The 40,381-nt window shown below is 62.6% G+C and carries 48 protein-coding genes and 4 pseudogenes; 33 read left to right on the forward strand and 19 right to left on the reverse strand.

Going from position 1 to position 40,381, the window contains the following annotated elements:
• The first annotated feature begins 419 nt into the window (after nt 1–419).
• Nucleotides 420–1,211 carry an Ntn hydrolase family protein gene (locus tag BKE38_RS01780; RefSeq protein ID WP_076955662.1) on the forward strand — a complete coding sequence of 264 codons (792 nt, stop codon included), beginning with the start codon at nt 420–422 and terminating at the stop codon, nt 1,209–1,211.
• 144 nt (nt 1,212–1,355) lie between these two features.
• On the opposite strand, the gene BKE38_RS31225 is transcribed toward BKE38_RS01780, so the two are convergent.
• Nucleotides 1,356–1,703: a response regulator gene (locus BKE38_RS31225; protein WP_131829458.1), complete on the reverse strand. Its 348-nt coding sequence runs from the start codon at nt 1,701–1,703 to the stop codon at nt 1,356–1,358.
• Nucleotides 1,704–2,051: 348 nt separating this feature from the next.
• Between BKE38_RS31225 and nhaA the strand changes: the two are divergent.
• Nucleotides 2,052–3,054, forward strand: a pseudogene (gene nhaA, locus BKE38_RS01790) (Na+/H+ antiporter NhaA).
• 155 nt (nt 3,055–3,209) lie between these two features.
• On the opposite strand, the gene BKE38_RS31230 reads toward nhaA, so the two are convergent.
• Nucleotides 3,210–3,608 (reverse strand): response regulator, encoded by a 399-nt coding sequence (locus BKE38_RS31230; RefSeq protein WP_131829459.1) that lies wholly within the window; start codon nt 3,606–3,608, stop codon nt 3,210–3,212.
• Nucleotides 3,609–3,972: 364 nt separating this feature from the next.
• Here BKE38_RS31230 and BKE38_RS01800 point away from each other — a divergent pair, with 364 nt between their 5' ends.
• The 5 genes and pseudogenes from BKE38_RS01800 (at nt 3,973) to BKE38_RS01825 (ending at nt 6,750) form a co-directional block, all read left to right on the forward strand.
• Nucleotides 3,973–4,281 carry a hypothetical protein gene (locus BKE38_RS01800; protein ID WP_076955665.1) on the forward strand — a complete coding sequence of 103 codons (309 nt, stop codon included), beginning with the start codon at nt 3,973–3,975 and terminating at the stop codon, nt 4,279–4,281.
• A gap of 33 nt (nt 4,282–4,314) precedes the next feature.
• Nucleotides 4,315–4,548 carry a hypothetical protein gene (locus tag BKE38_RS01805; RefSeq protein WP_076955666.1) on the forward strand — a complete coding sequence of 78 codons (234 nt, stop codon included), beginning with the start codon at nt 4,315–4,317 and terminating at the stop codon, nt 4,546–4,548.
• A gap of 574 nt (nt 4,549–5,122) precedes the next feature.
• On the forward strand, nt 5,123–5,434 hold the full coding sequence (locus BKE38_RS31720) for a DUF1488 family protein (RefSeq protein ID WP_076955667.1): 312 nt from the start codon (nt 5,123–5,125) through the stop codon (nt 5,432–5,434).
• A gap of 33 nt (nt 5,435–5,467) precedes the next feature.
• Complete coding sequence (locus tag BKE38_RS32750) at nt 5,468–5,914, forward strand: DUF2934 domain-containing protein (protein ID WP_207553460.1); 447 nt, start codon at nt 5,468–5,470, stop codon at nt 5,912–5,914.
• Between the two features lie 45 nt (nt 5,915–5,959).
• Nucleotides 5,960–6,750 (forward strand): annotated as a pseudogene (locus BKE38_RS01825) (IS5 family transposase).
• A 435-nt stretch (nt 6,751–7,185) separates the two neighbouring features.
• Here BKE38_RS01825 and BKE38_RS01830 read toward each other — a convergent pair.
• On the reverse strand, nt 7,186–7,491 hold the full coding sequence (locus tag BKE38_RS01830; RefSeq protein WP_131829461.1) for a response regulator: 306 nt from the start codon (nt 7,489–7,491) through the stop codon (nt 7,186–7,188).
• A 411-nt stretch (nt 7,492–7,902) separates the two neighbouring features.
• On the opposite strand from BKE38_RS01830, the gene BKE38_RS31235 reads away from it, so the two are divergent.
• From BKE38_RS31235 to BKE38_RS30315, 6 genes are all read left to right on the forward strand, one after another.
• Entirely contained in the window at nt 7,903–8,133 is a 231-nt protein-coding gene (locus tag BKE38_RS31235; RefSeq protein WP_131829462.1) for a hypothetical protein, read from the forward strand.
• A 76-nt stretch (nt 8,134–8,209) separates the two neighbouring features.
• Nucleotides 8,210–8,506 (forward strand): hypothetical protein, encoded by a 297-nt coding sequence (locus tag BKE38_RS01835; RefSeq protein WP_131829463.1) that lies wholly within the window; start codon nt 8,210–8,212, stop codon nt 8,504–8,506.
• Nucleotides 8,503–8,826 (forward strand): hypothetical protein, encoded by a 324-nt coding sequence (locus tag BKE38_RS01840; protein ID WP_076955671.1) that lies wholly within the window; start codon nt 8,503–8,505, stop codon nt 8,824–8,826. The genes BKE38_RS01835 and BKE38_RS01840 overlap by 4 nt, the downstream gene beginning before the upstream one ends.
• 4 nt (nt 8,827–8,830) lie before the next feature.
• Complete coding sequence (locus BKE38_RS01845; protein ID WP_076955672.1) at nt 8,831–9,208, forward strand: hypothetical protein; 378 nt, start codon at nt 8,831–8,833, stop codon at nt 9,206–9,208.
• A complete protein-coding gene (locus BKE38_RS01850) occupies nt 9,205–9,654 on the forward strand; it encodes a hypothetical protein (protein ID WP_076955673.1) in 450 nt (149 codons plus the stop codon). Before BKE38_RS01845 ends, BKE38_RS01850 begins: the two co-directional genes overlap by 4 nt.
• Nucleotides 9,655–9,904: 250 nt before the next feature.
• A protein-coding gene (locus BKE38_RS30315) for an IS5 family transposase (protein ID WP_106409108.1) occupies nt 9,905–10,698 on the forward strand; the annotation gives its coding sequence in 2 pieces (ribosomal slippage) (nt 9,905–10,241 and nt 10,241–10,698; 795 coding nt in all).
• A 504-nt stretch (nt 10,699–11,202) separates the two neighbouring features.
• On the opposite strand, the gene BKE38_RS01865 is transcribed toward BKE38_RS30315, so the two are convergent.
• From BKE38_RS01865 to BKE38_RS33080, 4 genes and pseudogenes are all read right to left on the reverse strand, one after another.
• Nucleotides 11,203–11,790: a DNA adenine methylase gene (locus BKE38_RS01865; protein ID WP_076955675.1), complete on the reverse strand. Its 588-nt coding sequence runs from the start codon at nt 11,788–11,790 to the stop codon at nt 11,203–11,205.
• 397 nt (nt 11,791–12,187) lie between these two features.
• Nucleotides 12,188–12,538, reverse strand: coding sequence for a hypothetical protein (locus tag BKE38_RS01870; protein WP_076955676.1), 351 nt, complete (start codon nt 12,536–12,538; stop codon nt 12,188–12,190).
• 11 nt (nt 12,539–12,549) lie between these two features.
• Nucleotides 12,550–12,792 carry a putative peptidoglycan-binding domain-containing protein gene (locus BKE38_RS33075; RefSeq protein WP_242662132.1) on the reverse strand — a complete coding sequence of 81 codons (243 nt, stop codon included), beginning with the start codon at nt 12,790–12,792 and terminating at the stop codon, nt 12,550–12,552.
• Between the two features lie 24 nt (nt 12,793–12,816).
• A pseudogene (locus BKE38_RS33080) lies at nt 12,817–13,065 on the reverse strand (glycosyl hydrolase 108 family protein); the annotation flags it as partial.
• 444 nt (nt 13,066–13,509) lie between these two features.
• On the opposite strand from BKE38_RS33080, the gene BKE38_RS01880 reads away from it, so the two are divergent.
• Together BKE38_RS01880 and BKE38_RS01885 are read left to right on the forward strand one after the other, a co-directional pair.
• A complete protein-coding gene (locus tag BKE38_RS01880) occupies nt 13,510–13,863 on the forward strand; it encodes a hypothetical protein (RefSeq protein WP_207553461.1) in 354 nt (117 codons plus the stop codon).
• A 50-nt stretch (nt 13,864–13,913) separates the two neighbouring features.
• Nucleotides 13,914–14,171, forward strand: coding sequence for a hypothetical protein (locus tag BKE38_RS01885; RefSeq protein ID WP_076955679.1), 258 nt, complete (start codon nt 13,914–13,916; stop codon nt 14,169–14,171).
• Nucleotides 14,172–14,682: 511 nt separating this feature from the next.
• Here BKE38_RS01885 and BKE38_RS31240 read toward each other — a convergent pair.
• Nucleotides 14,683–15,531, reverse strand: coding sequence for a hypothetical protein (locus BKE38_RS31240; RefSeq protein WP_131829464.1), 849 nt, complete (start codon nt 15,529–15,531; stop codon nt 14,683–14,685).
• 164 nt (nt 15,532–15,695) lie between these two features.
• On the opposite strand from BKE38_RS31240, the gene BKE38_RS01890 reads away from it, so the two are divergent.
• The 5 genes and pseudogenes from BKE38_RS01890 (at nt 15,696) to BKE38_RS01915 (ending at nt 20,456) form a co-directional block, all read left to right on the forward strand.
• Nucleotides 15,696–16,025 carry a Clp protease/crotonase-like domain-containing protein gene (locus BKE38_RS01890; protein WP_131829465.1) on the forward strand — a complete coding sequence of 110 codons (330 nt, stop codon included), beginning with the start codon at nt 15,696–15,698 and terminating at the stop codon, nt 16,023–16,025.
• A 66-nt stretch (nt 16,026–16,091) separates the two neighbouring features.
• Nucleotides 16,092–16,343 carry a hypothetical protein gene (locus BKE38_RS01895; protein WP_076955681.1) on the forward strand — a complete coding sequence of 84 codons (252 nt, stop codon included), beginning with the start codon at nt 16,092–16,094 and terminating at the stop codon, nt 16,341–16,343.
• A 39-nt stretch (nt 16,344–16,382) separates the two neighbouring features.
• Nucleotides 16,383–18,093: pseudogene (locus BKE38_RS01905) on the forward strand (phage major capsid protein).
• Between the two features lie 1,601 nt (nt 18,094–19,694).
• Nucleotides 19,695–19,901: a cold-shock protein gene (locus BKE38_RS01910; RefSeq protein WP_076955683.1), complete on the forward strand. Its 207-nt coding sequence runs from the start codon at nt 19,695–19,697 to the stop codon at nt 19,899–19,901.
• A gap of 345 nt (nt 19,902–20,246) precedes the next feature.
• The gene (locus tag BKE38_RS01915) at nt 20,247–20,456 is read left to right on the forward strand and encodes a hypothetical protein (protein WP_076955684.1); all 210 of its coding nucleotides are present in this window, start codon (nt 20,247–20,249) and stop codon (nt 20,454–20,456) included.
• Between the two features lie 134 nt (nt 20,457–20,590).
• Here the strand turns inward: BKE38_RS01915 and BKE38_RS01920 are convergent, their stop codons facing one another.
• Nucleotides 20,591–21,223 carry a lysophospholipid acyltransferase family protein gene (locus BKE38_RS01920; RefSeq protein ID WP_131829466.1) on the reverse strand — a complete coding sequence of 211 codons (633 nt, stop codon included), beginning with the start codon at nt 21,221–21,223 and terminating at the stop codon, nt 20,591–20,593.
• Between the two features lie 750 nt (nt 21,224–21,973).
• Here BKE38_RS01920 and BKE38_RS32755 point away from each other — a divergent pair.
• On the forward strand, nt 21,974–22,285 hold the full coding sequence (locus tag BKE38_RS32755) for a hypothetical protein (RefSeq protein ID WP_207553462.1): 312 nt from the start codon (nt 21,974–21,976) through the stop codon (nt 22,283–22,285).
• Nucleotides 22,282–23,157, forward strand: a complete 876-nt coding sequence (locus tag BKE38_RS01930; protein ID WP_242662133.1) for a transglutaminase-like domain-containing protein — start codon at nt 22,282–22,284, stop codon at nt 23,155–23,157. Before BKE38_RS32755 ends, BKE38_RS01930 begins: the two co-directional genes overlap by 4 nt.
• Nucleotides 23,158–23,687: 530 nt before the next feature.
• Here BKE38_RS01930 and BKE38_RS33765 read toward each other — a convergent pair.
• The 6 genes from BKE38_RS33765 to BKE38_RS33900 form a co-directional block, all read right to left on the reverse strand.
• The gene (locus tag BKE38_RS33765) at nt 23,688–24,053 is read right to left on the reverse strand and encodes a DUF1488 family protein (protein ID WP_076955687.1); all 366 of its coding nucleotides are present in this window, start codon (nt 24,051–24,053) and stop codon (nt 23,688–23,690) included.
• 95 nt (nt 24,054–24,148) lie between these two features.
• Nucleotides 24,149–24,529, reverse strand: a complete 381-nt coding sequence (locus BKE38_RS01940) for a response regulator (protein WP_076955688.1) — start codon at nt 24,527–24,529, stop codon at nt 24,149–24,151.
• 117 nt (nt 24,530–24,646) lie between these two features.
• Nucleotides 24,647–25,750, reverse strand: a complete 1,104-nt coding sequence (locus tag BKE38_RS01945; RefSeq protein WP_076955689.1) for an extracellular catalytic domain type 1 short-chain-length polyhydroxyalkanoate depolymerase — start codon at nt 25,748–25,750, stop codon at nt 24,647–24,649.
• A 526-nt stretch (nt 25,751–26,276) separates the two neighbouring features.
• A complete protein-coding gene (locus BKE38_RS01950; protein WP_076955690.1) occupies nt 26,277–28,373 on the reverse strand; it encodes an ATP-binding protein in 2,097 nt (698 codons plus the stop codon).
• Nucleotides 28,374–29,876 carry an ATPase domain-containing protein gene (locus tag BKE38_RS01955; protein ID WP_076955691.1) on the reverse strand — a complete coding sequence of 501 codons (1,503 nt, stop codon included), beginning with the start codon at nt 29,874–29,876 and terminating at the stop codon, nt 28,374–28,376.
• On the reverse strand, nt 29,866–30,504 hold the full coding sequence (locus BKE38_RS33900; protein WP_408887415.1) for a HigA family addiction module antitoxin: 639 nt from the start codon (nt 30,502–30,504) through the stop codon (nt 29,866–29,868). The genes BKE38_RS01955 and BKE38_RS33900 overlap by 11 nt, the downstream gene beginning before the upstream one ends.
• 351 nt (nt 30,505–30,855) lie before the next feature.
• Here BKE38_RS33900 and BKE38_RS31250 point away from each other — a divergent pair, with 351 nt between their 5' ends.
• The 5 genes from BKE38_RS31250 to BKE38_RS01975 all read left to right on the forward strand — a co-directional run bounded on the left by BKE38_RS31250 (nt 30,856) and on the right by BKE38_RS01975 (nt 33,507).
• Nucleotides 30,856–31,140, forward strand: a complete 285-nt coding sequence (locus BKE38_RS31250) for a hypothetical protein (protein ID WP_131829467.1) — start codon at nt 30,856–30,858, stop codon at nt 31,138–31,140.
• Complete coding sequence (locus BKE38_RS01965) at nt 31,103–31,606, forward strand: response regulator (protein ID WP_131829468.1); 504 nt, start codon at nt 31,103–31,105, stop codon at nt 31,604–31,606. Before BKE38_RS31250 ends, BKE38_RS01965 begins: the two co-directional genes overlap by 38 nt.
• Nucleotides 31,607–31,783: 177 nt before the next feature.
• The gene (locus tag BKE38_RS31255) at nt 31,784–32,164 is read left to right on the forward strand and encodes a response regulator (protein WP_131829469.1); all 381 of its coding nucleotides are present in this window, start codon (nt 31,784–31,786) and stop codon (nt 32,162–32,164) included.
• Nucleotides 32,165–32,300: 136 nt separating this feature from the next.
• Entirely contained in the window at nt 32,301–32,708 is a 408-nt protein-coding gene (locus BKE38_RS01970) for a response regulator (protein ID WP_076955694.1), read from the forward strand.
• A 538-nt stretch (nt 32,709–33,246) separates the two neighbouring features.
• Entirely contained in the window at nt 33,247–33,507 is a 261-nt protein-coding gene (locus BKE38_RS01975) for a hypothetical protein (RefSeq protein ID WP_076955695.1), read from the forward strand.
• 101 nt (nt 33,508–33,608) lie between these two features.
• On the opposite strand, the gene BKE38_RS01980 is transcribed toward BKE38_RS01975, so the two are convergent.
• The 3 genes from BKE38_RS01980 to BKE38_RS01985 form a co-directional block, all read right to left on the reverse strand.
• Nucleotides 33,609–33,908: a hypothetical protein gene (locus tag BKE38_RS01980; protein WP_131829470.1), complete on the reverse strand. Its 300-nt coding sequence runs from the start codon at nt 33,906–33,908 to the stop codon at nt 33,609–33,611.
• A 146-nt stretch (nt 33,909–34,054) separates the two neighbouring features.
• Nucleotides 34,055–34,234 carry a hypothetical protein gene (locus tag BKE38_RS31260; protein ID WP_131829471.1) on the reverse strand — a complete coding sequence of 60 codons (180 nt, stop codon included), beginning with the start codon at nt 34,232–34,234 and terminating at the stop codon, nt 34,055–34,057.
• Between the two features lie 217 nt (nt 34,235–34,451).
• Complete coding sequence (locus tag BKE38_RS01985; protein WP_076955697.1) at nt 34,452–35,054, reverse strand: hypothetical protein; 603 nt, start codon at nt 35,052–35,054, stop codon at nt 34,452–34,454.
• Nucleotides 35,055–35,457: 403 nt separating this feature from the next.
• On the opposite strand from BKE38_RS01985, the gene BKE38_RS01990 reads away from it, so the two are divergent.
• Entirely contained in the window at nt 35,458–36,153 is a 696-nt protein-coding gene (locus BKE38_RS01990; protein ID WP_076955698.1) for a ParA family protein, read from the forward strand.
• Nucleotides 36,154–36,167: 14 nt separating this feature from the next.
• On the forward strand, nt 36,168–36,449 hold the full coding sequence (locus BKE38_RS01995) for a hypothetical protein (protein WP_131829472.1): 282 nt from the start codon (nt 36,168–36,170) through the stop codon (nt 36,447–36,449).
• A gap of 156 nt (nt 36,450–36,605) precedes the next feature.
• On the opposite strand, the gene BKE38_RS02000 is transcribed toward BKE38_RS01995, so the two are convergent.
• Nucleotides 36,606–37,385, reverse strand: coding sequence for a LexA family protein (locus BKE38_RS02000; RefSeq protein ID WP_076955700.1), 780 nt, complete (start codon nt 37,383–37,385; stop codon nt 36,606–36,608).
• Between the two features lie 244 nt (nt 37,386–37,629).
• Here BKE38_RS02000 and BKE38_RS02005 point away from each other — a divergent pair, with 244 nt between their 5' ends.
• The 4 genes from BKE38_RS02005 (at nt 37,630) to BKE38_RS31265 (ending at nt 40,348) form a co-directional block, all read left to right on the forward strand.
• Nucleotides 37,630–38,004: a hypothetical protein gene (locus tag BKE38_RS02005; RefSeq protein WP_076955701.1), complete on the forward strand. Its 375-nt coding sequence runs from the start codon at nt 37,630–37,632 to the stop codon at nt 38,002–38,004.
• 47 nt (nt 38,005–38,051) lie between these two features.
• Nucleotides 38,052–39,056 (forward strand): hypothetical protein, encoded by a 1,005-nt coding sequence (locus tag BKE38_RS02010; protein WP_076955702.1) that lies wholly within the window; start codon nt 38,052–38,054, stop codon nt 39,054–39,056.
• A gap of 284 nt (nt 39,057–39,340) precedes the next feature.
• Nucleotides 39,341–39,937 carry a hypothetical protein gene (locus BKE38_RS02015; RefSeq protein WP_076955703.1) on the forward strand — a complete coding sequence of 199 codons (597 nt, stop codon included), beginning with the start codon at nt 39,341–39,343 and terminating at the stop codon, nt 39,935–39,937.
• A 78-nt stretch (nt 39,938–40,015) separates the two neighbouring features.
• Nucleotides 40,016–40,348, forward strand: coding sequence for a hypothetical protein (locus tag BKE38_RS31265; protein ID WP_131829473.1), 333 nt, complete (start codon nt 40,016–40,018; stop codon nt 40,346–40,348).
• Nucleotides 40,349–40,381: the final 33 nt, after the last annotated feature.

Below are 40,381 nucleotides of genomic sequence, written 5' to 3' on the forward strand. Positions count from 1 at the left end.
CTGACTGGACGTCAAGCCTAGCTCCGGCCGAATAACCCCAAACCTGGCATTGCCATGCGGACATTCAGCCAATGCGCTGATGGTGAGGCGTCATCGTGCTTGATCAATAAAGCGCTGGGAGCCTAACCCCGCTCCCTGCGCCTTCCGCACTTCGTTCAGCACTGCCTCATGCGTCGCCAGGATCCGCCGCAGCGTGGGTTTTTCCCTTGTCACTTGCCTCGGCGATTGCCCTTGTGCATCTCCTCAATCCCCATCGTTATCTGCTCGGCCATAGCCGTCGCGTATCTTGAGCAGAACGGCGGCTGCTCCTGGTCGGCTGCTTTACGGCGCTAACCGTCGTCAACGACGCAGCTATCCTCGCAGCGGAAACGTTGAGTTCGACGGGCTGAGTGCCTGGCCTTCTCTAGGAGGAGTCTCCCGTGACAGTCATCGTCTCTGTGAAAATCAACGACGGTGTCGTGATGGCGGCCGACAGCGCAGGCACCATGGCCAGTGGGCAGGTCTATGCCCATGCTAACAAGATCACAAACCTCTATGAGGGCCTGCCAATCGGCGCGATGTCTACCGGCGCAGGGGGCATCGGTAGTGAATCTGTGGAGACACTTCTGAAAGACCTGCGGCGGCGCTTCGCTGGGATGGACCCCGCGCACCCAGACTGGCGTTTAGACCCTACGGCCTACACGCTAGGGGAGGTTGCGCAGCGGCTGCGGGCATTCGTCTTCGAGAAGGTCCTGGCCTGCGGTGAGGACACGCCTCTACAAATACGGGTCTGCGGCTATTCTACCGGGCGTCCGCTGGCTGAGGTGTGGGAGGTCAGCTTTGCCGGAGGAGCCTGCTCGGCACCGCGCTGCATCATGGGCGAGGAGAGCTTCGGCATCTTGTGGGACGGGCAGTACGAGGCCCTGAACCGTCTGATCCTTGGAACCGGCTTTGAGATTAGAGCGGCGCTTACCCGCCACGGGGTTCCCGCGCATCAAGTTCCGACGTTGCAGGAAAACCTCGTCAAAGACCTCTACGCCACACTCTCAGTTCCAGCGATGCCTATCCAGGACGCGATCGACCTCGCACGCTTCCTCGTCGAAACAACTATCGGCTTTGTGCGCTTCGCGGTGTTCCTTCCCAAATCCGTCGGCGGCGCAGTGCAGATTGCCGTGATCACCAAGCACGAGGGCTTCCGCTGGGTCCAGCAACGGAATCTTTATCATCCATAGGAGAGTATTAGAGAATTGGTGAGAAGCTGAGAAGGACGCATATTTGCCGACAATGCGGCAAACGTCGTTCAGCCACCCAGCTGTCGCGTTTTTCGAGAGTTATCGTGCAGAAGAAGGCAGTTCCTACCGATCAAGAGCCAGCGCTTATGCTGGCGGCTGGTCGGTCAAGGAGGGGGCCAGTGACGATCGCACCGAAGCCTCCAACCAAGTTTCAGAGAAGGGCGAAGGCACCTGCACAACGGGCAGGCCCCAGGTGCGCAGACAGGCCTGCAGACCGCGACCAGGTGCATCGAGCTCGGCCTCTTCGGGAAGCAAGACAAGATGCGCTTCCTCTTGCTGGAAGAAGAGAAGCGCAGCTGCAGCATTGGGAACGATGCCTGCAACGGTAGCGTCGGCGCGACTGACACAGAGCGCGATGACTTCCGCCTCTTGGCTGTCTTCTTCCACGATCAGAACACGGCCGAGCGATGCGGTAGCCGCGTGGTCAGGCATTCCATGGCAGCCTCTGAAATTTGGCAGGCTCTATATCGGCAATGAACGTAGGCTCCTACACGAGAAACGTAGTGGCCTGGTCAGGACGGCACAGCCATGACCGAGAATTATCGTGTCCATATGCCGAGAGGCGCGAGCTTCAAACCCTGGTTGCAGCCTGGTGCGGCCGATGCGATAGAGACCGCGGGTGCAGTTCCAAGAACGGGGCGGGCAGGGCGTAGCGTTGGTCGGGCCGCCAGCGTGCATTGCCTATGCCCGGAAAGTGCCCTGATGGCCCAACACATCCACGCCCGCCCCAGCGCTCTCCGCCGGTTCCTCGAAGCGCAGTCTTCTGCAGGCCTCGTCCTGATGGCCGCCGCAGCCTTGGCATTGGTCATCGCTGATTCGCCTCTGGCTGGCTATGACGCTCTGCTGCACAGCTATGCCGGCCCTTTGTCGATCAGCCATTGGATCAATGACGGGTTGATGGCGATCTTCTTCCTGCTGGTCGGGCTGGAGATCAAACGAGAAGCCCTGAATGGGCAACTCGCAACCTGGCCGCGCCGCGCCCTACCGAGCATTGCTGCGGCCGGCGGTATGGCGCTGCCGGCACTGATCTACCTGGCCTTCAACAACGGACCGACGCTGCATGGCTGGGCTATCCCGGCCGCAACTGACATCGCCTTCGCGCTTGGCGTCATCTCTCTCCTAGGCAAGAGGGTCCAGCTTCGCTGCGGGTCTTTCTGGCAGCCCTGGCTATTATCGATGATCTTGGAGCTGTCGTCATCATCGCCCTCTTCTACACGGCAGGCTTGTCGCTGCCGGATCTCGCCGGCGCTTCTGCTGTGGTGGCTGCGCTGATCGGCCTGAACCGAATTGGGGTTCGCCGGCTTCTTCCGTATCTGCTGCTTGGGCTTGTGCTGTGGTCGCTGGTGCTGCGGTCCGGGATTCATGCCACGCTGGCAGGCGTGATCCTCGCCTTCACGAATCCTCTGCAGAAAACACCAGAGTAGGCCGACACTGCGGCGGATTGTCCACTTCATCGGCTAGAGCATACACTGCACCTGCCGGTCGGCTTCTTGATTGTCCCTGTCTCTGTCTTTGTCTTAGCCGACGCGGGCGTGCCGCTCTTAGGCTTGTCCGCTGAAGTGCTGGCGGCGCCGGTGACCCTCGGCGTCGGGCTGGGACTGCTGTTCGGCAAGGTTGCGGGTGTGTTCGGCTCTCCATGCTGGCGATCCGCTTGGGGGTGGCGGACATGCCCGCCTATGCAGGACGTCTTCAAATGCTCGGCGTGCCGCTGCTCTGCGGCATCGGCTTCACCATGAGCCTCTTCATCACCTTGCTCGCCTTTCCTGGCGATCCTCTCCTGTAGGCCGAAGCAAAGATTGGGATCCTTGCCGGATCGTTCATTTCTGGTCTGCTCGGCTACGCCTTGCTGCGCATTGCGCCGCAGGACTGGCTTGGCACGCCGTCACGGTAGAGCCGACATGAGAACCGCAAATTATCTTCCTTGCAGAACTCTCAGGCTTAGTGGGCAACCGCGGTACGCACTCCCGTCACCGCCTGATAGACGGCCGCGATAAACGTGAGGTAGGAAAACGGCCAGGCCAGTTGCTCACCGGCAATCCGCGTCTTCGGTGAGCCCATAGGGCTCCAGCCAATGACCAGGGCTGGTATGTGCTGCTCCGCCAGAATATCGCCAAGCGCCTCGGCGCCTTGGCCTCGCTCCAGGCCATCGGCGAAAACAACCGCAGAGATGCATTCGGTGCGAAGGATCAGCAAGGCTGCTTCCACACTTCGGACAGGTCCTGCGACGACTGCCCCTGCCTTCTGCAAAGATGCCAGAAGATTGTCGGAGCGGATGTTGTCCTCTTCCACAAGCAGAATGCGGCTCGTTGGCAACTGTTCCATGGGATCGCTGGGCATCGACGCAAGCTTTCAATGTGGGTGCTCAGACATGCAACACGATAATTGGAACCGGGTATGGCAGAAATCGGACCCAATTATGAACGGGTATCATCCTGCCAAGCTGACCGGTCAGATTGCCGCTAGGACCCCGCGCGTCCCATGAACGCCTATGAATTCAGCAAGGCGCTGCGCGTGATCCGCTGGTCCTTCATTGAGGCGGCCGGGCAGCTGAACCTAGCCGACAGCACCATCGGAAGATGGCCAGCGGCCATGCCAAGATGCCCGACGACATCTCCACCTGGCTGCGCGCCTACGCCTCCGAACTCGACGGCGTGCATGCCCAGCATCCGCCGCCGCGGCGCCCGGAACGGCTCGCCAGGTCATGGACGAGCCGCCGGTCGTCACGCTGCTGCCGGCAGGCGGGTGCGTCGGCGATTGGCGCGGCTGGCGGCTCGATATGCATTGCGGCTGCTGCGTCACCCAATGGTCAATCAATCGCATGATCGAGCAGCAGCGATTGCCAGCCTGGCAGCTGATCAGCGTCGCCGTCGCCCGGCTGCGCTGCCGGCAATGCGGCGAGCGGGTTCACAGCGCCACCTTTCGTGACCGGGAAGGCACCGGGGTACATGGCATCGTGCATCACCGCACAGGCATCCTGGTGCCGGTGCTCGAGGACCTGCTGCAGGGCTGACCCATTGCGCACAACTGGAGCCAGGAAAAGTTGATGCGCTACCGGCGGGCGGAGCCGGTGGACGACTTCGTCAGCTGGATGCTGGTAGCCGGCTGCGCCCAGCACGGCGCGCGCGCCCACCTGGTCTCGACCCTGTTGAAGGCGCCGAACCCACCGGCAACGCTGGGCGCGTTGGCCGGCCGGCTGCAGAGCCACTCTTGCCGCACGCAACCCAAGGGCGTGCTGCTGCGGAAGCATGACAAGGTACCGGCCAAAGGCAGCATCTAACTGCGCTACCCGGCCAGCGTGAAGCGGGCTGAGCGCGCGCCCTGGGGCATGGAGCAAACGGAATGGTGGGCGCCTATCTGGGGGCATGCAGGCGGCGGAAGCGGTAGGGTCTGCTTCCGACTCACCGGTGCGGCGCCCTATGCCTCTAAACCGCCGAAGCAATGATGAAGGAGCAGAGTCGATCAGAGGCGGAACCGCAGCATATGGACCTCTGCTTACCAAGATGCACAAGCTGGCACCTGTCGAGGGATACGGCGAGCACTGCTGATGGCCGACCTGCGCCCTGTGCACGATTTCCGAACGGTGGGCTTCTGGATGTGCTAGATTGTTTTGGTAAGCCGTGAAGCCATCGAAAACGCTTTGTACGACGGCGATGCTTTTTTGGCACCAAAGTCAGGCGGCAGCCACGCTGCTCTATAGCATCGGCGCCTTCGCTCCCAAACTGCCGAACGACGTGCCTTGCGCCCTCCGACCATACAGGATCGGAGGCTTACGACGCGTACGCGTCTCGGAGGCTATTATGCAAAGGCCCTACCCGTTTACAAGCCTGCATCCCGGATGGGACGGAAGGCTGATGCTTTTCGATGTCCTGATCGATAGCAAGGCTGTTCCCTGTTCCATCTCCAGGTCGGCCATATTAGAAATTGCCGAGCATTGCTCCGAGGTGTGCTTCAGCCTTCCGTCGTATTTCAACCGGAATCGTGGGCTGATCGAAAACATCGCCCGCAGAAAGTACGCAGAGCAAACCAGCAGGCTTCCTGGTCGCCTGCATCTCTGGGCGGACGATGTCGTGGAACCGCCGCCGGGGGGCTCACCCACCACAGCAGCTCAGATCGCTTGTGCCGATGTGCGTGGCGTCAAAGCTGTGGGAGTTCGCTTCGCCTAACCGGCAGGCGCTTCAACTTAGGCTGGCAAGGGCGTGAAGGTCATCAATAAGACGCCGATGCGTCCGCTTCATGACGGCGACCTTCCGGTACCTCCCGCGTCATCGCTTCACTTGATCTTCGAGCAGGGTAGGATCAGTTCAATGCCATCGCACATCACAGCCGCAGCCTTAGATGCCTCTTCCGAAGAACGAAGTGAGGATGACGGCATGCCGGAACACCCTTTGAAAGCGGCCGATGCCCTGAAGTGGGCGGCTGATCGGGGAAAAAGAGTTGCCGATGCTGAACCCGGCCCGGGCCTACCCGAGCTGGAAAAAGGCCGGCGCATTACCTGTGAGGAAATCCGCACTGATGCCTATTTCCTGTGGGAGGCGGACGGCTGCAAAGAAGGTATGGCTGAGACCTACTGGATCCAGGCACGTGACCGTATCAAGGCCGACCGACGCTTTCTGACGATCAGCGAGACCAGCTTCCCCACCTAGAGGCTGTTATGGACCTCCAGCCAGGTAACGATCAGGCTGGGGGGGATGACTATCCGCAAACCTTATCCATCCAACGTTTCCGACGATGAGTGGGCGCTGGTCGCGCCCTATCTGACGCTGATGCCGGAACATAGCGGCCAGCGCGAGCATCAGCTGCGCGAGGTATTCAACGGGCTGCGCTACGTCATCAAGACGGGTGCGCCGTGGCGTTGAATGCCGAACGACCTGCCGCCTTGGGCCACGGTGTAGCAGCAGGCGCAGCGCTGGCTGGCGGCGGGTGCTTCGAGGCCCTGGCCGAGGACCTCCGCCGCGTCCTGCGTGTCGCCGCGGAGCGGAAAGCGCAGCCCAGCGCAGCCATCCTCGACAGCCGAACGCTGCGCTCCTCTCCAGAAAGCGGCACCCGCGCCGGGTATGACGGGGCCAAGCGGAAGAAGGGCTCGAAGCTGCACATGGCGGTCGACACGCTGGGGCATCTGCTGGCGCTGCACGTCACGCCCGCCAGCGCCGACGATCGCACTGGCCAAGGCCGTGCAAGCCTCCACAGGAGAGAGCGTCGACCTCGCCTACGTCGATCAAGGCTTCACTGGCGCGCGCGCCGCCGCGGCGGCAAAGGCGCCCGGCATCGAGCTTGAGGTGGTGAAGCTCTCCGAAGCCAAGCGTGGCTTCGTGTTGCTGCCACGGCGTTGGGTGGTCGAGCGATCCTTCGCCTGGCCACCCGCTTCCGCCGCCTGGTCAAAGAATACGAGCGCTATGCCAGTACCCTCGCTGAACTCCACCTGATCGCTTTCGCCTGCCTCATGCTCAAGCAGGCAGCAGGACTGGCCACCGGTTCATAACAGCCTTTAGGCTATCAAGTACGATCCGGAGGCGATGCCTCGAAGTGCCGCCCGCATGGCCTTCGGTCGTGATCATAGCAGCGGTGCGGTAGGGCGAGATGCTGCTGAGAGTTGGTTTATCGAATATTTTATGGATTTCGCCTGTTGGCAGATCAGTGTGCTTGCCGAAATTTGGCAGGCACTTGAGAGTATCCCTAAGGGGCCTCTCGGTCATGTCTATGCCGACGCCCGCTGTGTGGAAGCCGTTTCCTGCGGAGGGAGCAGATCAAGTTTAAGATTGGAGCTCGATCTCGCTGACCTTCTTCTGAGACCCTTCAGAAGGGATACCGATCAGCACGACCGTGTGATGGCCGTTCTTCCCGAACGATAAGCGGGGCTTATCGTGCGGAACAGGATCTTATTTCGTGGCTGATCGGCCTTGGTGCTGCCGCTGGATCACGGCATCCGACAGGGTGGCAATGAGACGGTGGGGTCGAATGGCCACTGAACCACAGAATGGTCGCGGAGCAGCGGGTCTTCATTGTCCGCGGGCGTCAGGCTGAGAACCACCGACGGCACCATCTGCTGGTCAAGAAGAGCTGCCAGCGGGTCGGCCCGCGTGGATCGGAGAAGGCTGTTGTAGACAGCGCCGTCCAGCGTCATCGAGGTCGCCAACTCAAGTGCATGCGAAACTGTGGCAACTGGACCAACGACCTGCGCTCCTGCTTCTTCCAAAACGTCAGCCGCATGGATCGCGAGCAAGTAGCTATCCTCCGCCACCAAGATGCGACGACGGAACAGCGCAGCATGAGTTATTCCCATGCAGACCTCCTCCGTTAGCTTTGGAACCGGTCATGCCGTTTCCGTGAATTATCTAAGCAGGAGCAGGCCTTTGATGCAACACGTTTCGATATAAAAACTAAGATGCCAGCTTGTTGTCGTGGCGCCCTTCGCAGCGCCTCGGCGATCTGCTTGTCGACATTTGCCCTGCGTCCACTCACTTCAATAGCGGGCATTATCGTTCTGAAGAAGTTGTGCTGAGTGGCATCTTGCTACCTAGGGTTACATATTTCCTGCCGATGCAACCGGTGTGAAATGAGGAAGCAAGCTATGCCTGGGCCCGAAACACCTCTCCAGAAGGCGCGTCGGCGTGTCAGAGAGGGGGAAGTCCGCGTGGCAGATCAGGCGGCGATTGTCGCTCACTTGCAAACCAGCCCTTTTCTCGAAATTGCGTCGATCGCGGAGGACCTTCTGCAGCAGTACAACGAGCTTCTGCAGCAGGCTCAGGACCAGGTTGTCCGGCTGGAACGAGCAGGGAGCGCCCACCTCAGCTACCAAAAGGCGGCCGTTCCAGCCTTCCGCAAAGGCAGAGCCGCAACAGCCGGTGCGGAAGGGCGTCACTGAGAGGCACGAGCTTGTTCCCCGTCTGCCAGCCGTGTGGGGAGCATAGGCAATGCGGCAACTGGCAGGAGCTCTCGCCATGAGCGCGCCAGCCGGGAATTATCGTGCAGAGCTGCCCGCGAGGATCGCCGCTGCGGCGCCGGTTCGGCCCATGGACGCCTATGAATTTAGCAAGGCGCTGCGCGTGATCCGCTGGTCCTTCATCGAAGCGGCCGGGCAGCTGAACCTGGCGGACAGCACCATCCGGAAGATGGCCACTGGCCATAGCAAGGTGCCAGAGGATATCGCCGTCTGGCTGCGCGCCTATGCCGACGACGTGGCTGCGGCCCGGAATCGGCACCCGCCGCCGCGGCGCCCTGGCCGGCCGCTGTCATGACCTGGCGCACCCGCCCCGAAGACGAGCCGGTGACGCTGCCACCCGCCGGCGGCTGCATCGGCGATTGGCGGGGGTGGTGGATCCAGGTCACCTGCGACTGCGGACGGAAGCTGCGCCCCGTTACCGTGGTGGCCGATCAGAAGCGGCTGCCCGACTGGTTCCCACTGCCGGCGGCGGTTCACATGATGCGCTGCGTCCAATGCTATGGCCGGCCGAAGGCAGCGGAGCTGCAGCGGGGTCGGCTGGTCGGCGGGGGTGCGCCGTATATAGGCCGAAACAGCCTGCGCGTGCCGCTGCTGGACGAGCTCTTCGGCGACTGACGCCATGGCGCACAACTGGAGCCACAAGAAGGTCATGCGCTACCGGCGGGCCGAGCCGGTGGACGACTTCATTGGCTGGCTGCTGGTGGCCGGCTGCGCCCAGCACGGCGCGCGCGCCTACCTGCTTTCGACCCTGCTGAAGGTGCCGAACCCGCCGGCGACGCTGGGGGCACTGGCCGGCCGGCTGCGGTGCCGCTTCTGCCGCACGCAGCCCGAGGGCGTGCTGCTGCGCAAGCACGACAAGGCGCCGGCCGAAGACAGCATCTGGCTGCGCTACCCGGCCGGCGTGAAGCCGGCTGAGCGCGTGCCCTGCGGCATGGAGCGGTCGGAATGGTGGAGCGCCTATGTCGGCGGCCGTATGCGCCGGAGAGGGATCCTATGAGCACCGTCGACTTCTTTGCGCGCTTCGACCAGGCGCTGGCCGATATAGCCGCGCAGCGGCAGCGGGAGCGCGCCGAGCTCGACGCAGCCCTGCAGCTGGCGGAGGAAGTCCTAAGCGACATCCTGGTGGTGCTGGACGAATATGCGGTCGGTCTGACCGGGCGACTGGACGCGGTCACTGAGCACAGCGCCCACACGCGCGAGCTGAGCATCGAGGAGCAGGAGAGCCGCAGCTTCCGGAAGCTGATCTACACGCGCTCGGAGTCCGGGCAGATCGCGGCCTATCAGGTCGGCATCGCCGGTGACGAGCTGGAGCCGGATCAGCCGATCATGCCGATGAGCGATCCGCGCAGCCTGACCAAGGCCACCGTGCAGCAGCAGGTTGAAGCCTTCCTGCTGGCGGTGATCGCCGAGCGGCCCGACCTGGTGCTGAAGATAGCGACGTGATGATAAGGCAGAAGTCGCTAGAGTCAGCATCTCTCGAGCGGTAGCATTTGTCCCAAGCCTCACGACGGACGATCCGAATGCTACGCTTCATCCCGCTTGTTCTTGTCATATCGGCATTGGCAGTCCTCTCTGGACCAGCTCAAGGGCAGCCTCGACCTGCTGAGCCCATCGCCTGCTCATCAGGCTCCAATGCAGCCAGCTTCGCTTCTAAGGGCTGTTAGAGCTTGAGAGCTGTTCCCATATTCCAGGCATGACGAAGCGCAAGGACGGCCAGCTTCTCACGGATGCGGTCTGGGCGGTGTGGGAGCCGCTGATCGAGGAGGTCAGGCCTCATGGCAAGACACCGCCGAAGGATCTGCGCCGGACTGTCTCTGCCATTCTCTGGCGGCATCAGAACGGCGCCAAGTGGCGCAGCATTCCAGCCGACCTTGGACCCTGGTGGCTGGCGGCCCAGCTTTTCATCCGCTGGACCAAGGCCGGTGTTTGGGAGCGCCTGCTGGACTTGGTTCAGAAGCGTGGCGTAGCGCTCGGCATGACCTTTCTGGATGGCACCAACGTTCGCGCCCACCACAAAGCGGCAGGCGCAGAAAAAAGGGGGCCCATGGCAGAGAGCGAGATCTCCGCGAAGCGCTTGGCCGTTCTCGCGGCGGCTATGGCACCAAGGCTTGCGTAATCGCTGATGGGCGCGGACGGGCCATCGCCTTTGCTCTGGCTCCAGGTCAGGCACATGAACTGCCGCTCGCACCTGGTCTGCTTGACAGTCTCCCGGGTGTGCCGGGCTGGATCATCGGCGACCGCGGATATGCCGCCGATGCTTTTCGCGAGCGGATCTGGGCCATGGGTGCTCGGCCAGCCATTCCGCCGAAGCGAACGGATGCGCCCGTCGCTTGTCCCAGTTGGATCTACAACAACCGTTCGCGGGTGGAGAACCTCTGGGCACGGCTCAAGGAATGGCGGGCTGTCGCGACCCGCTACGAGAAGACTGCCCAATCCTTCCTCGGCGTCCTCTGCCTCGCCGCCGCCGCCGATTGGATCAAGCTCTAACAGACCTTAGTGCTGCTAGTATGCTGGCCATCCTGAGATCGAGCTGCCGGCCCGGCGACATCATCAGTTTTCCGCCCACTAATGCTCTCTTTGCCAGCGTCGCCTGTGACTTCACAAAAACCATTGTGCACGTCGGTTCAGTAATGCTCTGCGTCTACTCTGGTGGACGTGAGCACCGGTGATTGCTTCTCCGCGGGTAGAGTGATGCCCTCGGCACTCGTAGGATGGAGGCAGAACTTTCGGAGGCGATAGCCCGACATTGGCCACGCTGCGCAGGCAAATGGAGCGGCTTTGCTAAATAGAAATAGCCCGACCGGAAGAACATAAACCCCCGGTCGGGACGGACTACATCTCCATGACCATTACCATTGCAGCGAAGGCCTGCACGATCACAATCTCCATCAATCTTGCTGACTTAGCCGACTTGGCCAGGGCCATTATCTGGTTGATGATGGGCGGATAAATGTGAGAGCGCCTGGCGCAGCCTACAAGGCTGCGTCAGGCTCATCCGCTAATCAGCACCTCGCCCGCGCGCTGCGCCTTGCCGCTGATGGAATAGGTGGTCTCAGCCGTCTCGATATCGAAGCGGCCGAACACCTCGCGCACGCCGGGCGTGTCGTTCAGCGACAGCAGGAAGCGCCCCTTGATGCCGGCGAGGAGCTCGGCCAGGCGCTCGAAATCGGCGCGGTCGAAGACGCCCGGCCCATAGTCGCGCTCGCAGCCCCAGTAGGGCGGGTCGAGATAGAACAGGGTGTCGGGCCGGTCATAGCGCGCGATCAACTCGGCATAGGGCAGGCGCTCGATGACGACGCCAGCAAGGCGCTCGTGAACTTCATCGAACACGGCTGTAAGCTTGGTCACGTCGAAGCGCGCGGGCGTGGCAGGCGCCACGCTGAATTTGCGGCCGCTGATCTTGCCGCCGAAGGCGGTGCGCTGCAGGTAGAGGAAGCGCGCGGCGCGCTCAAGGTCGGTGAGGGTGTCCGCATTCGCGGCCAGCAGGCGCTCGAACTCGGCGCGGCTGGTCAGCTGCCAGCGCAGCATGTCCATCAGCGCGACATAGTGGCGCTGCAGGACGCGAAAGGGGTTAGCCACATTGGTGTTGATGTGTTGACCGCCTCCGCGCGGGCGCGGAAATGCCGGCTCAGAAAGACGCTGCCATGCTAACGGAACGCTCGGTTAGTTATATTGGCACCCATGCCGTCTTCGCGTAGGTGGCATCAGACTCAATCGCAAAGTCGATCACAGCGCCTTCATCGAGGCAGAACGATACGAGCTTATAGCTGGAAGCTATATTTTTACTATTAGAGAGATCTTCGAGAAAAGCGAAGAGATCGCGGAGGAAAAAGCAAGGCTGACGATGCCCTTTGGCAGCACGACGAAAATGAGCCTGGGTCAAGTGAAGGTTTCTTTCCTGAGAGGGCCAGATTGCACCAACAGCTACACCTCTAATAGCAATATCGTTAGTTTAATGGTAGTATGAGTTGCGACTTCAAACAATCGGCACGGCGGGCGCGGGTAGCTTGCCGAACTCGCCGGCGATGATGCCGGCCAGCTTGTCGTCGGTGCCGCTGACGCGGCGGACATGTGGCGCGAACTCGTCGCGGATGGCCTTCACGCCCTCGGCGATGGCGGCGGCCTTCAGCGCCTCGCGCTCGAGGCCGATGGGCAGGTGGCCGAAAGCGTCGTTCATGCGGCCGGCGACGCGGCTGGCGGCGCCGACCAGCTTGGCCAGCGAGCTGTCGCGCGCCTCGCGGCGCAGCTTCGCGGCCCACAGGCCGAGGCCGGCGGCGCCCTGGCTCAGCAGGATGGTGACGGCGAGGTTGATCAGCAGAGCGGACATGGTCGGTCCTTTCAGGACGCCAGGCGCATGGCCTGGAAGGGAAGGGAGGCCAGCCGACGCGCCCAGCCGAGGCCGAAGGTGGGCCAGGTGGACAGCGCGGCCATCAGGACGATGCGGCGGGCCTGGAACTCGATGGCGACGGCGGTGACCCGGTCGGGGTCTCCGTCGCCCACAGCGCGGCGCAGGGCAGCCAGCGTGGCCGGCCCGATCAGCCCATCAGCCGGGGTGCCGATGCTGGCCTGCAGCAGCTTCACGGCCGCCGCGACGCCGTTGTTGACCGCGCTGTCGAAGACCAGCAGGGCGAGGGCCAGCGGCAGCTCGTCACCCTGGACGCGGTCCCAGTAGAGCCGGCGGTAGATGGCGCGGGCGTCGGCCAGGGTCAGCGCCGCGATATCGAGGGTCGGGAAGCTGGCGGCCGAGATGCCGAACTTGGTGCCACGCAGCAGGCCCTTGTCGGCCTTGCCGCCGGTCCAGTTGCCCGGATCGGCACGGTTCAGGGTGAAGCCGCCTTCATGGCCGATCAGCAGCTCGAAGGCGCGAAGGAAGAGGTCACGGCTTGGCCTTCTTCAGGGCGGGCACCAGGTGCCCGAGGAGGGGCTCGATGGCGTCGGGGCCGATGCGCGCCAGCAGGGCGATGCAGAGGGTGGCGCCGCCGGCGGAGAGGCCGGCCCACTGCGCCAGCGCGAGTGCCAGATCAGGCCCATGGCGAAGGCGTTAGGCACCTCCCAGAGTTCAGAAGATCTTTCGCAGTGGCAGGTTCAGCGGGCCGCGTGCAGCGGCCGGATGGCGCTGCGGGTGTGACAACGGCGGCAACGACCGTTTGCGGTTGAAACAGGCATTGAATGCCCCGCCCCGCCTCAGGGTGGGCACTGGGGCGGCCTCCTCTCTTCCGCTCTTCGTACGCCTACTATTGCGTCTCCACCGATCAGCAGGGCCGCAGCAGCCTCGGGCTCGAGGCTTAGAAGGCGGCAGTGACCAGTTTCATGGCCAGCCAAGTCGCCGGCCGGCTGATCGCCGAATACGAGGAGGTGGAGAGCGGCAAGAGGAACGACCGGCCCGAGCTGGCCGCTGCCGCCCGCTCCGGCCGCGCCGCGCCGCGCCGCGCCGCGCAGACAGCGCGCGCGGCCTCCTACGCCAACACCGTGCTGCCCTACATCGAGGCGGCGCAGCGTGCCGGTGCCTCCAGCATCCGGCTTGTCGCCGAGGCCCTGACCGCCCGCGGCATCCGCCCGCCCTCCGGGGGCGAGGTCTGGCATGCCACCCAGGTGCGGCGCATTCTCCAGAGTAGGGAAGCCTCCGATGGCACCCCGCAAGCCGGCCGCTGAAGCGGCCACCCCGCCGGCCACAAATTACCCGGTCATCCGCGAAGGCGCTGGTGGCCCTGGCCGAGGAATACGCGACCGGCGCGGCCGAGAAGAACCGGCTGGAGAAGCGGCTGAAGGTGATCAAGCCGGTGCTCGAGGCGGCCATGGGCGGCGCGCCGATGGCCACGGCCGGCAAGCGCATCCTAACGCAGGGCGAGGTGGCCGCCGTGCCGAGCGTGCCGGCGAAGACCATTACGGCCAAGATGGTCGGCGACGTCATCCCGGGGAAGAACGGCCGGGCCGGCTACACCACCCTCGAGGCGCGCTGACCATCGGCAAGCTGCGCGACCCCTACTACGCCTCGGCGGAGTGGCGGGCGCTGCGCCGGGCGGCGCTGGAGCGTGATGGCCATCGCTGCACCGCTCGGGCCGTGGTGGTCGACCGCATCGTGTCCCGCCGGCGGGCCGGCGGCGACCGCCTGGCTATCCTCCGGAGCCTCTGCCGACCCCATGACAACCGGGTCAAGGAGGACCGGGGCGGAGCCCGCAGGAACGGCGGCCTGCTGAGAGCTTGAACCTAGGGACCAAGAGGAGGCTCTACTAGCAGCTAACCAGTTCATCCTCGGTGCACCCGTTTGGGCCACACCGCAGAATCAGCTTTTTGCCATTCTTGCAGGCGGTCTCCATGCAAACGGCCCCTGTCGGTAAGGTTGAGCAATCCGCCAATCCCATGACTCTCCGCGGCACTCCATAAATCTCCGTTAGCTCGCGAAGATGCGGCTTCTGCTCGAGAAGCTTTTTGAAATCTTCCTTATCCATTAATGGTTTCCTTTGCTGATCATTATCTTAAGGTGATGTTCTGCAATGCACGCGCTACTGATTGCCCAATGATCGTGGCATCGTGGAGTGCTACAGCCCTAGGATCTAAAGCAGCAGGTACACCGCGCTCGTCTGAATTGACGACCTCCGCAAGCGTCAGAGAGACGTACTGGGTTGAAGTCCTAGCTGCGGCGAGGAGATCACCATTCTGGTTCGCTGATAAGCGAATTAGATCCCAAGATGGAGTTGCACTTCCGCCGTAAGTAACAACGAAAGTCGCTTCATAATTGAAGGCGCTGAACGGAAAACGCTCGTCGGACACTGAGCTTCCAGGTATGGTTCCCGGTACAGCAGCTATCAAAGTCTTACTCAAAATGAATTGGCCAATGTGTAGGTTGCTGTTAATTCCCACACCTCCTTCCGCCACGCAGTTTGTGTTAACCGGCTCCTGAAGCAGGTCGCGAAAGCTATAGGAAAACGAAACGAGTTCTTTCCTGGTCGCCTCTGTCTCAAGGTTGACACCCAGGCCAAAGGAGAAAGCCTCTCTAGGATTAAATGGCGTGATGAAAGTCACGCCTGGCTTGAAAGAGCTCTTTTCATTGACCGTTAGCTCCAGAGTGACTTTTGCTCCCCAGTTCCTGAGCCAATCGACGCTCTTGCCAGTTGCTCCAGCATCCTTCGAAAAATGATCTAGAGCGTTCCTGACGCCTTCACGGATCTCACACTTGATGTGGTTGATGATGCGGTTCTCTTCAATGCCTTGTTCTCTTTCATCGGAAGAGAACATCTGCATTTTGGGTGTGACAACTCCGCAACCAACAAGAGACGCTGGCAGGAAAGCTGCGAGCATCAATCTCGAGAACTTCGTCACCGCCTTCTCCCACTCCCTGCGCGACGAGAATGATAGTTCATAACGTAATGTCAACGTAAACCGCTGAGGGAAGGCGGTTGATTTGGATAAGTCCTGACTTCTGCAAGACGCTCTTGAAGGCTCGCGCAAGTCAGGCATTACCATCGTCATTATCGGAACCACAGATGCCCGACATCGCCGCCCGCACCACTCGCTTCTCGGGAAAGGTGCTGGAAGCTTACGCGAGGCACATGCTGCCGGAAGGCCTGACCGTCCGTGCAAGCACGGACGCCGCACCGATCGAGGAGATGACGGCCGCCATGGACGGCGAGACCTGGTTCACCAGCAGCGAGGCGAAGGCCGCTGGCCCAGTCGACAGCATCAAGGACGTGGAGCCTGCCTCCGGCCCCGAGAACAAGGGCGGCGCGGGCCTGAAGGCCGCCGCCGGAGATCGAGCGCCGCCGGCGCCTGGCACGCTGGGCCTCGGCCGCCTGATCCCGCCCTGCCACCCCTGACGCGCGGGGTTCGCCGCGGCACCTCAGGCCGCCTCCGGGCGGCCTTTCTCGTTCCTGGAGAGCTACATGCGGACCAAAGAGCTGCGCGCGAAGCGGGCCAAGCTGATCACCGACGCCCAGGCTCTGATCGACAAGGAGGGCGAGACCCCCGAGGAGATCATCCGCTTCGACGCCATGATGGCCGAGGCGGATGGCCTCAAGGCGCAGATCGATTGCCTCGAGAACGCCCTCCAGCTGCAGGCCGAGCCGGCCGAGCAGACCCTCGAGACGGCTGATCGCCAAGGCATCTCGGCCGACCAGGCGGAAGACAACCGCTAGGCGGAGCGGCGCCTGCTGGTCGCCTGGCTGGCCAATGGCGTGGCCGGCCTGGAGGGCGACGACGCGAAGAAGGTCCGCGCCCGGCTGAGCGCCGTCGAGGGCGTCCGCAACGCGGCCGGCACCGGCAGCGGACCCGCCGGCGGCTACACCATCGCGCCCGACTTTAAGCGCGAGCTGCTGGTCGCCATGAAGGCGCAGGACGGCATGCGCGAGGCCGCCCGCGTCATCAGCATCCGCACCGGCGTCGAGCTACCCTGGCCGGACCGACGACACCGCGGCGGTCGCGATCATCATCAGCGAGAACAGCCAGCTGCCGGATGGCGAGGGCATGACCTTCGGCAGCCGTATGCTGAAGAGCTTCACCTACTCGACGCTGCCGATCCGCATCTCGCTGCAGCTGCTGCAGGACAGTGCCTTCGACTTCGACGCGCTCATCCGCGACGCCTGCGCCGGCTGCTTCCAGCGCGGCACCGATGCCCATTTCACCAAGGGCAATGGCACGACCCAGCCGGAGGGCCCGATCCTGGGCACACCGGTCGGCCGCACCGCCGCCGGCCAGACCACCAGCGTGACCTGGGACGACCTGACCGAGCTGGAGCACAGCGCCGATCCGGCCTACCGCATCGGCGCCCGCTACATGTTCCACGACAGCGTCCTGAATACGCTGAAGAAGCTGAAGGACGGGCAGGGCCGGCCGCTGTGGTCGCCGGGTGTCGCGGTCGGCGCGCCCGACACCATCAACGGCTATGGCTACTCCATCAACCAGGACATGCCGGTGATGGCGGCCGGCGCGAAGTCCATCGCCTTCGGCAACTTCAAGAACTACGTCGTCCGCGACGTGCTGAACCTGCAGATGGTGCGGCTGGGCAGCTCCCTTTGCACGCGGACCAAAGCAGTGGGGGTTTCACCCTCCCCCCCCATAGGGGGACCGATGACATTCGAGCTGATCGCTGGCCCCGGGTTCGACATCGAGGAGCCGCATTGGGAGGCCCTGATCCCAGCCCGAACCGCTGGCGAGCACGTCAGGCTGCGCGACATAGCTACAAACTGCTCAGATATCGCTGGATGGGTGTTTCAGACCGTTAAACGGACGTTTGGGTTTGAAACACCCCCTCCGGTTAGCAGCTGGTGGCCTTTACGTTTCGTCAAACCACCGTTTGGAAACGTAAAGGCTCACTATCCCATAGTCCCCGGTGAGCATGGCCCACAGACCGCCTCTCAAGGCGCCGGACGGCGCTGGCGTCCCGGAGGGGGGTGGAGAGGCGGCGACCTAATGTCGAATAGCTTTTATTCGGAGCGCGCCATCATTTTGTGCCGACTTTGGGCCACAGCAACTTCCTTTCGCAGCATGCGGCGATCTTCTGCGGGCAGGCCGTCAATGGTCCTGTTCAGCAGAGGGAACATGTCGTCGCTTCTCACGCCGCCTGCGGCGACAAGAGCCTCAATCTCTCGAACTAAATCGTCTATCACGGCTCTCGCAGCGATCGCTGACTTGGCCATAACGCCATCCTTGATTTTCCTCTGGAGTAAGAAAAACACTTTAGGTAGGCGGGTTCCACTCCAAATTCTCGGCGCGGCTCATCCACAGCCTATGGGCCTCGAAGCGTATGAGAGGCTGAGCGCCTGCAGGAAGTCCGGCAATAGCATCGTCCAGCAATTGCGACGCCGCGTCCGGATGGACGTCACCCTGAAGAATCAGGCTTGTCACGGCATCGACCATGGCATCGGCAACGTCTTGCATCAGGCTTGAATGGCTAAAGTCGGGCTGGGAGAACACAGACAACTCCGGGCTCGAAAACGGCTAAGGGCGCGCACCTGACACCGTGCGAGGAACCAGGTCTAGACACGCCGTCGCGAGCGGAACCTTGGCCATCACATGTTAATTGATTGCAGATCCTCTTGGCCTCTGCTGGGGCTTTGTCGTTTCAGGAGTTCTGGTGCTTGGCAATCCCTTCGAACAGTCTCCCGCTTAGTGAGCCTACGCACCCAGGTGCTCAAGCCGCGGGTGATCAAAGTCGCCTCCACCATCGTCCCCATTGCCGAGGTCGCAGGCCAAGGCGCTTGCCCCTGCCCGCCGGTGACCGCGGCTCATCCAGCTGTGGCGGCCTGGCCCCCCACCCCCCCTTTCGGGTCCTTCCTGGAGGGGGTGGGCCCGCGGGGTATTTCCCACCCTGAACCGACCCTAGCTGAAGGGTGCAAAATCTTGTCCGCAGTGTCCGCACCCTTGTCCGCAGGCATCCCCATCCGGAGGTTTGCCTTGCCTCAAAAGCTGCGACGGCAGCTGGCCCAGCGCCGTATAAGTGTCGAATATCTCGACACTTTGCCGGACGGAACGATGGGCACTGCGCTGGTTCACAGCGGCTGGCGCAAGACCACTGGCGTGCGGACAAAGGTGCGGACAAGGGTGCGGACACACCGCAGTGTCCGCACCCTTGTCCGCACTGCGCGCGCGCCGGTGTCCGCACCCGCAACGCTCCTCGAAGAGGGGGAGGAGCAGCCGCATGGCGGGACACTGCGGCGCCAGCAGTGCGCAAGAGGGTCCAAGGGGCGGCGATGACGAAAGCCGCATCGCGGCAGTGTTCCGGCATGCGGATGGCACCTGCCAGGCACGGGACTGCGGCAGGCGCTCTGCGGCAGCTGCTACTCGACCAAGACGGCGCGGGAGCGGCGACGATGCCACGCCAGCAGCAGCCCGTAGGAGCCCGCTGGCGGCTCCGGGCTGGCGGCGGCCGTGCCCCCCGCTGCTGCCTTGCCCACCCACCTCCTGGCGCCGCCTGACGGCCGCGCGCCGCAGCGGGAGGAGGGGGGGAGTCCGATCCCTGCCGGCGTGGGGGACCTCCCACCGCTGAGGGGGCACATTTGCAGATTAAATCCCCGGCTTTGATTTCCGCCGCTTAAGGTTTTGATTTATTCCTCTGTAAGTTCAGAGAGATAGAGCGCATAGAAAGGTGGAAAATCAAAGAGTGAAATCATAGCTCTGGAGGGGCAGAGCGAGCCGCCGTCTCGGCAGCTAGCTGCTCAGCCTTCTACAATCTTTTGAGGGGAAACGTGGCTTCTGGCTTAGTACAGGACGGCTCAAGGTGCCGCTATGGGAAGGGAAAGGTACTTGCCAAGGTCAGGCCCGGCCCCTTGTATCGCCAACAAGTTCGCTAACCGCCTAAAGTACGAAGTTCCGGAAAAATAATGTTTGCGCAGAACCAAATTTTAATTTATGTTTTATAAAATATTTCGTTTGGCTCGGCCTGCACTCTTCTGCTCCTTTATGAGCGCCGAGCCTGGTGTCCGCCTCTCTCGAAGTATGCTCCGTTCAGCACGTCGCTGTACGGTCTTCCGCTATGAGGAGGCACCATTATGTCGATCGGCACCGTTAAGTGGTTCAACCCGACCAAGGGCTTCGGCTTCATTCAGCCGGATGACGGATCCAAGGACGTGTTCCTACATATTTCCGACGTCCAGAACTCCGCCCTACAAGCGCCGAGGGAAGGCGATAAGCTTTCCTACGATCTCCAACGCGGCCAGCAAGGCAAGATCTCCGCCTGCAACTTGAAGCTTGCCTGAGGTGGACCGCAGGGCATTGGCGCTCGTCTCTGCCCTGCCTCTTTTTGCCTGGATACTCCATTCCAACTTGTCAGGCCTGGTGACAGCCCATGCGCAAGGCACTGGCGTCGCCGTGAAGGATAATATGACCATCTCTCAAATTAAGCCTCATTCGACGCCTTCTGATGGGCCTCGCCTGCGTCTCAAGTCGGCACCCGCCAGTCCCTCCGGTCTGACCCTCGAGGAGATCCGCCGGATTATCCTTGATACCATGGGCTAGCTGGAAGCGAGGGCCCACCATCTTCCGGACGAGTACAGACCGACGCCCAGCCGCTCACCTCCTTGCACATAGATTTAAGGATGGCCATGAAGCCCCACCGTCACACCGTCGGCCAGAACCTCATGCTGCTTTCAGCAAAGTCGAAGGGAAAGGCGCTCGAGATCTACACCATAGTCCGTCTGCTTCCGAATGACGGCACAGATCGCGAGTACCGCGTGCGGCACCAGCGCGACGGGCATGAGCGTGTCGTCCGAGAGAGTGACTTGCGTAGCCCGGAAAGTCCGGCCGTCTTCTGACACCCACCCATCGCTTAAAGCCAGCGCCTGCGTAGACCATCCCATAGACATCCCAGGCCGGCCGACTACCAGCAGCGTCGTCCATTCCTTGTGCCTGATGGCAAGGCGCTTGGCCCCTGCGTATGGTTGGCACGTCATAGGCTGCGCCGGGCGGCTTCCTCGATCACCGAGGTCAGCGCCGTTTCCAGCACTGCCTGCAGATCGGGCTGTTCGGGCATGATCGGCGTCCCGACAACGGCGATGCACCGGGCGAAGGGTTTAGGGATAACCATGCGGTCCCAGCTACCGATGCGCCAGGATTGCGCCGTATGTGCAGCACAGGGAACGATGGGCACCTTGGCAGCCACAGCCATCCGGTGGCAGCCCTGTCCGGCTCGGCGGCGCGGGCCACGCGGGCCGTCGGGAACGATGACGGCAACCGACCCGGTGCGAAGAGCACCAAGCAGCTTACGCGTTGCCTTAGTGCCACCGGCGGAGGAACTGCCGGAAGCAACGCGCAAGCCAAAGCGGGCAAGCAGCCGAGCAATCATCTGCCCATCCCGGCTGCGTGAAATCATCACAAGCCCTTCCTTGCGGTGAGCCGGAGGTTGCCCCTGCCAAAAGGCTGACCAGGCCATCGGCATCAACGGCAGACACTCATGCCAGAAAGCCAACATGAAGCCGTCAGGCCTGGAGGCCAGTTCCCGCATCGCTGTGGCGCCATGAATTTCCCAGCGCGCCGTACGGCGGCAGAGGTCGAGATAAACGCCAAGCAGCCGTGCAAGCAAAGCGCTCTGCAGCGAACTGCGCCACGCGCGAGACAGATGCCCCCGCGGCAAAGGGGCGCTCAGCGTGACGGCCTATCAGGCAATATCCGGTAGATCGACAGCATGACATCACGTCCTGAAGTTGTGCTGGCCCTACACTGCTTCTCCTCTGACCACCAGAAGAATTGCCGGCTATCCCGGCTACCCGCCTAGACCGAAGGGCGGGTGCTCAAGAAACTGGCGCAGCTGAGGAGCTGCCGTGTGGCGATAGTAGGTATCGTCGACATCGAAGATCCTGCCAATTTTGTTCGGTCAATTCATGACGCTTGCTTTGCGGATGCCAAGAGGCCATGTTGATGCGGCTACGCCATCACGCTCGATTCACTTTCTTCTCACGCAGAAGAGCTGAGCTCGCGCCGGATCTCTCAGGATTTTCGATCTTCCTTGTGTTGTTGCGTCATGGCTCCATGCGAGCCACAGTCATCATGGCGTCCGCATTGCTCGCCTGTTCAATGGGACAAGCGGATCTGATCCCATCCAGCAGGGTGGACACGCGATAAGCGCCTTTCTCCACCTCTGCTTCGTCCGGCTCTCCAGCTCGAACAGGTCGCACGAAGTAGGGTCAGCAGGGTGAGCTTCTTGCATAGCCTGCGTTGAGTGCGAGCTTCTGCGGGGTGGCATTCGCTGCCCCGTTCCCGTCCTGCCAGCACCTGGCTATGGATCGTCGCCGGTTTGTAGGCTGTCCAGAACAGTGTCCTGCGGAGAATCAGCATGCGACCCCACAGCTTCAATGTCGGCCAGACCGTTCAAATTCACGCAAGCAAGCAGGAACGAAATCTGCCCAGTGGCATGTACACGGTGATGCGCCTTCAGCCAAATGACGGCACTGACCGCGAGTATCGCGTCCGCAGCCAGAGCGACGGCCATGAGCGCATCGTTCGTGAAAGCCAGTTCAGCGGCATGAGCGAGGTGTGGCCCTTCTGGCCTTTACCCACATCCCAAACCGGCACTCGCCCGGAAACCGCCCTGATACGCGAGGGCAGCGTTCGGCAGTTCATCACAACGGTCAGGAAAGAACCATGAGTGTGGAACGGATCATCGATCAGCACGAGGGCTTCCGAAGCAGCATCATAATCCGAGCCGGCTTCGAGATCAGCTACGATTGTCCACAACCGACCCCGATGCTGCTGATGCTCAGCCCGCACTCATCACGCCTGTCTGATATTATGGCGACGCAACGGATAGACTTTTTTCCCACAATGTCGCAGCAGACCTACCACGACAGCTTTGGCAATTTCTGCACACGGATTGTGGCGCCACAAGGTCCGCTCGTCATAGCAAGCAGTTTCAATCTGCGTGATAGTGGCCAGCCCGACCCACAGTATCCGCAGGCGATGCAGCATCCTGTCGATCTCCTACCAGATGCGATGCTGCTCTACCTGCTGGGCAGCCGCTACTGTGACACCGACAAGCTCATGGAAATCGCCTGGTCGCGCTTTGGACATCTGCCGCCTGGCTGGGGCCTGGTGCAGGCCGTCTGCGACTTCACCCATCGCCATATCGTCTTCGGCTACGAACATGCCAGCGCCACGCGCAGCGCCTCGGAGGCCTATGCTGAGCAGCGCGGCGTTTGCCGCGACTATGCCCATCTCGCCATCACCCTTTGCCGCTGCCTCAACATCCCGGCGCGCTATTGTACAGGTTGGCTAGGCGATATCGGCGTGCTTCCTCCACATGGACCTATGGACTTTGCCGCTTGGTTCGAGGTCTGGCTGGGCGATCGCTGGCACAGCTTTGATGCGCGCAACAACACGCCAAGGATCGGACGCATTCTGATGGCCCGTGGCCGTGATGCGACGGATGTTGCCCTGGTGACAACCTTCGGCACATGCACCATGACAGGGTTCCGCGTCGTAACGGACGAGGTAGAGCCTGGCGAAATTCTGCCGTATTAGGCAAGGAATCGAGTTTTCTGAAACCGATCCTGGGCTGCGTCCAATATTGGCTATTGCCTCGCAAGACCCAGTTCGCGCCAAACATGCTCGTATTTGGCAGGATCCAGGCCGCGCGGCTGTGCCGCCAACCATCGGATGGAAGCAAGTCCTGCCTCGGTAAAATAAGCCCGGTGCCCGCATGTGGCGCCGGGTCGTATCTCGAGCAGGCCACGATCCGCCATGCTTTTCACCGCCGACGGTATCCTTGGCTGTCCTGCCTTTGGGCCGCTCCGCCAAATGCGCAGAAACATCCCTTCCAACAGCACGGGAGGGCATCCAAAGCGGATGACCATCTCACTACGGATGAAGTCACGCTCGGAGGTGTTGAGCCTCATGTCGACGCCGTCAACATCGGAAGGGGATGTCATAGTGGCAAACTAGCACATCCCGTCGCCACATGCGCCATCAGATGATGCCTAGTGGCTGGCTTCGGAGGCCCCGCTGGCGAGCGTGCAGCGACGGAGGTTTCGCCGGTCGACTGACGTTGTGCATCACGCTGACCGGCAGGCAGTATAGTCTACAATCTGATCCAGCGACGGGTCGGTGAGAGCAGCGGCAGTCGGCGCGTTGCCTGGGGGTGGCTCTACGATGTCGTCTGCCCAGATGTGCAACCGCCCTGACATCCTTCCACCCCCCGCCGTATGCTTGCTCCTCGCAACACCGTCGATCAGCAGGCGATGCCGGTCGAAGCAGGAGGGAAGATCCAGGCCCTCACCTGGGAAGCAGGCCGCGACCTCGATCAATGCCGATCGGGAAATTGAGCAGGATATCCATCCCTCCTCTACCATCACTCTGAAGAGCATCATCCTGCCATCCCAGTTAGGGCGGAGGACGCGCTGCTGAAATTGGATTTGCATGATTGTTCCATGGTGCCGTGGCGCCGGTCGCCTCGGGCTTGGCGACCGTTTAGGGAAAGGCAAGCGTGTCGAATGCTGATCAATACAAAGCGGCGTCAGAGATACAGGGGCAGTTTTCCGTCGAGCATCTCTCTGGCCACGGTCAGCAACCTTGTGGGGCCGTAAGGCTTCTGCAGCAGTCTATCGCCAGTTTTGAGGCCCTCTGGCCCGTCCAAGACATCCGGCCGCCCTGTGGTGAAGAGGATGGGCGTGCCCGGATAGCGCAGACGCATCAAACCTGCGACGGCGATACCATCTAGCTTTCCCGGCATGTGGATGTCGGTGATCAACAGGCTAAACCGCCTGTCTGCTGCATCGATCAGCGCTGCGGCCTGTTCGCCGCAACACGCTTCACACACCTCGAAGCCCGCGCTACCGAAAACTTCGATGATGACGAAACGGATGAGGGCCTCATCCTCTACAACCAGAATACACACGGTGGCTCCAGTTTCAGGCTGCCCACCGGGCCCAGTTCGCCACACCTAAACGCCGCCAGCCGGGTTTGGTTCATCCGCCGCACGATCTTCTGCGAAGGACAATGGTTGGGGCAACGGTCAGCGTCGAAGCAACCCCGCCGCCCGCAATGCCCTTGAGATTACCTCAGCAGGACCGTTCTCTGCCGCGTGCCAGGCTTGGGCCAATGCGCTCAACGGCGCTCGTGGATCTGCTTGCTCCGGTCTGCCCGGAGGCAGGATTTCCGCCTTCGGCATCGCGTCGCCTCCTGTCGGCAGGCCCCAGAAGGCCAGGATACCATGGGTGGCGGAGCAGCCGGCTTCCAGCACATAAGGACCGGCTTCGCCGCACTGCCCTGCCTTCCTCCCCGCCGCGATCGGCATTCCGTGGCCGAGCCCTACTACCCGGTGCACTGCTACCTGCACGGCGCCACCTTCACCAAACCAGCGTTGCAGCTTCTCCCCACCATCGCCAATGCCGTGCTGAGGAGAGACCCCGGCCAGGTTATGCACGCCAAGCCATTGCTTGGCGACTTCCTCAGCATTGCCGGGATGCACCGTTGTATCAGCCTCGCCATGCCAGACAGCGACCCGTGGCCAAACACCGCAATAGGAACTCGCCGACCGCAATGCCCTGGCGCGGATGGTGGCGGGCAGGTCGAGCGGCCGCGCCATCGCGCCCAGCGCCTCCTGCACGTTGCTGGCGGCGCCATGGGGCAGGCCCGCAATGACCGCGCCGGCAGCGAAGACCTCCGGATAGCAAGCCAGCATGACTGAGGTCATCGCCCCTCCGGCTGAAAGGCCGCTGATGTAGACTTGCCGCGGGTCCAGCGCATGCACCTCCAGCATCTGGTTGATCATCTGCCGGATCGAGAGTGCCTCACCACGGTCGCGACCAGTGTCACCAGGCTCAAACCAGTTGAAGCAGAGATGAGCGTTGTTGGCGCGGCGCTGCTCTGGCATCAGCAGGGCAAATCCCGAGCGCTCCGCCATGTCCGACCAGCCGCAGCCACGGTCGTAGTCTGTGGCCGTCTGAGTACAACCATGCAGCGCCACCACCAGCGGTGCTCCAGGAGGCAGCCCTTGTGGCACGTAGGACAGCATGCGCAGCCCACCCGGGTTGGAGCCGAATTCCACATTGTCGACAAGCCGGCTGCCGGTCTGGGTCCAAGCGCCCTGCATATTGGGCTGACGGCTGATCCGCATCTTTCGGCGCTGGAATTCGACAAGCGCTGAAAGCTTTATCCTGGGAGTCATGGCAGACCCTTCAGCAATGCGGGCCCGAAGGCCAGGCAGGATGGCCCTCGCGTCATGCTGCATAGCAACATGGTATTGGCGGTGTGCTGCTAACAGTGACTGTCGCGTGATGCCCTTCGAAGATTTGACCACCTAGCTACCAGCGAGGGTTTCATATTGTGAGGACTACATTGGCTCCAGGCTCATCCCGGCAGAAGGCTTACCTTTGAAGCCCTCTGATTTTAATCCGCACGAAACCGGAACTGATTTACCGAATTCCTATCGGGACAGCGTTCTTGGTTGCATAGCCCGGGGCCTGTCGAGGACGGCACTCCCAAAATCTCCCCCAAGCTCGGCGCGGTCATCGGCTGTGGCCGGCTGCTCGATCAGGCCACAAGCAGGGTCCACGACCCGGTTGCCCTGGAACAATGCTTGTAATAACGGCCCCCGCAATCGAAGCGCCAGTCGCTCTGGCCCGTTCCTGCAACACGTCCTGTTAGCTTGGTGACGGGTCGCCCGCGATCAACGCCTTGATTTTGGCGGCTAGGCCTTCCAGCGCGAAAGGCTTGGTCAGGACGGACATGCCAGAAGTGGGATAAGCTCCCATAACGGCGCTCTCCGCGTAACCGGTGATGAACAGCACCTTCAGGCCAGGCCTCAGGGCACGCCCGGCATCGGCGAGTTGCCTGCCGTTCATGCCGCCGGGGAGACCAACATCGCTGACCAGAAGGTCCACGCGTGCCGCCGAGCGGAGGATCTCCAGGCCAGACCGGCCGTCCTCGGCTTCAAGAGCGGCGTAGCCGAGATCGCCCAGCACCTCGACGACCAGCATACGGACGCTCGGCTCGTCGTCGACCACGAGAACGGTTTCACCTGGCTCCGCTTGGGGTGGCAGGCCTGGGCTGAGCGAAGCCTCCTCTGGAGCGGCGGCGCTGGTAAGGTGGCGCGGAAGGTAGAGCCGGATCGTCGTACCGCGTCCAACCTCCGAGTGGATCCTGACCTGACCACCGGACTGCCGCGCGAAGCCATAGATCATTGAGAGCCCCAGCCCGGTTCCCTGGCCGATGGGCTTGGTCGTGAAGAAGGGATCGAAGGCGCGTTCTACGATGTCCGGCGACATTCCCGTACCCGTATCGGTCACGCCAAGGGATACATATCCGCCCGGCGACAAACCACGCGGCTCGGCCTGCAGAGGGTTCAAGATGACGTTCTCCACCTCTATCCGAATGCGTCCGCCATCCGGCATGGCATCACGCGCATTGATGCAGAGGTTCAGCAGCGCATTCTCAAGCTGATTCGGGTCCACCAATGTCGGCCACAGGTTCGATGCACTCGTCATCTCGACCGTGATGGAGGGCCCGACCGTGCGGGAGATCAGGTCGCTCAGTCCAGCGGCCAGACGTCCTACGTCGGTCGGTCGGGGGTCCAGGGTCTGCCTGCGTGAGAAGGCCAGCAGCCGGTGGGTCAGCGCCGCCGCCCGAGTGGCGGCCTCCTGGGCCATGCCGATGAACCGCTCCAGCTCGGCGGTCCGGCCCTGCCGCACGCGGGCCTGCAGCAACTCCAGGCTACCAGTAATTCCTGCCAGCAGGTTGTTGAAGTCGTGCGCCAGACCGCCCGTAAGCTGCCCGACCGCCTCCATCTTCTGTGACTGGCGGAGCAGATCCTCCATCCGCTCGCGCTCCGCTGCCTCAACCAGAGCCGCGTCGTGCGCCCGTCTCAGCTCCGTGGTACGCAGGGCCACGCGCTCCTCCAGCGTTTCGTTGAGCTGGTGGAGCCGATCCTCGGCCGTCTTGCGGTCCGTGATGTCCGATGACACGCCAACGAGGCGCGGCCTGGCGCCGTAGCGGTCGCGGACAACGCGTGCGCGGATCTCAGCCCAGTGGGTGCTGCCATCCGGCCAAAGCGTTCGGTACTCGATGGCATAATCGATGCCGTCGGTGATGCTGGCGCGCACGGCGGCCTGCATCCTGTCCCGGTCCAGCGGGTGGATGCTGGCCAGCAGATCGCTGTAGGTGAACGGCACGTTCGGCCCGCGGCCGAAAACGGCCTTACAGGTGGCCGAGCTGGTCAGCACACCGGCCTCGATATCGAACTCCCAGGAGCCGAGGCGTCCGGCCAGGAGGGCCGTCTGCAGGCGTTCCTCGCTCTCGCGCAGCTCCTCGATCCGGGCGCGCGCTTCAAATTGGCGATTGCGGCCTTTCAGGGCCGAGTGGGCGATGCTGACGAGGGTTGCCGGATGAAAGGGGCGCTCCAGGAAGGTGACGTTGCCCAACGCCTCGGACAAGTGCGCCGCGGCTGGGTTCCGTTCCGGGCCGCCGCCACCTCGGGTCAGGACAATGAAGGGCAGGTCGGACCATGTGGGCTGCGCCGCAACCTTTGCCGCGATGCCGCCGAGGTCAGTGCCTCGCAGCGCTTCCTCGGTCACCAGGACAAAGCAGGCATCCTCACCCAGCGCCAACTCAAGGCTCGCCAGGTCGGGGCAGACACGGCTGGTGGCGCCCGCCTCTCGCAGCAAGGCTTCTGCGATGGAGGCATCGCGGCCGTACGGCGTGTGGATCAACGCCTGCGGCAACTGATGCGTGGGGAGGCGCATCTACGGAGCGGCGGGCGTGGTGAGCAGAGGTACCGCATCGCCAACAAAGGTTGGCACGCCGCGGAGCACGCCCTGGAATTGGGTCAGCGCCGTACCCAGGCTGAGCCCACGCTGCCCGATGCGGTATTCTCGGATGGTGTCTTCATGCGTGCCGGTGCGCTTCTTGATAACGGACACGGCGCGCCGGACCTTTCCCAGCGCCTCGAAGTAGCGGAGCAGTATCACCGTGTCCGCCAGATAGGTGATGTCAACCGGCGACTGCATGTCGCCAACCAGCCCATGCTGCGCAACGGTCAGGAAGGTGGTCGCACCCTGGCGGTTCAGGTACTGCAGCAGCTCATGGATATGCAGGACCAGCGCGTTCTCATCCGGCATCGCGGCCTGGTAGCCGTTGAGGCTGTCGATCACGACTGTCTTGGCCTGGGCGAAATTCACCCGCTCCCGCACCCGATGGGCGAACTCGCCGGGAGACAATTCGGCCGCATCCACCTGCTCAACGTGCAGCATCCCGCCGTTACACATCTCCTCAAGGTCAAAGCCCATGGCGCGGGTGCGGTTGAACAACAGGCCCAGCTCCTCGTCGAACACGAAGATTGCGGCCTTCTCGCCGCGCCGGACCGCGGCTGCCACGAATTGCAGCGCAAAGGTGCTCTTGCCCGTGCCCGCAGGGCCTAGCACCAGGGCGCTGGACCCCTGCTCGATTCCGCCGCCGAGCAGCGCGTCCAACTCGACGATGTCGCTGGTAATGGCGCGGCGCTCGAAGCCGGTGCGATGCTCGGACGCGACGAGCCGCGGGAACACCTGTACCCCGCCATGCTTAATTGCGAAGTCGTGGAAGCCACCCCGGAAGGATTGACCGCGGTACTTCGACACGCGCAGCCTGCGCCGCTCGGCACCGTATTCCGGGGCCAGCTCCTCAAGACGGATGACGCCGTGCACGACACTGTGGACCGTCTTGTCCAGCGTGTCCGTCGTCAGGTCGTCAAGCAGCAGCACGGTGGCACCGAAGCGGGCGAAGTAGTGCTTCAGCGCGAGGATCTGCCGTCGGTAGCGTAGTGAGCTCTGCGCCAGAAGCCGGATCTCAGACAGACTGTCTAGGATGACGCGGCTTGGCCGAACGCGCTCGAAGGTCTCGAAGATCTGCCTGGTCGCCTCGCCGAGTTCCAGGTCGGAGGAGTACAGCAAGCTCTGCTGTTGCGCCGCGTCCAGCAGGCTCTCGGGCGGCACCAGCTCGAAGACCTCGATGTTGTCCGGCAAGGTCCAGCCATGCGATCGGGCGCCTTCCCGCAGTTCACGTTCGGTTTCGGATAAGGTGATGTAGAGGCATCGCTCGCCCGACCGTGCACCCTCCAGCAGGAAGCTCAGGGCGATGGTGGTCTTGCCGGTACCGGGGCTTCCTTCCAGCAGGAACAGGTGGCCCAGCGTCAGCCCTCCGGCCAAGATATTGTCGAGGCCGGTGACGCCGGTGCGCGCCTTCTCCACGGTCAGGCAGTCATCGGCCATGGGTTGTTCCTATCTGGATCAGGACTGCGTCAGGGAGGGAATAATGGGCAATCCTGGACAGCGAGTCCGAGAGCGCCTGCTGGGCTTTCGCCAGATCATAGGCCTGCTGGCGGTCGAGCCAGAAGGCGGCAGGGACACCACAGAACCGCTCCAGCCGCACCGCCATCGCCGGGCTGATGGCGCTGTGCCCGGCGAGGATACGATGCAGGTTTTGCCGGCTCGTCACGAGCTCGGATGCGACTTGGCTTACACTAAGCCCAAGAAAGGGCAGGATCTGCTCGCGCAGTAGCACGCCCGGGTGGTCCGGACAGGTTGGCACATCCGGGGCAGAGGAGTGGCGTGCCATGGAACCGCAAGTGTAAAGCGCCGCTTGACGGAGTGCAATGACCAGAGCGTTACCGTTGGGCCTTGTTGACGGGTCATATCTGCTTCGCCCAGCCTGCCTCTGAAAGCAAACCTTCCACTCTTGGCCAAACCGGGCGGGCTCCTGCCAGTTGCCGCATTCGTTGACACCCAGCTTGGCAATGCGTCGTGTCCGGCTGGATAGCGAGAGGAATTTCATCCCTGATGCCGCTCCATGCAGTCTGCCGACTGTCGTCGTCAGCAGGGCTCTTCTTGGCACCTTCATCGGTCAGTTGCGGGGCATCATCCCTGGCCTGGTCCTGATCCGGATGCTTCCCCATCATCATTGCTTGTGATCTCCACACGCTTATCTCTGGTTAAACCCAGGTTGTGGAGCCTCCGGCAGTTTTCTGCGTGGTCGCTGCCGCCTCATCGCCATGCTTTTTTGGCGAGGGCGAGATAAGCTCGTGCCTACCAATCAGGATACCTTCAGAGGGATCTGCATCCTCGTGGTAGAAGCCGACTACATCGCTGCTATGGAGATAGGCGACTTCCTGGAGGAAGCTGGCGCCACGGTAGTCGGGCTAGTGCCCACCAAAGTTGACGCGCTCAACAATCTGCAGCGTGGTGGATCAACTTGGTCATCTTCAACGCCGTCTTGCGCGATCGACGTGCGGACATGCCGGGCGAATGCTTGCGCCGCCGCGATATCCCTTCCCTGATGGTCAATGACTGGCATCTGCCTGCTGGCGATCCGCTGTGCAAAGGTCGTCTGCAGGTGCTGCATCCAGTGGATCGGCGCCCTTTTGGGAAAGCTGTTCGGAAGCGGCTGGGCCTAGAACAGCGCAGCCGCGCGCCCCCTGGAGCCTACCTGCACACAATAAATGTCTATCACCATGTCGTGCTCAAATTTATTTTCTGAAGGCGTACCAACCCATGTTGTTTCGCCATTGTCGAAATCATGCATTGTAGAAATCCGCCGCTGCGTTGATGCGGAGGCAAAAGACCCCCTTATCCTGGATGCCGGCATTATGTTGAGCGGCCGCAGAATTCTCGTGGCTGAGTCGGACTACTATTCGGCGATGGAGCTTTGTTTCTCTCTTCATGAAGTCGGTGCGATCATCATTGGCCCTGCCTCGAGCGAGGACGCGGCGCTTGACCTCTTGCTGCCCGGCCAAGTGGACCTGGTGGTCTTCAATGCCTGGCTCCGCGATCAGCGGGTCACGTTGCTCGCCGAATGCCTTCGCCGCCTGCGGGTGCCGTCCGTGATGGTGAACGACAGGCTGCTGTCCAGCAGCGATCCCTTGTGCCAGGGACGCCCGCAAATGCTTCATCCATTGACGCATGACCGCTTCCAACGGGTTGTCGCCAATTTGCTGCCGGCGTGATCGCAGCTTGCCTGGGCGGCTGCGGGCGCCCAGCTTTACACGATAACGCCGACTTCTCATGTCGGGAGCTCTGCACATCGCAAGCCCCCCTTGCGGAAAATCATTCCGCTCTCACAATCTAGGCGCTGGGTAACATCCGGCTGTGGCTTGATCTCCCACAGCGAAGGGGGGGGTGATATGCGTAACAGCTTGCCTGTCCAAAGCAGACGCATCCTGCTCGTCGAGCCCAGTTATCTCGTGGCCATGGATCTCTGCCAAAAGCTGCGACGAGGCGGAGCCATTGTGTTGGGCCCGGTTCCGAAGGTGGAGCAGGCTCAGATGATGCTCGCTAGGAAAGATGTCGAAGCGACGCTGTTTAGCGCCTCGCTTCCTGGCGGCGAGGCACTGGCAGCACAATTGGCCGTTTGGCGCTCGCCGTCGCTGCTGCTTTCGTATGTCCCGTTGCCTGCCGGGCATCCTATCCGCTCCGGGCGTCCCCAGCTGGTCATTCCTGCTGAGGACGAAGCTCTGCTTCAGGCAGCGGGTGCACTGTTCCTTCCTCAGGACAGCTCCGCTTAGACCTGGTCCGAATGCCGGCACTGTCGTGCGAGCTCCGTCAGGAAACACACTTCCCATTTCAGTGAACCCAACCTGGGTGAATGCGACCATTAGGCTTATGGCCTTCTCTGCGGTTTGACGTTGGGAAGCAGGAGACATGACCGGCAAGTCGCGAAGCTCATTCATCGACGGCCGCGTCTTGATCGTCGAGGAGCAACGCGAGACTGGCGAGGTGATCTGTGAATGCCTCAGGAGTGCTGGTGCAGAGATTGTCGCTCTGGTGCCAACGTTTGCGGCGGCTCTGCAACTCCTGCTGCGCGAGCCGGTCGATGCCGTGATCTTCGATGCCGACCAGATCAGTGACAGCGAAGCCATTTTGCTGGCTGAGGAGCTGGACACCCGGCGCATGCCTTCGCTGATGCTGAATGGCGAGCCGGTGCCGGCGGGATCGCCGCTGCATGAAGGTCGGGCAGAGATGCTTTGGCCGTTCTCGGAGGTTGCCTTGCAGGAGATGGTGCGCGGCTTGGTGCAGGAAGCCCGGCGCAGGCTGCCACGTCCCCGTTGAAGCCCAATCAAAGCACGATAACCTTTTATTATCAGGCTGAGCATCGACAGGCTGGGCGTTGCCACGAAGTGACATTGACAGATGCCTGGACGGGGCCATTTCCAAGCAGTGACGCCGCTATCTGCATAGGTTAAGCAGGCCTCAATGCCGCAATTGATCATTCGATCCGACCACACTATCCGACTGTTCGCTGCCAGGGCCGCAGGTGAAGGCCTATGGACCCGTAGAGCGGTGCTGACATTGAAGGCCGATGGCCAGATCTTCGAAGCGACCTCGTCTCCGTGCTCTGATCCTGACGTCGGTATTGAGGACGTACTGTTCCGTGTTCGGCGACTGGCTGGTATTTCCGTCACCTTAACTCGATAGGCCCCGCTTATCGTGCTCATGCCAGGCGCTGCGGCACCTGCCGCAATCCCTCATCATCGGCAACCGCGGGTGGGCCTGCGGCAACATTGTTCTGAAACCCGGCCGTTTCATGTTGCGTTGCAGCATCACCCCTAAAGCTTTGGCGGGGCGTAACCGGTGACAGGAACGCTGCATGCCGCGCCTTTCCTTGGTCAGCCAGTCCAACATTCGGCAAAACGCCCACCATGAAGCGCAGCTTTGGCGGGATCTGGTGCGCAGCGCCTCGCTCGACTTCGACGCTGCCGCGCAAAAGCTGATGGCGGCGCCAAATGATCAGGCTGCGCTGGACGCCTTCAGGGCATGCGCCAATCGGCTGATGCACGCCTTGGGCGGCCGCTACCAGTGCGACGTCGCGCTGAACGCGATCGCGGGGCGTCCGAAGCTCCAGAGCTGAACGCAAACCCCTATTTGTCGTGGGTCGGGAAGCATGACTGCCCAATGCCACAGCGGACGGTTTACGAGAGCCAGAACCTGGCGTGATAGTTTGCCGGGCCCCTAGTCCTTGCGGGCCCTCTGCGCGGCATCGATCATCTTCGTGACCATCTCTGCTGAGCCTTCCACGATGAAACTGTTCTTCTGTTTGACACCGAGGCAAACCACTGCCTTCGAGAGATCTTCGTGATGGGGCTTCACTAAAACTATCTTGTCTACATTCAGATAGACCGTGTTTCCCTTCCCGATCTTGAAGGCAAGCATAGACACGTCCGTTTTTCCTTGCTGATGCTGCTTGTTCAACAAGGCCACAGCTCTTCCGGTTCCATCTGTCTTCTTTTTCCGAGGCTCGGAAATCCCCATTCACCGTGCCCAGATGCGGCACCAGGCGCAATGCCATGATCAGAGGCCCCGGCCGGCGGCGACCAGCGCCTCGCGGGCTGCCTTCAGTGCCGCCAACGCATCGCCATGCCGGTTCGCTGCAACGTCGTCGCCGTCAACCTCCTCCATCATCTCGGCCGGGCCTCGATGCCGGCCTGCAGCTCCTCCTGCATCTCGCTCTGCTTCTTGTGCAGTTCGATGCGGCGATCATCACCGGCGCCAGCCAGCCAGACTTTGACCATGTCCTCGGCCTCGCAGCGCATGCGATCCGGGGCGGCTGGCTTGGTGGCTAGGTCGTGCAGGCGCATGAGGGCAACCTGGGTTTTAATCGGTTTGGGCCGCGGCTCGGAGGCCGAGCGGGTGGGCTTGCGGGCTACAGGCGTCTCCAGAGCATGCGCGCAGGGGCGCTGCGCTGCACCCTGAAAGGCGAACGAAAGAGAACAAGACGAGCATTGTGACGTCCTTCTCGTGCGCAGAGCGAACAGCTTGGACTCTACTGGAGAGCCCCTCCCCTGCCCTTCCCTGCTATCCGACCGCCGCTGGCGCCTCCTGCAGACCCCAACGCTGCAGCGCTGCCGCCAACCAAGTCGGGTCTGGCGGTTCGGCCGAGCCAGCGCCTTCCCAGAGCACCGCCTCTTCGCGGTTTTTATCCTCAGATTTTAAGGCTGAGCGGCTGTCGGTATCGCTTGGCCGGGGCCAAGCCGCCGGCGCTCGGAACAGGTAGACGTTGGTCACCTGCGTCCAGCGGCCGCCGATAACCAGGCCACGCCGCACGCGCAGCAGGATGCCTGCGGCCTCAAGCCGGTCGATCGCCGCCTGTACCGTGGAGCGGGCCAGCGCTGTCGCCTGGGCGAGCTGCGCCAGGCCGGGATCGCAGGCCCCCGCCCTGCCCCATCCCCGATAGAGCAGCGCGTGCAGCACGCGCAGGCCCGTCTGCAGCAGCTCGCCGCCGTGCCGGCCGCTGCCGGGCTGGCGCGTCTCGCGCTCCCGCCTGCGGGCCGCATCCATCAGCCGCACCCTGTCGGTGTGGCCTAGCCGCTGGCGCTGCCAGGCGGCGACATGCATCGAGCCGCGGCGCGCAGGCACCATCGCTCGCCGGCCCTGCATGGGGGCCTGGTGGGTCTTCATTTCCTGTCCTGTCGGTTAGTCCGACAGGCCGCAGACAAGCCACCAGAGTTCGCAAGTTGGCGCTTGCGCTGGAAGGCTCATCAAGGCAGGATGCGCTTAGAACCTAGTCGCGGTCCTGCCCTGGCAGACTGTCGGAAAAGCTCCCCGGTTGGCGCCGTGGGGGCTTTTTTCGTTTCTGGATGCTAGTGCGATTCGGCTCCTCTTCACGCCGGCATCATGGCGATCTGCTATCCGTGCCAGTGTTAAGCACTCGCTGCAAGCCTTTACGAACAAAGACTTATTGTTCATCGCCCCGGATATCCATAGTTCCGGATATCCGGTATTTTATTAACCGGATAACCGGAATTAAGGAAGTCCGGGATTTCCGGTTGTCAGGAAACCCGGTTTTCCGGATAGTCGCGGCATGAAAAGCACGCCAATTCTGGCTCTTGCGAGCACCAAGGGCGGTGTCGGCAAGACCACCCTCACCTTCTGCCTCGCCATTGAAATGGCGCGCCGGTTATCCGGAAATCAGGATAATCGGGATTCCGGAAATCCGGATGAATGGGTGGTAGAGTGCATCGACGCCGACCCCAACCGGACGCTTTATGAGGCTGTCCGCAAGGGGCGCCCAAAAGGCGTCCATGCCGAGATTGCCACTGCCGAGACGCTCTTGCCTGCGGTGGCCGCCGCGACGGCACGGGCCAAGGTGGTCCTGATCGACCTGGAGGGCACCGCCAACCAGGCGATGCTCTATGCCTGCGGCAAGGCCAGCCTAGTCATCATTCCCGCGCAGCCCAGCCTGTTCGACGTGGTCGAGGCCATGAAAACCAGCGCCGTGGTTGCCCAGGCCGCAGACCTCACGGGGCGAGACATCGAAGCGAAAGTGATCCTAACCCGGACCCCCGTGCTGCGGCAGCGGGTCGCCGAACACAGCCGCCGTCAGTTCGAAGCTAAGGGCCTACCGCTCATGCGATGCGAACTGGTGGAGCGTGCTGCCTTCAAGATGATGACCTACACGGGGCAGTCGCCCAGCGAAGATGATCCGGAAGGTGGCGCAGCCTCGAATGTGGCGGCGTTAACAGACGAGGTCATGGGCCTACTGGGGATGCCAATCTGATGGGCAAGAGGCCGATGCCCGCGCTGCCCGACATCGCGGACGAAGAAATCAAATCCCGCCTGGAGCCTCTTGCGGAGAGGGTGTTGCCGAAGCGACAGGCAGCTCCGCCACCCCGTGCCAAGGTGGTCAACGCCGAATTCCTGATGCCTGAAACCGTGAAGACCGAGCTGAAGGTTAGGGCGGCGCAGCGAGGCATTTCTGCATCGAAGCTGCTGCTTGAGATCCTCCGAGAGGCGGGACTGCCGGTGACCGACGCCGATCTGATCGACCATCGTAAGCTTCCCCGGAAGTCCTGATATCCGGTTATCCGGAGTATGTTAAAATCCGGATTTCCGGATAACCAATTTATTCGGTTATCCGGAAGTCCGGTTCGCTATGCTGGGCAGGGGGCGCCCACCATATTGGCGGCCACCTGCACTGCGAGCTGCTAGGCGTCGCTGGCCACTTAAAGTTCAATACTCAGGCCGGTAGCTGCCAACCACTAGTGCAGTGATTGCCAGATCGGCCTCTCCAGAGGCGTGGCTGTAGTCTTCCTCTGAGCAGTCGATGGTCTGATCGACATCTTCGGCATCGTCCATGGCGACGCTCGGCGCAGGAAGAATGATCGGGTCCTGAAAGGCCGGGTGCGAGCTGCGCGGCCAAAGCAGATGCCGCCCACGCTCGTCGACCTGGTACTCCTTCAGGGTGGCTTCAAAGCCAGCAGCGCCCCGGCGCTGCACCACCACGCGTTCGCCTGGCCGCGGCAGTCGCCCCAGATCGGTGTAACGGATGACCACCACCATGCTGCCGTTCGGGTAGACCTTGTCCATGGAATCACCGCGCACCAGAAGGCCGTATTTCGGGATCCCCGGATAGCGGGGATCTGCTGGCACGGTGATCGGGAACCATTCTTCTGACTGCCACTCCATGGCCTCACGCCAGACGCCGGCCTGCACATGGCTGCGCACCTGCACCGGCTCCATCGTCACGGGCCCGAGGCTGACCTCCGCCGGGGCAGGGCTGTCAGAGACGGCCGCTTCCAGGAAGTAGGCGGGCGGGACACCCAGCACGTCTGCCAGCCGCTTCAGGTTCTCGGGCTTGGGCGCGTGCTCCCGCGGCGGCTTCATGTGGCGGATGGTGTTCTCGCCCACGCCCGCCATCAGGCAGGCCTTCCGCTCGCTGAGCGGGCGGGTGGGCGTGCCCATGGCGCGGAGGCGCTCATCGATCCGGGAAAGAAGCAGCTCGTATTTCATGATAGTTGTAAAAATCACCTTGCCGGTATTCCGCGCTACTCCTATCGTCGCAAAGAAGGCAAGTCCAGCAGGAGCGGAGCAGCTCCAGCGTTCAAGGCTGGCATCCCTTTATCTCCCGCGCAGCAGCCTCTGGAGCTCCTCTAACCATGTCCCCTCCCTGCCGCGCCAGAGATTTGTTCTCCATACGTTCGAACGAGGCTGTCCTCCTGGCGCCACGTCGGCCGGATGGAGGAGGTTGCCTTCCATGACGCCGCAGCAGCGCTGGCGAACCGAGCCGCGGATGGAGAGCATCGGCCCTCCGAACGATCTCGCCTTGCTGACCGAACTCGCTCGGGTCGCTGGTTATCTGCTGGTGCCGGTGCACCAGGGCAGGGCAGGGGACCTCCATGCCTGCCTGGCAGCCTGGTCGCAGGAGATCGATCAGACCAAGGCTCTGGCCTCAGAGGTGTTCGGCACCGGCAGGATCAGCGCCATGGATGCCGGTCACCTCGAGGCGCAGGTCAGAAGTCTGGCCGAGAACGGCAGGTCGCTGGCCGCCAGCCTCAGAACCCAGCTGCAGCATGCCGGCTGGCGTGTGCGTCCCCCACGCACCTGCAGTCGGCCTGCCGCCGCGCTCTGAACCGACCTTCCCCCCCCCCGCTTGCTACCCAGGATCCGCTGAGAGCCATGCCGCGCCGCCCGACAGACCTGATCCAGGTCGCCATGTCCGATCCCCGCTTCCGTCTGCTCTCCTTTGCCGAGGTCGGCTTCTGGGTGCACCTGATGAACATGCTGCTGTCGGCGCCGGTGCGAGGTCAGCTGCAGTTTTCGGGTACGGCTTCGGTTCCCGCTTTGGTTTCCCGTTTGGTTTCCACGGCGGAACCCATGTCGGAAACCGAAGCGGAAACCCAACTGCAAACCTTCTGCGAGCTCGGCTTGATTGAGCTGGACGAAGCCAGCCGGACCATCTTCCTGGCTGGCGCAAGGGACACGTCACGCCGCGCTGAGGCCGCTCGGATCAACGGCCTGAAGGGCGGCCGGCCGCGCAAAGGCGAGACGCTCGAGGAGCGGCGGGAACGCCGCCAGGGCTCCTTCATGCTGCCCATCCGGGGAGGGCTGGCGGAGCCTCGGAAAACCGAAGCGGAACCCAACGGGGAAAGCTCGCGCGCGGTACTAACTACTACTACTAAACTTACTGGTAGTAGTAACGCGCGCGAGGAAACCGAAGCGGCCGCGCTGGTGAAGGAACTGACCGGCCTGGCGGGCTTCAGGCCGCGGATGCAGGGCAGGGAGCTGGAGATCGTCGCCGGGTGGCAGGCCGCCGGCGTCTCGGCCGAGGGCATGCGGGCGGTCGTGCAGGAGGTCGCCAACCGCGCGAGCTACGACCCTGGCGCTGTGAAGACCCTGGGCTACTTTACGCCCGCCATGCACGAGGCCGCGGGCTTGGGCGCGCAGAGCCGCCAGGCCTCGGCAGCATCCCTGGTCTATAACCCGCCGCGTCCGCCGGCGGCCCAGCGGGACGCGCAGGGCTTTACCGCCGATGAGCGCAGCCGGATGGATGAGCTTCGGGCGATGGCCCGCGATGGTGTTCCCCGCGACAACCAGCGCCGCATCAACGCCGAGGGCATCATGCGGCACCTGTACCCTCACCTCTGGGACATCATGGCGGCGGAACTGGACCTGGCAGCCTGACCAACATGCGACCGGAAAAAATCCGGCATTAACCTGCCAACAGCAAAATTGTTCTTTATTTGTTCCGTAAAGAGGCTAGATCCTGACCCTGATAGCTCACGAGGGGAGGGAGGATGGCCGCGCAAAGGAAAGTCGCTCAGAGGCGTGCTGGAGGAACTCCCACCCAGGCCCGTGTGGCGGGAGGCCAGCTGGTCCGGCTGACACGGACGCCGGTCTTTCCGCCGGCGGAGATCACGCACCGCCGGCCAGTCGAACCCGATCCCGCCCCGCCGGATCCAGGGCGCATGGAACGGCTGGAGCAGCGGGCAGGACTGCTGATCCGCCAGGAGATTGCGCGCGACCGCGCCGAGCGGCAGGCGCAGCAGCTGCAGCGTGCCCAGCAACTCAGCAGGGGGGACCAGGCCGCAGGCATGGGCCGTAGAGCGGCTCAGGAGGGCCTGGAGGCGGTTCGGGACCGCGGGGCGGAGGGCAGGGCCATGCGGGCGCGTCCTGCGGCCGTAGTGACCCTTCCAGGCGAGGCGGAAGACGTCCGCCGCATGCTCGACAGCAATCCGCTAACGGTGCTGGACCTCACGGCCCGGCAGATGGAGGCAGCGCAGGTGCTTGCTAGCACTTATCGCGATGCCCGGCCGGCGATGGAGATGCCGAGGGGCTATGGCAACGGACATCGTGGTGGGCTGCGGCACCTCAGCCATGACGAGTACCTGGCCGCGCAGCGTGCCTGGCAGGACTACCGCAACTGGCTCGAGGTCGTCGTGAAGCGGCTCGGGCCGCAGCATGCTGCATCGGTGCGGGATGCTGTGGTACTTCAGGAGCCGGCGCCGGCCTGGCGGGTGCGGCAAGCGCTGGACACTCTGGCCGCTTATTGGAAACTCCCGTAGGGAGCAGGCCTGAGACTTCACCGTCAGCTGCGATGCTGGATTGGTCACAGTCGACTTTGATTGAGGAGCCATCCTTTGATGGAACCCGCACCTCCCCTTGGGAACTCACCTGCCGGCCTGCGTCAAACCGCTGATGAGGAAAAAAGCCCGCACCGGTCGCAGCCCTGCATGCCAGTCCTCATCGAGGAGCTGATTGCCAGCAGCGGCAAGCCTTACATTTCAGCCCAATTGCTCTCATCGCCTGATCTCTGCGGCCTTCTCGAGGACATGCAGATCGTGCCGCCGCGGACCCGTGCGCTGAAAGGCGTCTTGGAAGCCATAGGATTCCGCCCGCTAGGTCGTGTCACCGTTGAAGGGACGCCTCGCCGGTACTGGAGCCGTCAGCCTCATCTTTTTACCCCTGGCATCTGACTGGACGTCAAGCCTAGCTCCGGCCGAATAACC

Origin of the sequence: Teichococcus deserti (genome assembly GCF_001982615.1) — a bacterium.
In the GTDB taxonomy this organism is placed as follows: Bacteria; Pseudomonadota; Alphaproteobacteria; order Acetobacterales; family Acetobacteraceae; genus Pseudoroseomonas; species Pseudoroseomonas deserti.

Bases quoted from the DNA above. Each gene is read 5' to 3' on its own strand.
- BKE38_RS01995 (WP_131829472.1), top strand. From the start codon at position 36,168: ATGCCCGCGCTGCCCGACATCGCGGACGAAGAAATCAAATCCCGCCTG.
- BKE38_RS01845 (WP_076955672.1), top strand. From the start codon at position 8,831: ATGGCGCACAACTGGAGCCACAAGAAGGTCATGCGCTACCGGCGGGCC.
- BKE38_RS01910 (WP_076955683.1), top strand. From the start codon at position 19,695: ATGTCGATCGGCACCGTTAAGTGGTTCAACCCGACCAAGGGCTTCGGC.
- BKE38_RS31230 (WP_131829459.1), bottom strand. From the start codon at position 3,608: ATGCCCAGCGATCCCATGGAACAGTTGCCAACGAGCCGCATTCTGCTT.
- BKE38_RS01970 (WP_076955694.1), top strand. From the start codon at position 32,301: ATGACCGGCAAGTCGCGAAGCTCATTCATCGACGGCCGCGTCTTGATC.
- BKE38_RS01850 (WP_076955673.1), top strand. From the start codon at position 9,205: ATGAGCACCGTCGACTTCTTTGCGCGCTTCGACCAGGCGCTGGCCGAT.
- BKE38_RS01800 (WP_076955665.1), top strand. From the start codon at position 3,973: ATGGACGAGCCGCCGGTCGTCACGCTGCTGCCGGCAGGCGGGTGCGTC.
- BKE38_RS31260 (WP_131829471.1), bottom strand. From the start codon at position 34,234: ATGCGCCTGCACGACCTAGCCACCAAGCCAGCCGCCCCGGATCGCATG.
- BKE38_RS01805 (WP_076955666.1), top strand. From the start codon at position 4,315: ATGCGCTACCGGCGGGCGGAGCCGGTGGACGACTTCGTCAGCTGGATG.
- BKE38_RS31255 (WP_131829469.1), top strand. From the start codon at position 31,784: ATGCGTAACAGCTTGCCTGTCCAAAGCAGACGCATCCTGCTCGTCGAG.
- BKE38_RS32755 (WP_207553462.1), top strand. From the start codon at position 21,974: ATGCGACCCCACAGCTTCAATGTCGGCCAGACCGTTCAAATTCACGCA.
- BKE38_RS02010 (WP_076955702.1), top strand. From the start codon at position 38,052: ATGCCGCGCCGCCCGACAGACCTGATCCAGGTCGCCATGTCCGATCCC.
- BKE38_RS01945 (WP_076955689.1), bottom strand. From the start codon at position 25,750: ATGCGGATCAGCCGTCAGCCCAATATGCAGGGCGCTTGGACCCAGACC.
- BKE38_RS01870 (WP_076955676.1), bottom strand. From the start codon at position 12,538: ATGTCCGCTCTGCTGATCAACCTCGCCGTCACCATCCTGCTGAGCCAG.
- BKE38_RS01985 (WP_076955697.1), bottom strand. From the start codon at position 35,054: ATGAAGACCCACCAGGCCCCCATGCAGGGCCGGCGAGCGATGGTGCCT.
- BKE38_RS02015 (WP_076955703.1), top strand. From the start codon at position 39,341: ATGGAACGGCTGGAGCAGCGGGCAGGACTGCTGATCCGCCAGGAGATT.
- BKE38_RS33900 (WP_408887415.1), bottom strand. From the start codon at position 30,504: ATGAAGGTGCCAAGAAGAGCCCTGCTGACGACGACAGTCGGCAGACTG.
- BKE38_RS33765 (WP_076955687.1), bottom strand. From the start codon at position 24,053: ATGCAAATCCAATTTCAGCAGCGCGTCCTCCGCCCTAACTGGGATGGC.
- BKE38_RS01980 (WP_131829470.1), bottom strand. From the start codon at position 33,908: ATGGGGATTTCCGAGCCTCGGAAAAAGAAGACAGATGGAACCGGAAGA.
- BKE38_RS31225 (WP_131829458.1), bottom strand. From the start codon at position 1,703: ATGCCTGACCACGCGGCTACCGCATCGCTCGGCCGTGTTCTGATCGTG.
- BKE38_RS01965 (WP_131829468.1), top strand. From the start codon at position 31,103: ATGTCTATCACCATGTCGTGCTCAAATTTATTTTCTGAAGGCGTACCA.
- BKE38_RS02005 (WP_076955701.1), top strand. From the start codon at position 37,630: ATGACGCCGCAGCAGCGCTGGCGAACCGAGCCGCGGATGGAGAGCATC.
- BKE38_RS01930 (WP_242662133.1), top strand. From the start codon at position 22,282: ATGAGTGTGGAACGGATCATCGATCAGCACGAGGGCTTCCGAAGCAGC.
- BKE38_RS01915 (WP_076955684.1), top strand. From the start codon at position 20,247: ATGAAGCCCCACCGTCACACCGTCGGCCAGAACCTCATGCTGCTTTCA.
- BKE38_RS31265 (WP_131829473.1), top strand. From the start codon at position 40,016: ATGGAACCCGCACCTCCCCTTGGGAACTCACCTGCCGGCCTGCGTCAA.
- BKE38_RS01835 (WP_131829463.1), top strand. From the start codon at position 8,210: ATGAGCGCGCCAGCCGGGAATTATCGTGCAGAGCTGCCCGCGAGGATC.
- BKE38_RS31720 (WP_076955667.1), top strand. From the start codon at position 5,123: ATGCTTTTCGATGTCCTGATCGATAGCAAGGCTGTTCCCTGTTCCATC.
- BKE38_RS01895 (WP_076955681.1), top strand. From the start codon at position 16,092: ATGCGGACCAAAGAGCTGCGCGCGAAGCGGGCCAAGCTGATCACCGAC.
- BKE38_RS01955 (WP_076955691.1), bottom strand. From the start codon at position 29,876: ATGGCCGATGACTGCCTGACCGTGGAGAAGGCGCGCACCGGCGTCACC.
- BKE38_RS01975 (WP_076955695.1), top strand. From the start codon at position 33,247: ATGCCGCGCCTTTCCTTGGTCAGCCAGTCCAACATTCGGCAAAACGCC.
- BKE38_RS01890 (WP_131829465.1), top strand. From the start codon at position 15,696: ATGCCCGACATCGCCGCCCGCACCACTCGCTTCTCGGGAAAGGTGCTG.
- BKE38_RS01990 (WP_076955698.1), top strand. From the start codon at position 35,458: ATGAAAAGCACGCCAATTCTGGCTCTTGCGAGCACCAAGGGCGGTGTC.
- BKE38_RS02000 (WP_076955700.1), bottom strand. From the start codon at position 37,385: ATGAAATACGAGCTGCTTCTTTCCCGGATCGATGAGCGCCTCCGCGCC.
- BKE38_RS01840 (WP_076955671.1), top strand. From the start codon at position 8,503: ATGACCTGGCGCACCCGCCCCGAAGACGAGCCGGTGACGCTGCCACCC.
- BKE38_RS01950 (WP_076955690.1), bottom strand. From the start codon at position 28,373: ATGCGCCTCCCCACGCATCAGTTGCCGCAGGCGTTGATCCACACGCCG.